The organism is Pseudomonas sp. 910_23, assembly GCF_052850795.1.
On the sequence record NZ_VXCZ01000025.1, the window covers coordinates 1 to 56,477 of the forward strand.

Consider the following 56,477-nt stretch of genomic DNA (forward strand, 5'->3'; position numbering starts at 1 on the left):
CGGCCAGATCGCCCGGCTCGACGTAGGCAAGATCGACAATCCGCTGCGTTTTCAGGGGCAGTATTTCGACCAGGAAAGCGGGCTGCACTACAACCGCCATCGCTACTACAATCCGGATATTGGACGTTACCTGACGCCGGATCCGGTGAAGCTGGCGGGTGGGGTCAATGGGTATCAGTACGTACCCAATCCCACGGGGTGGGTGGATCCGCGGGGACTAAGCTGTAAAAAAACAAGCTGCCCTGAAGGGCCTTATAGCGCAATCGTTCCAGGAGGAGGTTTAGCCGCACATGAGGCGGCAGGAGGACATCTTATGGAAAAGCATGTCGGTAGAACGGATCAACAATTGCTTGACCGCTTGAGGCGGGAACCACATATCCCGGCAGCCTCTACTTTTCATGATCGCGCAACAGCTGAACTCGCCGTTTCAAAGGTATTGGATAACAATCAAGACAAAATCAAAGACTTCCTACAAGGAAACAACCAGCAGATAGTCATCACTCAACCATCCCAAGAGCCAATAGGCACAAGTTTTAGAAAAAACACTACGACATCTGTACCCGGAAAAGAAATCTACTTAATTATTCGCAGAGACCAAAAAATGCATACTGGATATCGAATTCACACAGGCTTTCCAAACCCATGAATAAAGACTACCCCGAGCTACAGCAATTTCTTGCTGGGTACTTCAATCAAGATTGGGTTGATGATCACAAAAGCGCAAACGACGTAATTGATTTCTATATATCTGAATCCACTGAAGATACGATAGCCACTGTATTACTAGAACTAGAAAAATTATCATCCTCCAAAAAAAGCGAGCAAGAGCTTCAAGATTTCTTACTCTCTGACATCGGGTGCTATTACTACTACCCTAACGAATGGAGTGATGGAAAAACGTGGTTAACCCATGTTGCTTTGGTATTAAAAAACGCCATCAAATAATCTTCTTATCAAGTTATGGGGCCGCTATGCAGCCCCACGCGAGCAAGCTCGCTCGCCACAGGTTCAGCGACGCCCTTAAATCCCCGCCAACGCCAAATCCATCGCAAAGTAGGTAAAGATCAAATCCGCCCCCGCCCGCTTGATCGACCCCAACGTCTCGCGCACCACTCGATCCTCATCAATCGCCCCCGCCTGGGCGCCAAACTTGATCATCGCGTACTCACCGCTCACCTGATACGCCGCGACCGGCAGGCGTGAAGCCTCGCGGATGTCGCGGATGATGTCGAGGTAAGCCCCGGCTGGCTTGACCATCAGCGCATCGGCACCTTCCTGTTCGTCCAGCAGCGATTCGCGCACGGCTTCGCGGCGGTTCATCGGGTTCATCTGGTAGCTTTTGCGGTCGCCCTTGAGGGCGCTGCCGCCCGCTTCGCGGAACGGGCCGTAAAGGGCCGAGGCGAATTTGGTCGAGTAGGCCATGATCGGGATGTGGGTGAAACCGGCGTCGTCGAGGGCACGGCGGATGGCCTGGACCTGGCCGTCCATGGCGGCGGACGGAGCGATCACGTCGGCGCCGGCGTGGGCAGCGGCCACAGCTTGTTTGCCGAGGTTGACCAGGGTTGCGTCGTTGTCGACATGGGCACCGTGCATCACGCCGCAATGGCCGTGGTCGGTGTATTCGCAGAAGCAGGTGTCAGACATCACAATCATTTCCGGCACTGCGTCCTTGATGATCGAGGACATGCGCGAAACCAGGCCGCGCTCTTTCCAGGTATCGCTGCCGTTGGCGTCGAGGTGGTGGGATACGCCGAAGGTCATCACCGACTTGATGCCGGCACGGGCGTAACGCTCGATCTCGCCAGCCAGTTTCTTCTCCGGGATACGCAGCACGCCCGGCATACTGGTAATCGGCACGAAATCGTCAATTTCTTCTTCAACGAAGATCGGCAACACCAGATCGTTAAGGGTGAATTCGCTTTCCTGGAACAAGCCACGCAGTTGCGGGGAGCGGCGCAGGCGGCGTGGGCGGGCTTGGGGGAACTGACTGGTCATGGCTTTCCTGAAAAATGGCTGAAATCTTTGGGGCCAAAGCTTATGCCCCCAAGTCCCGGCAACACAAATGCCAAGGGGCCAATAGTGTATTGCCAGGCGCGTAACAATTTATTGATCTAGAGCTGTAGCTGCCCTTGGATACACAGCGCTACGGCGCCGCCGACCCACACCTCATCGCCCTGGCGCTCGATGTGAATACGCCCTGCTCGCCCCATCGCCGTGCCCTGGCTGACCACATAACGGCTGGGCGCCAAGCCCTCGGCGAGCAGCCATTGGGCAACACCTGCGTTCAAACTGCCGGTGGCCGGGTCTTCAGGGGCGCCGTCGCCAGCGATAAAGGCGCGCACTTCAAATTGCGCGTCTACCGCGTCACGCACCGGATCACAGGGAGCGATCACCCCCACGGCCAGGCCCTGCAGTTGCGCATAGTCCGGTTGCAACGCTAGCACCGCGTCACGATCAGCCAGCATCACCGCCAGCCACCCCGCGCCATTGTCGACCCACTGACTGCGCGCAATCGCCTCGGGCGCCAGCTTCAATGCCAGACGCACGCGTTCCAGCAACGGCGCCTCCACGGCCCCTGCACGCAACAACGGCGGCGCGATAAACGCCAGTTCGTCACCTTGGCGGCGGATGCGCACCAGACCGATTTCGCACTCCTGAACAATCTCCTCGCCTCGGGGTACGCCACCGGCCTGCAACCAGGCGTGGCAACTGCCCAACGTCGGGTGGCCGGCAAACGGCAGTTCCGTGAGGGTGGTGAAAATGCGTACACGGTAGTCGGCCCGTGGATCCCTGGGTGTCAGCAAAAACGTAGTTTCGCTGAGATTGGTCCAGTTGGCAAAGTCGGCCATCTGCTGGTCAGTGAGGCTATCGGCGCCGAGCACCACGGCCAACGGGTTACCTTTAAGCGGTACGCGGCTGAATACATCCAGTTGTTGGAACTCGAAAGTCGGCATGATTCAGCTCGGAATATTCAGGCCACGGATGACCGCCGGACGTGCGACAAAGCCGTCCAATGCGCGCAGTACGTTAGGGAAATCGGCAATGCCCACCAGGTCGCCGGATTCGTAGAAACCGATCAGGTTGCGAATCCAGGGGAAAGTGGCGATGTCGGCAATGCTGTACTCGTCCCCCATGATCCAGGTGCGGCCCAGCAGGCGTTTTTCCAGAACGCCCAGCAAGCGCCGGGCTTCAGCGGCGTAGCGGTCACGCGGGCGCTTGTCTTCATAAGCCTTGCCGGCGAACTTGTTGAAGAACCCCACCTGGCCGAACATCGGGCCGATCCCGGCCATCTGGAACATCAGCCACTGCAGAGTTTCATAGCGGGTGGCCGGGTCTTCGGAAAGCAACTGGCTGGTCTTTTCCGCCAGGTAGATCAGGATCGCGCCGGACTCGAACAGCGCCAGCGGCTGCCCGCTCGGGCCGTTAGGATCAATGATCGCGGGGATCTTGTTGTTGGGGTTCAGGGACATGAACTCCGGGGACATCTGGTCCTGAGTGTCGAAACTGACCTTGTGCGCTTCATAGGGCAGCCCCAGTTCTTCGAGCATGATCGACACCTTGACGCCGTTGGGCGTGGGCAACGAATACAACTGCAGGCGATCCGGGTGCTGGGCAGGCCATTTGCTGTTGATCGGGAAAGCGGCGAGTGCGTTCATCGAGAACCCCCTGGACGGAAAGCCCTCATGATAGTCATCTGCCCGCCACCGTGCATGGGTCATCGTTGCGCAACATTTGCCCACTAGTATCCCCTCTGGGCGAACCAAAACGCCCGATTGCACTCTTAAGAGCGCCCGAAGGGTGAATGGAGGCACCTTGCTATATCGACAGGGAATACCGCAGGACGCTTGCCGCGTCACTGGGGCCGGGCCTGTCCGCCTTAACCCGACGCACGAAGACTCGAACCTATAATGAAGATCAAGCCTCTGCGCCTTGTGCAACGATTCAAACGTTATTCATACATGATGTTGCCGCTGCTGCTGGTCAGCGCGGCCATCGTCACCGCTCTAGACGCCCGTGAAAGCCGTGCCCAACCCGTGGACGGCGTGCAAACCCTGGTATTCCTGCGCCACGGCGAAAAACCGGCCGGTGGCCTGGGCCAGCTCAATTGCCAGGGCCTGAACCGTGCCATGAACCTGGCTACTGTCCTGCCGGAGAAGTTTGGCAAGGCCAACTACGTGTTTGCCGCCAACCCGACACGCAATGTCGAGGAAGGTGAACTGGACAATTCCTACAGCTACATTCGCCCACTGATTACCATCAGCCCCAGCGCGATCAAGCTTGGCCTACCGGTGAACATCGAATTCTCAGCGAATGACACCAGCGCCCTGGCCGAAGAACTGGTCGAGGACAAGTACCGCAACGCGACGATCTACACGGCCTGGTCCCATGGTTACCTGCCGGAGCTGATCAACAAAGTCGCCAGCGAAGCGTCCGGCGAAAAGCACACCCTCACCGATGACTGGTCTGGCAATGACTATGACTCCCTGTACGTATTGACGCTGACCTGGCACAACGGCAAGGCCTCGCTGCTCAGTCGCAACTATAAGCAGGGGCTGAATAACGGCGATGAAACCTGCCCGGATCCGACCCAGGTTAGTGCAGATATCTGAAGCGTGAGCCGCAGGGGCGTATGATGCCCGGCTATCGACTCACCTGCGGATCCTCTTCATGTCCAACCTCGCGTCCTCCCAGCCCAATCGGGGCTGGTCGTTCTGGTACAAGCCTGCCCTGTTTCTGCTGGTGGCCTGCATCGGCCTCTACTATGTGAAATGGTCGCCCTACTACCTCAAGGCGTTTGTAGCGGCGGACAACCACAGCATTGGCGCCTCGATTCTCAATGACCAGCAAAGCTCGCCCCTGACAGCGGCGCTGGCCTACGCCCAAGTGTATTTCCTGGCGATCTGGAAAGCCGCAGTGCTGGCGGTGATCCTCGGTTCATTACTGCAAGTACTGATCCCTCGCGACTGGCTGCTGCGCCTGTTTGGCCGCGCCGGGCTGGGCTCGACCCTGCGCGGCGGGCTATTTGCCTTGCCGGGAATGATGTGCAGTTGCTGTGCAGCGCCAGTGGCGGCGGGCATGCGCCGTCAGCAGGTGTCGGTGGGCGCGGCGCTGGCGTTCTGGATTGCCAACCCGGTGTTGAACCCGGCCACGCTGGTGTTCATGGGGTTTGTGCTGGGCTGGGACTTTACCGCGCTGCGGCTGGTGGCCGGGATTGTGTTGGTGGTGGGGGTGTCTCTGGTAGCGCAGCGTATCGCGCGCCCTGATCAAGTGCCGGAAGCGGCGCTGGAGGCTGTCGCCGAAGTAAGCACCCTGGAGTCGCAACCCTTCCTGAGCCGTTGGTTGCGCACCTTGTGGCAACTGTTCTGGAGCACCATCCCGGTGTACATTCTGGCGGTATTGATCCTCGGTGCAGCAAGGGTGTGGCTGTTCCCCCATGTGGACGGGGCGATGGCCAACAGCCTGGTGTGGCTGGTGCCGCTGGCGATCGTCGGTACGTTATTCGTGATTCCTACAGCGGCAGAAATACCCATCGTACAAACCATGATGACCCTGGGCATGGGCACCGGCCCGGCCGTTGCCCTGCTGATGACCCTGCCGAGCGTGAGCCTGCCGTCGCTGCTGATGCTGCGCAAGGATTTCGATGCACGGGTACTGGTGACGGTGGCCGGGTTGACCATGCTGGTGGGGGTGGTGTGTGGGTTGATTGGGGCGGTGATTCTTTAGATTTTCAGTGGGGCTGATGGCCTCATCGCAGGCAAGCCAGCTCCCGCCTTTGTATGTATTCACACTTCAAAAGGTGGGAGCTGGCTTGCCTGCGATGGCGTCCGAAAGATCACCCCACCCGAGCTGCCCGTTCACGCAAATATTCCACCACCGCCCCTTGCTCCCCGGCAAACTCGATCCGAGCGCCTTTGCTCTCGCGCTGGAACGCATACATCGGGTCGTAATACTCGCGCAACAAGCCTTCGATCCACACGCGGTGCAGGTCCACTGCACCGCTGCGCGCCTGTTCCGCCAGGGCGTCCTGCAAAATCGCCTGCAGCCGCTGGAAACGTTCGCCGCCCAGACGCTTGTGAATATTGACCAGGCTTTGGGTCAGGCGCTCGGCAAATAATAGCTGGCCGCGTTCACCAAACACGTCAATGAACTCGGCGCACAGGTCGACCACGTAATCCTTCAGGATGCGCTCGACGCGGCCCTCAACGCTGTCTTCCAGCCACACCATTGGAAACGTCTGCATCCCCTTGTGCAATGGCAGTGGCAGCGCACAGCTGCCGATCATGCGGCTCTCGTCCTCGACCACGAACTGGCCAATGCCCGCTGCGCGTTTCTTCAACAGGTCCACGGCCAGGCGGTTCTCGAAGTCGATATTGGACGGTTGCGCGGTGGCACGCTTGCCGAAGCTGGAACCCCGATGGTTGGCATGGCCCTCCAGGTCCAGGGCGTTACGCAGTTGACCCAATACCTCGGTCTTGCCGGTACCGGTCATACCGCCAAGCAGCACGAAATCGCATTCAGCGGTCGTCTGTTCCAGGGTCTCCAGCAGGAACGTACGCATTGCCTTGTAGCCACCGCCGACACGCGGATACTCGATGCCCGCTTCGGTTTTCAACCATTGCTGCACGATCTGCGAACGCAGCCCACCACGAAAGCAGTACAGGTAGCCATCCGGATTAGCCTGGGCAAACTGCGCCCATTGCTCGATGCGCTCGGCCTTGATCGATCCAGAGACCAGCTCATGGCCCAGGACGATTGCAGCTTGCTGGCCTTGCTGCTTGTAACAGGTGCCCACCCGCTGGCGCTCGTCGTCGGTCATCAGCGGCAGGTTGACCACGCCGGGGAACGCGCCCTTGACGAATTCGACCGGCGCGCGGGTATCCATCATCGGCCGGTCATTGAGGAAGATGTCGCGGTAATCGGTGATGTCAGTTGCCATCAAATCACCTCTACCGCGTTGGTCTGTCGCTCAAGCAGTTCGCCGATTGGCTCAAGGTTCAGGCCCAGTTCGGCGGCTACCGCGTGAAACTCGCTATCGCCTTCGGGGGTGACGGCGATCAGCAGGCCACCGCTGGTCTGTGGGTCGCACAGTACGCGCTTGTGCAACTCCTGCACGCGCCCGAGCTTGCTGGCGTAGCTCTCGAAGTTGCGCAAGGTGCCGCCCGGCACGCAGCCCTGGTCCAGGTAGTACTCAACCCCTGGCAGACGTGGGACTTTTGCATACTCGATGCGGGCCGTCAGGCCACTGCCGTCAGCCATTTCCACCAAGTGGCCGAGCAGGCCGAAACCGGTAACGTCTGTCATCGCAGTGACACCGGCCAACTTGCCGAAACGGCTGCCAGGCTTGTTGAGGGTGCACATCCAGTCACGGGCCAGGCCGACGTCGGCCTCGCGCAACTTGCCCTTCTTTTCGGCGGTGGTGAGGATACCGATGCCCAAAGGCTTGGTCAGGTACAGCTTGCAGCCGGCAGTGGCAGTGTCGTTGCGCTTCATGTGGCGCTTTTGCACGATCCCGGTAACGGCCAGGCCAAAGATCGGCTCCGGGGCGTCAATGGAATGCCCACCCGCCAGCGGGATACCGGCAGCGTCGCACACCGAACGGCCCCCGCGGATGACTTCGCGGGCAATCTCCGGCGCCAGCACGTTGACCGGCCAGCCAAGAATAGCGATGGCCATCAAGGGGTCGCCGCCCATGGCATAAATGTCGCTGATGGCATTGGTGGCAGCGATGCGGCCGAAGTCGAAGGGATCGTCGACTATCGGCATGAAAAAGTCCGTGGTGGAGACCACGCCGCGCTCGTCGTCAATGGCGTATACCGCCGCATCATCGCGTGAAGCGTTGCCCACCCACAGGTTGGGGTCCAGGTTCTGTGCGCCGCTGCCGGCAAGGATCACCTCCAACACCTGGGGCGAAATCTTGCAGCCGCAACCCGCACCGTGGCTGTACTGGGTAAGGCGAATCGGCTCGTTCATGGAAGACCTCAAGCTATCAAGTGGGCCGATTCTAACAGACAGCAAAAGGCCGGCTGGGCTCTTGTGAGCGCAGCCGGCCTTTTGGGTCAGCGGTTACTCGCGGGCAGCGAGCAAACGCTTGTGGCGATTACGCCGTGCGATGTTCAGGCATTCGATAGCCGCCGAGAACGCCATGGCCGCATACACGTAGCCTTTTGGCACGTGGGCGCCGAAGCCTTCGGCGATCAGCGTCATGCCGATCATGATCAAAAAGCCCAGGGCCAGCATCACCACGGTCGGGTTGTCATTGATGAACTTGGCCAACGGTTCGGCCGCCACCAGCATCACAATCACCGAGGTCACTACGGCAATGATCATGATCGGCAAGTGCTCGGTCATGCCCACGGCCGTGATGATGCTGTCGATGGAGAACACCAGGTCGAGCAACAGGATCTGCCCGATGGCCGCCGCGAAGCCGATGGCCACGGTGTTGCCAACCGTTGCTTTCTCTTCAGGCTCCGGGTCCATGCTGTGATGGATTTCGGTGGTTGCCTTCCACACCAGGAACAGGCCACCGGCGATCAGGATCATGTCCTTCCAGGAGAACGCCTGGCCGAACACTTCAAACACCGGCGCCGTCAACTGCACGATGAAGGCGATGGTGCTCAACAGGCCCAGGCGCAATACCAGCGCCATGCTGATACCGATGCGCCGCGCCTTGGCCCGGTGCTGCTCGGGTAGTTTGTTGGTGAGGATCGAGATAAAGATCAGGTTATCGATGCCCAGCACGATTTCCATGACGATCAAGGTAGCCAGTGCGACCCAGGCGGTGGGGCTGGCGGCCAGTTGTAAAAGGTAATCCATAGGTCAGTCCTGACGTGGTAGTGCTTGGAAATTAGGTTTCTTGCGTGTTCGATTCAGCGTCTTTTTCTTCCTGATCATCTTTCTTCTGCGGATTGATCAAGCCCTGGGTCGCTTCACTCAATGCCTGCTCGGCAGCCTTCTGGGTGTCATCGATCGCTTGCTTGGCCGATTCGCTGGCTTTGCCCAACACTTGCTGCGCGCTTTTCTCGACCTGATCACAACCGCCGATCATCACCAATGAAAGCGCAAGCAGCGACGCCGCGCCCAGGGAATTGAGTTTCATGCTGTATTCCTCATTAGAACCATTGGGTCCAAATAGTGGCCCCGCGATAGCGATGCATTCTATGCAGGTGAACAGTTCAGGAAAATTCGTATTTTTCTCGCGTATACTTCGATTTTTACGAAGTGTAGACCGCGATGCTCAATTATCGACAACTGCATTACTTCTGGGTGGTGGCCAAGACTGGGAGCATCGTGCGTGCCTGCGAACAGCTGAACCTCACGCCCCAGACCATCAGCGGGCAGATCAGCCTACTGGAGCAAACCTTTGGCATTGCTCTGTTTCAGCGGGTGGGGCGCCAGCTTGAGCTGACCGAAGCCGGGCGCCAGGCGCTGCCCTATGCCGAGCAGATGTTCCAGACGGGCAACGAACTTGAGACGATGTTGCGCGCTCAGCCCGATGAGCAACAGATCCCGTTCAGGGTCGGCGTGGCGGATGTGGTGCCAAAATCCATCGTCTACCGCCTGATCGCCCCCACCATGGAGCTGAGCGAACCGCTGCGCATCACCTGCCGCGAAGACAAACTCGAACGTTTACTCGCCGACCTGGCGATCCAGCGCCTGGACCTGGTGATTTCCGACAGCCCGATGCCGAGCCATCTGGACATCAAGGGCTACAGCCAGAAACTGGGGGAATGCGGCATCAGTTTTTTCGCCACCCAGGCGTTGGCTGACCAGCATGGCGGCGATTTCCCGCAGTGTTTGCACGGTGCACCATTATTGATTCCGGGGGCAGAGACCGTAGTGCGCAGCCGGTTGCAGCGCTGGTTTGCCGAGCAGCAGATTCAACCGCGGATCATCGGTGAATTCGACGACAGTGCGTTGATGCAAGCGTTTGGGCAATCCGGCAGCGGAATCTTCATCGCCCCCAGCGTGATTGCCGATGAGGTGGTGCGCCAATACGGCGTGGCGCTGATCGGCCAGACCGACGCGGTGACCGAGTCGTTCTATGCGATCTCGGTGGAGCGCAAGGTCAAGCACCCCGGCATCGTGGCGATTACCGAAGGGGCAAGACGCGAGTTGTTTACCGCCCTGCCCTGAAAAAACTGCGCGCCCCCTTTGATCAGGCGCTGGCCGCGCGAGGTTTGGCGCTCATCAGCCACAGTGCGAGCAGGATCGACACCAGGATGAACCCTGAGGCGGCAAAGCCCAGGCTGCCCAGGCCCAGGGTGTCAATCACATGCCCACCCACCATTGCACCCAGGCCAATGCCGAGATTGGCCCCGGCGATATTCAGCGAGGCGGCAAACGCCGGCGCGTGGGGCGCCGCCTTCATCAATCGCACATGGCTGACCAGGAACATCGCCGCCTGGGTCACGCCCCATACCGCCATCGCTGCCGCCAGGCCAATGGTGGAATGAATCGCCGGCACCACTGCCACCATGCCCGCGATCATAAACCCGCAGAACACTATGGACGCAATCAAGGGGTGACGATCCACCGCGCGCCCGCCGAGGGAATTGCCGATCAGCCCGACCGCGCCGAAGCCCATCAGGCACCACCCCACCAGCGTGCCGTCGAACCCTGCCAAGCGCTCAAGGATATCCGCCAGGTAGGTATAGGCGGTGAACATGCCGCTGAAGACCAGGATCGACAGCAGGATGTGGCCCTGCATCACCGGGCTGCGCAGGATCTTGAATTGCGAGCGCAAGGTGACTTGCTCGTTCTTTGCCTGGGTCACCGGCAGGTAAATGAACAGCAATAACGCTTTGGCCAGGGCAATCACCGCAAGCACTGCAAAGGCGGTGCGCCAACCGAACATATCGGCAATCAGCGTGCCTACCGGAATCCCGAACACGGTGGCGCAGACGATGCCGAAGCCGATTTTTTCAATGGCACGCCCGGCGAATTCAGGGCCGACAATGTCCACCGCCGTTTCGCTGGCCAAGGCCCAAAACACCGGCAAGCCCAACGCCGGAATCAAGCGAGCCAGGGACATTATCCAAATATTGGGCGCCAATGCCGCCACGGTATTGGCCACCGCAAACATGATCAGGATGCTGATAAACAGACGCTTGCGCTGGAACCGCGCGCAGTAGGCGGTCAGGAAGGGGCCGAACGCCGCCACGGTAAACGCGAAGAGCGTCACCAGCAGCCCGGCCTGGGACACACTGACATTCAGGTCCCGGGCGATCGAGGGCAACAAGCCGACGATCACGAATTCTGTGGTCAGCACGGTAAAACCGGCTGCCGACAGCAGCAAGATAGGGAACAACATGCAAACTCCAGAAACAGCGACATCAACGACAGCCCGAAGGGCTCGCTGATAGAGAGGAAAGATGAGAGGGGTGAATCTTAACAGAACATGTCGGGACTTGACCAAATCCGACGTAAACGGGTGACGGAATGCCGCAGCGAACGAGACGCGTCCTACAGCATGCTAGACTTCGCGCCTGCTTCCTACAGTACTTTCTGCCTGCAATGCTGTGCCCTACTAAAAAAACTAGAGACAACTCTTTATGACTGCTGCCCCTTCCCTGTTGCAACGTTTAATGCGCGTCAGCCTGGTCACCCAAATTGTCATCGGCCTGATCGCCGGGATCGTGCTGGCCTTGCTGTTCCCCGAGGCCGCACGCGCCACGGGCTTTATCGGCAAGGTGTTTGTCACGGCGCTGAAGGCCGTTGCGCCGATCCTGGTGTTTGTGCTGGTCATGGCCTCGATTGCCAACCATAAGCATGGCCAGGAAACCCATATCCGCCCGATCCTGTTCCTGTACCTGCTCGGCACCTTTTCCGCCGCCGTGGTCGCAGTGGTCGCCAGCACGTTGTTCCCCTCCTCTCTGGTACTGGCCACCCATGACGCCACGGTGAGCGCTCCCGGCGGCATTGGCGAGGTGCTGCAAAGCCTGTTGCTCAGCGTGGTGGATAACCCGGTCAGCGCACTGATGAATGCCAACTTCATCGGTATCCTGGCCTGGGCCATCGGCATGGGTGTCGCCATTCGCCATGCCGGTGAAACCACCCGCACGGTGCTGGACGACCTGTCCAACGGCGTGACCCTGATCGTACGCGTAGTCATCCGCTTCGCCCCGCTGGGCATCTTCGGCCTGGTGGCCTCGACCCTGACCACCTCCGGTTTCGGCGCCCTGCTCGGCTATGCGCACCTGCTGGTGGTGTTGATCGGCTGCATGGTGTTCGTGGCGCTGGTGATCAACCCTGCCATCGTGTTCTGGAAACTGCGCCGCAACCCTTACCCGCTGGTGCTGATGTGCCTGCGTGAAAGCGGCATCACTGCATTTTTCACCCGCAGCTCGGCGGCCAACATTCCGGTCAACCTGGCGTTGAGCAAGCGCCTGGGCCTGCATGAAGACACCTATTCGGTGTCGATCCCGCTCGGTGCCACCATTAATATGGCCGGTGCGGCAATCACCATCACCGTGCTGACCCTGGCGGCCGTGCACACCCTCGGGATTGCCGTGGACCTGCCGACCGCCGTTCTGTTGAGCGTGGTCGCCGCGATTTGTGCCTGTGGTGCATCAGGAGTGGCAGGCGGCTCGCTGCTGCTGATTCCACTGGCGTGCAGCCTGTTCGGCATTCCAAGTGAAATCGCCATGCAGGTGGTGGCCGTCGGTTTCATCATCGGCGTATTGCAGGATTCGGCGGAAACGGCGCTGAATTCGTCTACCGATGTGTTGTTTACAGCGGCGGCCTGCCTGGGCAAGGAAGAACAGGCAGCTTAAACAGCCTCGCAAAAAAAGCCCGGTGCCGTTCATTAACGAACGACACCGGGCTTTTTTATGCTTGCCGGTTTAGAACGCGCCCATGTAATCGCGCTTGCCCACTTCCACACCGTTATGACGCAGCAGAGCGTAAGCGGTGGTGACGTGGAAGAAGAACTGCGGCAGGCCGTAGGTCAACAGGTAGGACTGGCCGCTGAAGCGCTTCTCTTTCGGGGTGCCTGGGCGGGTGACGATCTCGATACCTTCCTTGCCGTCAATCTGCTCGGGCTTGATGGTGTCGACAAACGCCAGGACCTTGGCGATCAACGCTTGCAGGTCGGCGAAGGTGACTTCAGTGTCTTCGTACTTGGGCACTTCGATTTCGGCCAGGCGTGCCGACACGCCTTTGGCGAAGTCGACGGCGATCTGTACCTGGCGCACCAGTGGGAACATATCCGGGAACAGGCGCGCTTGCAGCAGGGCATTGGGCTCGATGTTCTTTGCAGTAGCGTGGGCTTCGGCTTTGTTCAGCACATCGCTCAATGCGTTGAGCATTTGCTTGAAGACTGGGATAGAAGCGGCGTACAGGGAAATAGTCATGTCAGTCTCACGATAATGGCAGGGTTGGAACCAGCGGCGATTATAGCCATGCCTGGCGCTTGTCTTTTATTTTTTGAGGATTACGCTGGTGACCTTCACTGCATAGGGAACGCGCGATGACCGCCGAACATGACACCGACACCCCTGAGCCGCGCCTGAACAGCACGGAAATCCGCATCCTCGGCTGCCTGATCGAAAAACAGGCGACCCACCCCGAAACCTATCCCCTGACACTCAACGCCCTAGTGCTGGCCTGCAATCAGAAAACCAGCCGTGAGCCAGTGATGAACCTCAGCCAGGGCCAGGTCGGCCAAAGCCTGCGCGCGCTGGAGGGCCAAGGCTTTACCCGCCTGGTGATGGGTAGCCGTGCAGACCGCTGGGAACACCGTGTGGACAAGGCGTTGGAACTGGTGCCGGCCCAAGTGATCTTGACCGGGTTGCTGTTTCTGCGGGGGCCGCAGACGGTCAACGAGTTGCTGACCCGTAGCGGGCGTATGCATGACTTTGAAGATGCCGAGCAGGTCGTTCACCAGCTGGAACGCCTGATTGCCCGAGGGTTGGCGGTATTGGTGCCGCGCCAGGCGGGCCAGCGGGAAGATCGGTATACCCACGCGCTGGGGGATCCGGCGGATATTGAAGCGATCATGACCGCGCGAGGCAATCCAGTAGAGCGTAGCGCGGGGGCTGTTTCGGTGGAACGGATCGAAGAGCTGGAAGCGCGGATTGCCGCACTGGAAGAACGGCTGGCGCAGTTGGAGCAGACCTGACACAGATAATAATCTGTAGGAGCGAGCTTGCTCGCGAAAAACGTCAACAGTAACGCGTGTTTCCTGAATAAACGCGCCGAGTATGGTTTTTTCGCGAGCAAGCTCGCTCCTACAGGCATTAGGGCTTGCCCCCTCCCACCGTTAGCTTCGAGCGAAGGCCACTGCCGCCTCGAACTGCTCCTGAGTCGGGCGCACGCCTGTATAAAGCACAAACTGCTCCAATGCCTGGATCGCGATGACCTCCAACCCGGTAATCACCCGCTTGCCCTTGGCACGGCCACGCACGATCAAAGGTGTTTCAGCCGGAATTGCCACCACATCAAAAACAGTTTCTGCCTGATCAATCGCGTCGGCATCGAACGCCAATGCATCCGCCTCGGCCCCGCCTGTCATACCAATGGGCGTCACATTGATCAGCATTTGTGGACGCAGGTCGCCCAGGTCCGCCTGCCACTCATACCCCAGGTTGCTGGCCAATGCCCGGCCCGCCACCTCATTGCGCGCTACGATCACACCGTTGGCATAACCGCCATCACGCAAGGCGCTGGCCACCGCCTTGGCCATGCCGCCGCTGCCACGCAGGGCGAAGGTGGAATCTTTCGGCACGGCGTGCTTCTTCAGCAGTTGCTCGACAGCAATGTAATCGGTGTTGTAAGCCTTGAGATGACCGTTGGTGTTGACGATGGTGTTCAGCGAGTCAATGGCTTGAACCGAATCGTCGAGTTCGTCCACCAGCGCGATGGCCGCCTCCTTGAACGGCATGGAAACCCCACAACCCCGCACGCCCAAGGCTCGGATGCCACCGATCGCGCCGGCTAAATCCTGGCTGCTGAAGGCTTTATAGTAGAAATTCAGCCCCAGCTGTTCATACAGATGGTTATGAAAACGCAGGCCAAAGTTCCCAGGGCGCGCCGACAGCGACATGCACAGCTGGGTGTCCTTGTTGGGATGCATCTGCATGGGTAACTCCTTGAAGTAAGCAAATCGGTACAGACCTTACACAACCTTTACCTACTGGCCGTGCTGTTTTTTTGAAATACGTTGTCTTAAAAGTATCCCCGCGACAATCCTTGGGTCTATTGATTGCAGACCACAAGCGCAGGGGCTAACCGAGGAATGACCATGATGCGTAAAATCCCCAGAATCGCCTTGCTTATCGGCGCACTTGCGATGGCCGGCCAAGCCTCCGCCCACGGTGGTGGTTGGGGTGGCCCGGCAGTGTTGGGTGCACTTGTGGGCGCGGCAGTCGTCGGCTCCGTGGTTGCCAGCCAGCCTCGTGAGGTCTATGTGCAACAGCCGGTGTATGTGCAACCGCAGCCAGTGTATGCCGCCCCACCGCCGGTCTATTACGCGCCGCCACCACCGGTGTACGTGCAGCAGCAGGTTTACTATCGCCCGGCGCCGGTCTACTACGGGCCTCCCCGTGGCTATTATGGCCCGCCTCGCGGCTACTACGGCCCTCCCCACGGCTACTACCGGCACGGTTGGTAAGTTTCAATTGACTTGAGTGGAACAGGCCTCGCCCACATGCGGGGCCTTTTTTTGCCTGGAACGTCCGGTTTAATCCTGCCAATGTCGCTATGACGACAATCCCACAGTACAAGAGTCGCATATCCTCTTGATCGGCCCAGGCGTGCGCTGTCATGGTTGCGTCATAAAACAGTCTCACTATCGACCCGGTCCACCAATAACAATTAAGGACGAACGAACATGCCCACCCAGAATCCGCACCGCACCGCCGGCCTCTGCACGTCCAGCAAGGTCTACAGCGCCTTGACCGAGCTCAAGCACCTCGAAGGCCATCGCAGCGCGAAGTTCCTGGCGCTGTTGGCTGAAAACCTGGTGCGCAAGGGGCTGCTCAGTGAACACGAAGTGGTGAACATGCTCGACCAGGTGGTGGATTAACGCCTGGCGTTGATGTCGACTATCGAGCCAGGTGATTTTTCCTGGATAGCGACACCCCTTAAGGTGACCTCCATAGCGATTGGAGGTCCTTATGCCCACTGTTCAAATCATGTCTGTCATCGGTAGCGCCGTTCCCACCCCTCTGCGCAAGCTCGGCTTGCTTGCCTGCTGGTACGTGGTACGTGATGGCGAGCCTATCAGCGGCCCGCTCACTTCGTTGTCTGACGCCGAAACACAACGCCGGCTGGCGGCCGACTTCAGGCTCCAGGCCTGAGACCTAAGGCAAGGGCAACTTGACCCGCGGCTTGGTTTCGGCGAACAACGCCCAGCACGACATGAACAAGGCCGCCACCAGCGGCCCGATCACGAAGCCGTTGAGGCCAAACACCGACAAGCCGCCCAGGGTCGAGATCAGGATCAGGTAGTCCGGCATCTTGGTATCTTTGCCCACCAGGACCGGACGCAGCACGTTGTCCACCAGGCCAATCACGAATACGCCAAAAAGCCCCAGCACCACGCCCTGCCAGATGGCGCCGCTCAACAGGAAATAAACGGCCACTGGCGCCCAGACAATCCCTGCGCCCACCGCCGGCAGCAAGGACAGGAACGCCATCAGTACCGCCCAGAGCAACGCACTGGGGATATCCAGGAACCAGAAGATCAAACCACCCAGCGCACCCTGGGTCACGGCCACCAGTACGTTGCCCTTGACCGTGGCCCGCACCACCCGGTTGAACTTGAGTTGCAGGCGGCGCTTTTGCGGCTCGGCCAATGGCACCGCCGTGCGCACCTTGCGCACCAGCTCGGGGCCATCGCGCAGCAGGAAGAACAGCAGGTACAGCATGATGAAAAAGCTCACCAGGAAATCAAAGGTGCCCTGGCCGAAGCTGAACGCCTGGGAAGCGAAGAACTGACTGCCCTGCATCGCGCCCTTGACTACCTTTTCACGTAGCCCTTCCAGGTTGCCCATGCCAAAGCGATCGAGCAGTTGCTGAAAGTACGGCGGCAGGAAGTTCTTGAACTGCTCGATATAACCGGCCACGTCGAGCTTGCCGCTTTCGACGTTTTTATACAGCGTGGCCCCCTCTTGAACCAGCAACGCACTGGTAATGATCACGGGCAGAATCGCGATCACCAGGCACACCATCAAAGTGGTCAGGGAGGTCAGGTTGCGGTTCCAACTGAAGCGCTGCTGCAGGCGGCGCTGCATCGGCGCGAAGATGATGCCGAGGATCACTGCCCAGAACACCGCGCCATAGAACGGCAGCAATATCCAGATAAAGGCGATGGTCACCAGCGCCAGCAATAGCAGCAGGGTTTTGAATTGCAGGTTGGTTTGATTCATGTCCGGTCCATATGAGAAAAGCCGGGCCGGTGTCAGCCCTGTTGCTTAGTCCGCGGCGAAACCTGGGAGTGCCCTTGTTTATCGAACAAGCATAGATCGGCTTGTTTAGACCTGGGTCAATAAACCGTGACCGCCCGTGCACTACCCTCGCGCCTTTTTGCGACCCACGCCCATGCCTCCGATGATTGCCCCCGAACTGCTCGCTCCCGCCGGCACCCTGAAAAACATGCGCTACGCCTTCGCCTACGGTGCCGATGCGGTTTACGCCGGCCAGCCACGCTACAGCCTGCGCGTGCGCAACAACGAATTCGACCACGCCAACCTCGCCCTCGGCATCCAGGAAGCCCATGCGCAAGGCAGGCGTTTCTATGTGGTGGTGAACATTGCGCCGCACAACGCCAAGCTCAAGACCTTCCTCAAGGACCTGGCGCCGGTGATCGCCATGGGCCCGGATGCGCTGATCATGTCCGACCCTGGGCTAATCATGCTGGTGCGCCAGCATTTCGCGCAGATGCCGATTCATCTGTCGGTACAAGCCAACACGGTGAACTGGGCCAGCGTGCAATTCTGGCAGCAGCAAGGCATTGGCCGGGTGATCCTGTCGCGGGAACTGTCCCTCGAAGAAATCGGCGAGATCCGCCAGCACGTACCGACCATGGAACTGGAGGTGTTCGTACATGGCGCCCTGTGCATGGCCTATTCCGGGCGCTGCCTGCTGTCGGGCTACATGAACAAGCGCGACGCCAACCAAGGCACCTGCACCAATGCCTGCCGCTGGAAATACCAGGCCACGCCGGCAGTGGAGAACGCGACCGGCGACATCGTCCAGCACCATCAGCCGACGCTGGGGGTCGGCACACCCACCGACCAGGTATTCCTGTTACAGGAAGCCAACCGTCCCGATGAGCAAATGCCGGCCTTTGAAGACGAACATGGCACGTACATCATGAACGCCAAAGACTTGCGCGCCGTGCAGCACGTGGAGCGCCTGGCGCAGATGGGCGTGCACTCATTGAAGATCGAGGGCCGCACCAAATCCCATTTCTATTGCGCACGCACCACCCAGGTGTATCGCCAGGCGATCGACGACGCGGTGGCCGGGCGCGCATTTGATCGCGGCTTGATGACCAATCTGGAGTCCCTGGCCCAGCGCGGCTACACCGAAGGTTTCCTGCGTCGGCATGTGCACGACGAATACCAGAACTACCAGAACGGCAGCTCGGTGTCCGAGCGCCAGCAGTTTGTTGGGGAATTGACCGGCGAACGTCGCGGGGAGTTGGCCGAGGTCAAGGTAAAGAATCGCTTTGCCGCGGGCGATCACCTGGAATTGATGACGCCCGCCGGCAACTTTCACTTTGACTTGGCCACCTTGCACAACGCCAAGGGGCAAGCCATTGAGGTGGCGCCGGGGGATGGGCACACGGTGTATGTGCCCTTGCCGGTCGAGATGGACCTGCGTTTTGGCCTACTGATGCGCGATTTGTAGAACCTCAGATCCTGAATTGACCGACCAATTGCCCCAACCGCTGGCCCAGGTCCGCGAGGCTGCGCGAGGTCTGGGCGCCGAGCTGGGTTTCATCCGCTACGCTGTCCACCGCCACGGCAATCTGATGCACGCTGCGGTTGATCTCTTCGGCCACAGCGGTCTGCTCTTCGGCGGCGCTGGCGATCTGCGCGTTCATCGAGTTGATGGTGCCGATCAACTGGGCCATGGTATCGAGGGACGCCCCGGCTTCGTTGGCCTGGGCCGAGGTGCCTTCGCCCGCATCGCTGGAGCGGCGCATCGCGTCAACGGCGGCTTCGGTGCCCTTTTGCAGGCGATCGATCATGCCCTGGATTTCCTGGGTGCTGCTTTGCGTACGGCTGGCCAGGGCGCGCACTTCATCGGCGACCACGGCAAACCCGCGGCCGGCCTCCCCGGCCCGCGCAGCCTCGATGGCCGCATTGAGCGCCAGCAGGTTGGTTTGTTCGGCAATCGAGCGGATCACACCGAGCACACTGACAATCGACGACACATCCTGCTGCAGGCTGTCCAGGGACACACCGCTGCTGCGGATATCGTTCACCAGAGCGTGAATCTGCGCGATGCTACCGTCCACCACGCGTTTGGCGGCCTGGCCCTCGGCGTCGGTCTGTTGCGCGGCGACCGCAGCGCCCTGGGCACTGCGCGCCACTTCATGGGCCGCGGACGACATCTGGTTGATCGCGGTGGCCACCTGGTCGGTCTCGTGACGCTGGCGTTCCATGGCCTGCTCGGAGCGCTGGGCCTGGTCGGACACCTGGCTCACCAGCCCGGTGAGCTGGGCGGTCATTTCGGTGATCTGGCGCACCAGGCCGTGGATTTTATCGACAAATCGGTTGAATGCGCCGGCCAGGTCGCCCAGTTCATCCTGGCTGGTGATGGCCAGGCGGCGGGTCAGGTCGCCTTCACCGGCAGCGATGTCGTCGAGGTTGGCTTTCATCAGGCTCAGCGGGCGCAGGATGGTATTGGCGACTAACATGCCCACCGCCGCAATCACCAGCAACACCACCACAGCCACGCCAAGGATGCTCAGCAGCACGCCTTGCATACGCTGTTCGACCTTGTCCTGGACCACCGCCACCTGGGCCTCGATACCGTCCAGGTTCACAGAGGTGCCGATAACCATGTCCCATTTGGGCAGGTATTCGGTGTAGCCGAGCTTGGGTACCAGTTCGGTCTGGCCGGGTTGGGTCGAGCTGTATTGCAAGTAGTGGGTGCCGTCCTTGCCGACCTTGACCAGGTCGCGATTGACGTAGACACCGTTGGGGTCACGGTTGTCCTTGAAGCTTTTGCCTACGCCGTCCGGGCTGTTGCCCTTGAACAGGCGGATGGTTTCGGAGTCGTAGCCGAAGAAATAACCGTCTTTGCCGTAGCGGGTGTTGGACAGCAACTTGACCACCTGCGCCCGCGCCGTGCTATCGCCGGGAGCAGCTGCGTCGTAGAGCGGCTTGATGGTGGTCATGGCCACTTCGACATAACCTTGCAAAGTGGCCTTGGCGTCGTCGAGCAGGCGCTGGCGGGTTTCATCCACTTCGTTGCGGGCCTGGCCCTGCAGAATCCACACGGTGGTGAGGCTGATGACCACGGCAAACAGCAACACCGGCACAACGGCAAGGGCCAGGACTTTGGCCTTCAAACTCAGACGCATGGCTTTTCTCTCTTGTTAGTGGCGACTTGAGAGGTTAACGGCCAGGTAAGTGATTTCTGTAGGAGCGAGCTTGTGTGGCGAGGGAGCAAGCTCCCTCGCCACCGTAGAGGTGCAGTGCTTGCGTCAGAGCGTCATCGCAGCCAGCCAGCCAAACGCCAGCAACGGGATGTTGTAGTGCAGGAAGGTCGGCACCACGGTGTCCCAGATATGGTGGTGCTGACCGTCGATATTCAGGCCGGAGGTGGGGCCGAGGGTGGAGTCCGAGGCGGGCGAGCCGGCATCGCCCAATGCACCGGCGGTGCCGACGATGCACACGATGGCCAACGGGCTGAAGCCCAGTTGTACGCACAGCGGCACGAAAATCGCGGCAAGGATCGGCACCGTGGAAAACGACGAGCCGATGCCCATGGTGACCAACAGCCCCACCAACAACATCAGCAACGCCCCTACCCCGCGGCTATGGCCGATAAACGCCGCCGAGGCTTCCACCAGTGAGCGTACGTCACCGGTGGCCTTGAGCACTTCGGCAAAGCCTGACGAGGCGATCATGATGAAGCCGATCATCGCCATCATCTTCATGCCTTCGGTGAACAGGTCATCGGTGTCGCTCCAGCGCACGATGCCCGACACCGAGAAGATCAAAAACCCGGCCAGGGCGCCGATAATCATCGAGTCCAGCCACAGCTGAATGATGAACGCCGCGGCAATCGCCAGGCCTGCCACCAGCAGGGTCAGCGGGTTGTACTGCACCGCCACTTGCTCGACGCGCTCGATTTTTTCCAGGTCGTACACGCGCTTTTTGCGGTAGCTGACAAACACCGCCACCAGCAGGCCGACCACCATGCCCAGTGCCGGCAGGCCCATGGCATGGGTGACGTTGACCTGGCTGATATCCACGCCACTCTTGGCCACGTTGGCCAACAGGATCTGGTTGAGGAAGATATTGCCGAAGCCCACCGGCAGGAACATGTACGGCGTGATCAGGCCGAAGGTCATCACGCAGGCAATCAGGCGGCGGTCCAGTTGCAGCTTGGTCAGCACGTACAACAGCGGCGGTACCAGCAACGGAATGAACGCAATATGGATCGGCAGGATGTTCTGCGAGGCAATCGCCACCACCCACAACAGGCCGATCAACAGCCATTTGACGTGGCTGCCGCCGCTGGCTTCCTGGCGGTCCACCAGCAGCAAGGCTTTGTCTGCCAGCGCATGGGCCAGGCCGGACTTGGCAATGGCCACCGCGAAAGCGCCCAGCAGTGCGTAAGACAAGGCGACGGTTGCACCACCGCCCAGACCGCCGTTGAAGGCTTTGAGCGTGGCGTCGATCCCCAGGCCACCGGTCAAGCCGCCCACCAGGGCACCAACGATGATGGCGATGACCACATGCACGCGGGACAGGCTGAGCACCAGCATGGTGCCGACCGCGGCGATGACTGCGTTAATCATGGTTACCTCAAGCAAAAACATAAAAGACAGGCATGCCCGCGCACGGCCCATGGGAACAGCTGCCGGCGTGCAGGCTTGAAAGAGGTCTTATTAGAGGGCGCGCACTTTGCAGCAGGCAGGCGCTCATGTCAAAAAACGACGCCGCTTTGAGGTTTAAATGGGGCGTTTGAATAAAGAACCACGGGCGCCGGCCGATAAGCTGTTTCCATGTGCTTTCAGGTAAGGATGTCCCGATGTCGCTCAGGCAGCTCTCCATTCAATGGAAAATCACCCTGCTGGCGGGCCTGTGCCTGCTGGGGATCGTGACCCTGCTGGTGGGTCTGTCGCTGTATCGCATGGCGCAGAGCTCGGAGCAGGTCAAGGCGTCCAGCATGAAGATGCTCGACGAAGCCGCCCAGGCGCGCATTGAGGCCCAAGGTGAAGTGCAGGCGCTGGGCATTCGTCAGCAGTTTATGGATGCCTACCAGTACGGCCATGGGTTTTCCCGCCAGGTACTGTTTTTGCGCGAACAGGCGGAGAAACGCTTTCTCGATGCCTTCGACACCCGTGAAGACCTGACCCGCCAGGTCAAGGCCGCCTTACAGGCCAACCCCGACCTGCTGGGTTTGTCCCTGGTATTCGAAGCCAATGCGCTGGATGGCAAAGACGAGCTATTCGCCAACCAGGCGGAACTGGGCAGTAATGACAAAGGCCGGTTCGCCCTGTATTGGTCGCAACCAACGCCGGGCAAGATCACCTCAATGGCGCTGCCTGAAAGCGACATGACCGACACCTCCATTAGCCCAAGCGGTGAAAAAGCCAACGCCTGGTTCACCTGCCCGCGCACGACCCTCAAGCCGTGTGTGATCGAACCCTATTTCTATGTGATCGACGGCCAGAACGTGCTGATGACCAGCATCGTGTTCCCGCTGATGGTCAATGGCAAAGTCATTGCGTCACTGTCGGTGGACATCAACCTCAACAGCTTGCAGGCCGTGAGCCAACAGGCCAGCCAGAAGCTGTACGACGGCCAGACCCAAGTCAGCATCCTCAGCCCCACCGGCTTGCTGGCCGGCTACAGCCCGGATGCCAGCAAACTCAGCCAGCGCCTGGAGCAGGTCGACACCGCCAGCGGTGCGCAGTTGGTCAGTGCCTTGGCCAACAGCACCCAGACCCACAGCCTGCGCACCGACCAGCAACTCAAGGTGCTGGCGCCGTTTGCGCCGATCCCAGGGGGCAAGTCGTGGGGCGTATTGCTGGATGTACCGGGAAAAGTTCTGGTAGCCCCCGCCGAGGCGCTGAAAACCCAGCTGGACGCTGACAATGCCAAGGGCACCCTGCTGGAACTGGGCCTGGGCCTGCTGGCCGCTGTGGTTGGCTTGGTGCTGGTGTGGTTGATGGCGCGCAGTGTGACTCGGCCGATCCTTGGCGTGGCGCATATGCTCGAAGACATCGCCAGCGGCGAAGGCGACCTGACCCGGCGCCTGGCTTACAGTAAACAGGACGAACTGGGCCAATTGGCTGGCTGGTTCAACCGTTTCCTCGACAAGCTGCAACCGATCATTGCCGAGGTAAAGCGCTCGGTGCAGGACGCCCGCGGCACCGCCGACCAGTCCGCCGAGATTGCTACGCAGACCAGTGCCGGCATGGAACAGCAGTATCGCCAGGTGGATCAGGTGGCCACCGCGTCCCATGAAATGAGTGCCACCGCCCAGGACGTCGCCCGCAGTGCCGCTCAGGCGGCCCAAGCTGCGAAGGATGCCGACCAGGCGACGCGCGAAGGCTTGACCGTCATAGACCGCACCACCGCCAACATTGGTGACCTGGCCGCCGATATGAGCACCGCCATGACCCAGGTGGAAGGCTTGGCCGCTAACAGCGAGAAGATCGGCTCGGTGCTCGAAGTGATTCGTGGCATCGCCGAGCAGACCAACCTGTTGGCGCTTAACGCCGCTATCGAAGCCGCCCGTGCCGGCGAGGCCGGGCGAGGTTTTGCGGTGGTCGCCGACGAAGTGCGCAACCTGGCACGACGCACCCAGGAGTCGGTGGAAGAAACCCGCCTGGTGATCGAACAATTGCAAAACGGTACTACCGACGTGGTCAGCTCCATGGGCAACAGCTATCGCCAGGCCCAAGGCAGCGTCGAACAAGTCGGCCAGGCCGTCACGGCCTTGCGCCAGATTGGCGACGCCGTCACGGTGATCAGCGACATGAACCTGCAAATCGCCAGCGCCGCCGAAGAGCAAAGCGCGGTGGCCGAAGAGATCAACAACAACGTGGCGACCATTCGCGATGTAACCGAGTCGCTGTCGGAACAGGCCAATGAATCGGCGCGGGTCAGCCAGGCGTTGAACAGCCTGGCCAACCAGCAGCAGGGGTTGATGGATCAGTTTCGGGTCTGAATGCAGCCAGGCTTTTCTGTGGGAGCCGGGCTTGCCCGCGATGCAACACCTCGGTATTTCAGGCAAACCGAGTCGATGCTATCGCAGGCAAGCCAGCTCCCACATTTTTGAACTGGGGTGGGTCAGTGCTAGCGGCGTGGTAGCTCGATCAATACCTTGAGCCCACCCAGCTCACTTTCCTGCAACTGCAACACCCCGCCCCACACCTCAACGATGTCCCGCACGATCCCCAATCCCAGGCCATGGCCAACCCTCTGCTCATCCAGGCGTGCGCCGCGACTGAATACCTGGTCGCGCTGGGCCTGAGGAATGCCCGGACCGTCGTCCTCCACCGCTAACACGTAGCCCCGGGGCGTCTCGCTGACGCTCAAGCGCACCTCGGCATCCGCCCACTTGCAGGCATTGTCCAACAGGTTGCCCAGCAGTTCCAACAGGTCTTCACGGTCCCAGGGCAAATGCAGACCCGGCGCGACATGATAGGCGAGGTCCAAGTGCTCACCATGGATCATGCGCAGGGTGGCCAACAAACCGGGTAGTTCTTTTTCACAGTCAAACAGTGCACCCGGCAGCGCATCGCCCGCCAGGCGGGCACGGTTAAGCTCGCGATTGAGGCGCTGCTGCACCTGTTCCAGCTGCTCGCGCAACAACTGGCTCAACTGCGGATGATCCTTGAGCGCATCACTGGAGGCTGCGCTCAACAGCACCGCCATAGGGGTTTTCAGCGCATGGCCCAGGTTGCCGAGGGCATTGCGTGAGCGCTTGAGGCTGTCTTCAGTGTGGGCCAGCAAATGGTTGATTTGCGCTACCAGCGGTTCCAGTTCCTGCGGCACCTGAGTGTCGAGTTGGGAGCGCTGGCCTTGCTGCAGTTGGGCGATCTGGTTGCGCGCCGTCTCCAGCGGGCGCAAGGCGCGACGCACGGTGACCCGTTGCAGCACCAGCACCAGCAGCAGCGCCACCACCCCCACCACCAGGCCCACCTGACGCATCAGGCGAAAGCTTTCCCGCACGGGTGTGTAGTCCTGCGCCACGCTGATGGAAATCAACTTGCCAAAGCGCTTGTAGTCCGAGCGCAACACCAACAACTGCTGACCTTCCGGGCCCAATTGCAGGTTGCCCTTGAGCCCCGCCTCCGGGAGCCTGGGCAGCTCCTGATCCCACAGTGAACGGGAGCGCCAATGGACATCGGCAAAGTCGATACGAAAATAATGCCCGGAGAACGGCCGCTGATAAGCCGGCGACAGGCGCTGTTCATCTAACTGGACGCCGTTGGGCCCGCGCACCAGCGCCACCAGCAGGTTCTCGCTGTCGTTGCGCAAGCCCGCCTCCAGGTAGCGCTGCAAGCCTGCTTCGAACAGCAAGAGGCTGGTCTGCGCCAGTACCACGCCGACGATCACCATCACGCTGATCAACCCCAGGCTCAGGCGCCGCTGGATCGACTTCATGCCGGGGTGGCGCCAAATCGGTAGCCCTGGCCGCGCCGGGTTTCGATGACGCTGCGCCCCAGTTTGCGGCGCAGATGGTTGACATGGACCTCCAGTACATTGGAGTCACGCTCGGTCTCGCCGTCATATAAATGCTCGGCCAGATGGCTTTTGGACAGAATCTGTTCGGGGTGCAGCATGAAATAGCGCAGCAAGCGAAACTCAGCGGCCGTCAGTTGGATCTCGGCGCCATCGCGCAGTACACACTGGCGACCTTCATCCAGATGCAGGCCGGCGGCTTGCAGCGTTGGCTGGTTGGCTTGGCCGTGGGAGCGGCGTAACAGCGCCTGGATGCGCAAGTACAGTTCTTCGGGGTGAAAGGGTTTGCTCAGGTAATCATCGGCTCCGGCCTTGAGCCCTTCGATACGCTCGGCCCAGGAATCGCGGGCGGTGAGGATCAGTACCGGGATGGCCAGCGCGGCGGCGCGCCATTGCGCCAGCACCTCAAGCCCGGGCAAGCCAGGCAGGCCAAGGTCGAGGATGATCAGGTCATACGGCTCGCTGCGCCCTTGATACACGGCGTCGCGGCCATCGGCCAGCCAGTCGACCGCATAGCCCTGGCGCTGCAGGCCGGCCAGCAGTTCGTCGGCCAGGGGTACGTTGTCTTCCACCAGAAGCAGGCGCATCAGTCTTCCTCATCTTTGATCAGCACACCATTGGTCGCGTCCAGCTTGATCTCGCGTACCACGCCTTCGGTGGTCACCAATTCCACTTCATAGGCGTATTGCCCGTGTTTCTTTTCCAGCTCGGCCTCCAGCAGCCGCGAGCCGGGATAACGCGCCATGGCTTGGTGCAGCAGCTGTTCCAGCGGCAGAATCACGCCCTGCTGGCGCAGGGCCAGGGCTTCATCCTGGTTGAGGTCGCGGGCCGCCAGGCTGGAGCAAAAAATCATGAGCACCAGCGCCACTCGACTGCCGACGCGTAAATTTACCTTCATTACGTATCCTGATGATTCTTGAGAACCTGCCCGGTGAGCGCGTTCAATTCAACGTCCCATTCAATGCCGTCGGCATCTTGCAGCTCCACTTCGTAGACGTACTTGCCGTATTCCTCATCCAGGTCGGTGTCCAGTAGCGTCGAACCGGGGTGAAGGGCCAGGGCCGTGGCTTCCAATTGATCGAAAGCGACAATAGTAACAGTGGCGGGCACGATCAGTGGCTTGTCAGGGTCCGCCGCGGCGGCCTGGGTCGCCGTAACGATGATGATAGCGGCGGCGCCCAGAACAGTGAGGCGCTTCATGATAAGTCTCCGTTACATGATGTTTTCCTACGCCGGTCACGGTACCTGTCGCAACTTAACTGAAACTGAATTGCCACCATGGCAATTTCCAAGCGGACCGTTTTCCCCACTGCCAGCGAGATTTTCTATAATGCCCCGCTTGCCTCAACAGAGACCGGTATGACTGCCATCCATATCAAGTTCCCTGCCTTGACCCTCAAGGCAGGCAAACGCGCGCTCAGCCGTATTCGCGAGCAGGGACTTGCGCCTGCCGACGTGGGCATCCTCCCCGGTGCGGCCGGTGGCCCCAAGGCCCTGGGTATCCAGGGGCTGGACTTGGCGCTGTTCGGTGACTGGTTGCCGCGCGCACCAAGGGAACGCGCGCTGATCGGCGCCTCCATTGGTTCGTGGCGGTTTGCCAGCGCCTGCCTGCCCGACCCGGTGCAGGGCTTGCTGGACCTGGGCCGCTTGTATAACGAGCAGCGCTTCGCCAAGGGCGTGACCATGGCCGAAGTCAGTCAGAGCTGCCAACGGATGCTCGATGACCTGCTGGCCGGCCGTGATGCGCGGGTGCTGGACAACCCCGACTACCGGCTGAACATCATGGTGGTCAAGAGCCACGGGCTGCTTGCCGATGACCACCGTGGGCGGCTGGGGCTGGGCTTGTCGTCGGTAATTGCCGATAACCTGCGGGGCCGCGCCCGGCTGTCGCGGCATTTCGAGCGGCTGATCATCCACGACCCGCGCCAGGCGCCGCCGGTACATCCGCTCAAGGACTTTGCCTCGCGCTTCATCGACCTGGAACTGGGCAACCTGCGCCAGGCGCTACTGGCATCCGGCTCAATCCCCATGGTCATGCAAGGCGTGCGCGACCTGCCCGGCGCCGGGGCCGGCACCTACCGCGACGGCGGCCTGCTGGACTACCACCTCGACCTGCCCTATCACGGCGATGACATCGTGCTGTACCCGCACTTCACCGACCGAGTCATCCCCGGCTGGTTTGACAAGGGCCTGCCGTGGCGACGCAGCAACCCGCAAGGCTTGCAGGATGTATTGTTGCTGGCGCCATCCAGGGACTATCTGGCCCGCCTGCCCCACGGCAAACTGCCAGACCGCAGTGACTTCAAGCGCTTTATGGGCGACGACCCGAGCCGCAACAAATATTGGCAAACCGCGATGAGCGAGAGCCGGCGGCTGGGGGATGAGTTCCTGGCATTGGCAGATAACGGTAAATTGGGCGAACACTTGCAAGCCCTTTGACCCCATGGGGCCTGCTGGCGAGGGGCGGTATGCGCAAGGGTTGATCAAACTGTTAAACTCGCCGCCTGCCAGACACCTGACCGAGCTGAAAACACTGTGGAAATCTTCAAGGAATTTACATTCGAATCCGCCCACCGCCTGCCCCACGTACCGGAAGGCCATAAATGCGGGCGCCTGCATGGGCATTCGTTCAAGGTGGCCATCCACCTGAGCGGCGACCTGGATCCCCATACCGGCTGGATTCGCGACTTCTCGGAGATCAAGGCGATTTTCAAGCCGCTCTATGAGCGCCTCGACCACAACTACCTCAATGACATCCCCGGCCTGGAAAACCCCACCAGCGAAGTTCTGGCCAAGTGGATCTGGAATGAATTGAAACCCCTGCTCCCGGAACTCAGTGCAATCCGCATCCATGAGACTTGCACCAGCGGCTGCATCTATCGCGGCGAGTAAGCGGTAGCGTGTCGAAAACCACCTGCGGGTGGTTTTTTTTGGAAATGCCTACAGGAGAACGTGATGGAAAACACCTGGCTGACCCACGCCAAGCGCTTGCAGGCACTGGCTTCCACGGGGCTGCATTTCTGCACCGATGATTTCGAGCGCGAACGTCTGGAAGAAATTGCCCTGATCGCCCACACCATGCTGGCGCAATTGGGCAACGTGCCGCTGGAGCGTATCAACGGCCTGGTCTCGGATTTTGCCCAGAGATATTCGACGCCAATGATCGATGTACGCGGTGCAGTGATCGAAGGTGAGCGGATTTTGCTGGTACGGGAGTCGACGGATGGCTGCTGGGCATTACCTGGTGGTTATGCCGACATCGGTTTGTCGGCGGCCGAGAACATTGTCAAGGAAATCCGCGAAGAAGCCGGGCTGACGGTCACCGCAAGGACGTTATACAGCGTGACGCACAAAGCCAAGGGCTTGTACCGGCCGGATGTGAGGGATTTCTACAAGTTGTACTTCCTGTGTGACCGGGTGGACCAACTCGCGCCCATGGCAGGTTTTGAAACCACCGAAGTCGGTTTTTTCACACTGGATGATCTGCCGCCCCTGTCTCGCGGGCGCACGATTGAAAGTGATCTTGAGGCGGCCTTTGCGTTTCATCGGGGTGAGACCACGCAGACGCTGTTCGACTGAGCCAGTTTGGCTCACCGCTGCACTGCTTCTGCACCGGATTGGGCTGGGGTAACTTGAAGGGGCTTGCTTGCGCTAGCTGATATCTACCCGCCTCTGCGTTGGCACGCACGATGCAAACGAGCTGCGTCACTACTCAGGGAGCAGCCCCCATGACGCAGCAACCACCTGGCAACGATTACCCCCTCAGCGAAGTCCCCCTGCATGCGCGCAAAGGCCTTGCGTCCACGGCCATGGTGTTGCTGGGTTTTACCTTTTTTACCGCAACCATGTTTGCCGGCGGCAAGCTGGGGGTGGCGTTCAGTTTCATCGACATGCTCGGCGTCGTGGCCCTGGGTAACCTGTTGTTGGGTATCTATGCCGCAGGCCTGGGTTACATCGCGTTCAAGAGCGGCCTGAATTCGGTGTTGATGGGGCGTTTCTGTTTTGGCGAAGTGGGCAGCAAGCTCAGCGACTTGATCCTCGGTTTTACCCAGATCGGCTGGTATGCCTGGGGCACTGCCACGGCGGCCGTAGTATTGGGCAAGTATTTCCAGCTGAGCCCAGGCAGTGTGCTGGGGTTGATGATGGTGTTTGGCTTATTGTTCTGCGCCACCGCCTATGTGGGGTATCGCGGGCTGGAAATCCTGTCCTGGGTCGCAGTGCCTGCAATGGGGTTATTGTTGATCCTGTCGATGTGGGTCGCCACGGTGAAGGTCGGCGGGCTACCGGGGCTGCTGGCGGTGGTGCCGACCGCAGAGTTGGACTTGTCCACGGCGATTACCCTGGTGTTCGGCACCTTCGTCAGCGGTGCGACCCAGGCCACCAACTGGACGCGGTTTTCACGCTCGGCCAAGGTCGCGGTGCTGGCCAGCCTGATCGGTTTTTTTATCGGCAATGGCCTGATGGTACTGATCGGCGCCTATGGCGCCATCGTCTATCAGCAACCGGATGTGGTAGAGGTTTTACTGCTGCAAGGTTTCGCCATGGCCGCGATGGCGATGTTGCTGCTCAATATCTGGAGCACCCAGGACAACACCATCTACAACTTCGCCGTCGCCGGTTGCAACCTGCTGCGCACCCAGCGCCGCAAAACGGTGACCCTGGCCGGTGCAGTAATCGGCACCCTGCTCGCCTTGCTTGGCATGTACGACCTGCTGGTGCCCTACCTGATCCTGCTGGGCACCGTGATCCCGCCCATTGGCGGGGTGATCATGGCGGACTTCTTCTATCGTTATGGCGGCCAATATCCGCGCCTGGCGGATGCTCGCCTGCCGGCATTCAACTGGCCGGGTCTGGTAGCGTATGGGGTGGGTACCGTACTGGCGTTCAATTCGCCATGGGTCGCGCCACTGGTGGGAATTGTTGCCGCATCGCTGACCTACGTGTTGCTCAGCGCCATACTACGCATCATGACCGCCGGGGCATCGATATCGCCTTGAGGATCCGGCGGCTGCCTGCCTGATTATTTTTAGCCAAGAGGAACTTGACCATGCACATCATCAATGCCCGCCTGCGCAACCGTGAAGGCTTGCATGATCTGCACCTGGAACACGGCCGGATCGCCAGTATTACTGCGCAAACCAGCGTTCCCACGCTCGCGGCCGGCGATCTGGACGCCGCCGGCAACCTGGTGATACCGCCTTTCGTCGAACCCCACATCCACCTTGATGCCACGCTCACTGCCGGCGAACCGCGCTGGAACATGAGCGGTACGCTGTTCGAGGGGATCGAGTGCTGGGGGGAACGCAAGGCCACCATTACCCAGGAAGACACCAAGGCCCGGGCCAAAAAAACCATCCAGACCCTCGCCGCCCATGGCATCCAGCATGTGCGCACGCATGTCGACGTCACCGACCCGGACCTCACCGCGCTCAAAGCCATGCTGCAAGTGCGTGAAGAAAGCACGCACCTGATCGACCTGCAAATTGTTGCCTTCCCCCAGGAGGGCATCGAGTCGTTCCGCAATGGCCGCGAGTTGATGGAGGAAGCCATTCGCCTGGGCGCCGACGTAATCGGCGGCATCCCCCACTTCGAATACACCCGCGATCAAGGGGTCAGTTCGGTGAAGTTCCTCATGGACCTGGCCGAACGCACCGGTTGCCTGGTGGACGTGCATTGTGACGAAACCGATGACCCTCACTCACGCTTTCTCGAAGTGCTTGCCGAGGAAGCCCGCAGCCGCGACATGGGCACCCGCGTCACCGCCAGCCACACCACCGCCATGGGCTCCTACGACAACGCGTACTGCGCCAAACTGTTTCGCCTGCTGGGGCATTCCGGCATCAGCTTTGTGTCTTGCCCCACCGAAAGCATCCACCTGCAAGGCCGCTTCGACAGCTTCCCGAAACGCCGCGGCGTCACCCGTGTCAACGAGTTGCTCGAAGCCGGCATGAACGTGTGTTTCGGCCAGGACTCCATCGTCGATCCCTGGTACCCGTTGGGTAATGGCAACATCCTGCGCGTGCTGGAGGCCGGCCTGCACATCTGCCATATGCTCGGCTACCGCAACCTGCAAAGCGCGCTGGACCTGGTCACCGACAACAGTGCCAAGGCCATGGCCCTGGGTGACCGCTACGGTCTGGAAGCCGGCCGCCCTGCCAACCTGCTGATCCTGTCGGCCGACAGCGACTACGAAGTCATTCGTAGCCAGGGCCTGCCGCTGTACTCGATCCGCAATGGCAAGGTGCTGATGAAGCGGCAACCGGCACAGGTGGAGTTTATGTAACCCGGTGGCTAGACGATGGAGTCGATATCCAGTGTTTGCGCCCTTGCCAGATCATCGTGGGAAGGCGGTGGGATGCTGGCAAATTGAGCAGGCTCGCGATTCTCACGGTGGCTGAACCAGCGTTTGAGGCTGGCGTGCAGGTGCGCAGCCTCCGCATGACTGCCGTAGACATCGCGGGCTTGAAGGCGACGCCAGCGCAGGCTGGCCAGACGCTCACGGCTGGTGTGCAAACGGTCGATCTCGGCGTTCAAGGCATCGTTGGTTTCATGGCTGCGATCATTGGCAGGGCGTAGACGGGCGAGGTCACGCCGTTTGGCCCGCAGTTGCGCGCGCATGTCCTCAAGAGCCTGGTCGAGCAGCTCAAACTCCCTTGGAGTCACCAAGGGGCCTTGGCTATCCAGGGTTTGTTGCCAGCGCCGCAATGTAGCCCAGGCCGCAGGGATGTAGCTGGTGGTCATGAAGTGTTGACCGGCCTGAAAAAGCTGCCTCAATAGATTGTCGCGGTCGGGCATGTCGCCCTGCAGTTGCAATGCGCGATTACAACCCGCCTCTTCGATGGACTCACAGCCCGGCTTCCATAACACCGAAGAATGGGTGCCATCCGGGAGCGTGATCGGCATGAAGTGATGTTGTTCACCATGATGTTGATAGGGGTTGCCCCCCATGCGCACCAACCCGGCGGCGAACAACAGGCCACCGGGTACAGGAGCACTGAATAAGGTGATGGCACCGGGTATCCAGAGTTTGGCGGTGGTGTTCATCCACGGGGCGGGGACACTAGGCACGGGGTCGTTGTGATTGACGATGCGGTGGTGGACAAGTGATGAAGCGCCGGCAGTGAATTCGGAGTCAGCGGCACGGGGCGCCCCATAGGTGTAAAGGAGGATGTTGTAGTGGGCGTCCGGCGTTCGGCGCAGTCCTTCGGCCAACAGCAATGCAATGGCGCCGCCGAGGCTGTGGCCGCAAATTACAATGCGTTGGCCGGTGTGAAACTGATCAAGGTATCGCAATACGAAATCACGCATAGCCCGGTAGGCTTGATAAAATCCGTCATGCACTTTTCCAACGCCTTCGGCAAACGCTACCTGATGGGCGTCTGCGTCACGTAGCACATCGGCACGGCTGACGGTTCCTCGCACAGCGATCAGGATTACCTCATCGTGGTGAGTGATGAAAGCCTGGGTGTCGGTGCCGAATTTTTCGTCATCGAAAAAGTGCAAGCGCGCAGGGTGCTCCTGTTCTTCCTTCAGTTCCGGTCGGTTTTGGGGATACAACTCAGGATCGAATGGCAGGATTTCGAAACGGCTGGAATAAGGGACCTCTTCATAGAGCGGATAAAAACGCTGCACTTGCTTCGGGTCAATTCGCCAGGCTTCGTGATACAACGAAAGCTGTTCAGCGAATAAATTTCCAACGCTTGGATCCAGCGGAAACCGGACTTCATGCAAAGGCCTTTCTGAGGGTTCCTGCCCAAAATCGCAATAACTCAACGCGGCAAACAATGCGAGCTGGTACAGGTTCAGGGCACTGAATCTGTCTTCAATACATAGCATTGGGCGCAACGCCCGTAGTGGTCGTACTTCGAGGACAGTGTGGTTGTTGGGGAACAGTACGATACCTGACAACGTTGGCTCGGGTGGGCCGAATCCAAGGTCGGCCATCATTTTCAGTACATGACGTTTGGGACTATGGGCACGAGGCGTTATCGCAGGTAAGTGGGCAACATGGCGTACTAGATCCCTGACTTCGACTTGGTAGAATTGGTTGGCTTGTTGTTGTGCAGGATTAGCCTCAACGCGACGCCCATCGGCCATAGCAAATCCAGTCTGCTCAGCACGAACTTGAAGCTCGGTAACTGGAAGCTGATAGGTCGGTCGCATCATTAACCGACGATATGGCTGCCCTGCTCCTGAATACAGGTCATCAAAAACAAGGATGACGGGGCCGCTATTAATATTTTCCAGCTTGGCAAAGCCTTCTCCATTCAATCTACCCTTGTACTGCTGTCCTACACTGTCGCGGACGGTATATGGCAGGCCGCCATACGTCGCGCCAACCCCGAGCTCATCGACCAGGCAAAAGCTGACCCAGTGCCCTCGCAATGAACAAGCTGGCGCACTGTCGCTGAAAAAGGATCGCTTCCTTGCGTCCAAATACATGGCTTAACTCCTTATCACTCACACGTTGGATAAATATTGCAGATGCGGCCATCCGGCATTTTTATTGGCTTGAAATCGGTGTTATTGCCATTGCAGTAAGCATCCAGATCGGCAAAATCTATACCCTTGCAGCGTTTCCACCCTCCTGGAACAGCGACCCAGTTATCGCCAAAAGCGGGGCGTTCCTCATCAGTCATCTTTAGCATCACCCTGAGGGTTCTCCCCCGCAGTTGATCGCGCTGTGCAGTTCCACCAACGCGTGTTGTCTGCAACTGTCCTAGCGAATTAACCGAACGGCACTGGAGGATTTTCCTGATTGCATGAAAGGGACCTACTGTCCGAAACAACCATTGACACTGACCTGATAGCTCCTTTACTCCTTTCTCCTGCATCCCAGGTATATCCAGATGATCGCTAATAGAGATATAGGCATCATCCCCCCCCACATCTGTATCCCGCGCGCCCCACTTCGCATAAAAACCAAACTCCACACTGCGCAGTACCAACGGGCAACCCTCTACCGTTTCAGCCAGCGGCAGTTCATAGCTAATCCTGCTCGCTACCGGTTTGTATTCCGTGAAAAAGACTTTTCGCTCTGGTCTCTTACCTCGACGCCTGGGTAAAACGCAGCGTTCACCCGTCGCAGGTCGGTAATTGGCAGCAGTTTTAAGTTCAAACTGGGCCGGCAAATCCACCTCCAATGTAAAACTATCCACCACCCGCCCCGCGCACCCCGGAATCCCCGCGCCCCCAAGAACAAGCAACACCGCTGCCATCCACCTACTCACCGTTTCCCACCTCCCTGTGCCACTGCTCTACGACCCGGTCAAAATGCACTTCAGGTGTTTCCCCAGCCCGAGGCGGCCAATGAATAACGCTGCTTCGGATCGTCTCTTCCAACCGGCGCACCACCAGGAACGCCAACTGCTCGGGGCTGCGCCATTGCCAGGTCCGCGCCTGTTCCAGTATTTGGCCGAGCCAGACCTTGGGGTCCTGGAATTCGACCAATGCCGCCAGGTCCTCACTGTGCTCCGCGAGCAGATAACGCAGGATATTGGCGTGGAGGATGGCTTCGGCCTGTGGGTTTGGCGTATCCAGCCAGGGCACTGGATCCGGTGCCGAATAATCGCCCGGAGCAGGGTTTTCGCTTTGGTGCCAGCGCCCTTCATGCCAATAGCACACGCTGACCAGCGGCCCGAGATAGACCGGCCAGTGCTCCTTTGATAGATGGAGCAAGGCGCGGGCCAGGGTGCGGTTGTCGTGAATACGATAGAGCGCCCGCTGCCCCGTCGGCCCCACCAGCAGCCTGTCGCGCCAATGTCGCGTTGCACCCGCCAAGTCGGCAGCGGATAGGCTAAAGAGCCATCCCCAGTTCGACTCGGGATGTTGCAGCAGGTCGATCAGTGCAGGCTCATTCATTTGTTCCAGCAATAGGATCAGCGGGCCAGAACTCGCCAACTGCGACGCATCGGTCTCGCTGTAGAGCTTGCAATAACGCGACAGGTCGCGCCCTGCCAGCAGCGGTTGGCTAGCCTCATGACTCCCCTCAAGCATCAGGCATAGGTGGTAGCCTTGTTGCTGTTGTCGGGCCATCCATCGAGTGACCAGGCTGTCCATCAAGCTGCCCTCCCCGCAATATCGCACTGACCTTCGCGGCAGCATTCGCACAGGGGGCAAAAGTCCGCACCCAGTTTTTTAGCCAAATCCATGATGACGCCTTGCGCTGCAGAAACTTGCGCGCCGGCAACTGGCGGGGGCGTCACCGAGCGCGTTGCGGACGGTGAACCGCCCAGGATGATGGGCCGGCTGCTGAAAATACCTCCGGCCTGAATCAGCAGGTGCTCTCCGCCAGCCTTCAGGCTCAGTTGCGCACCCGCATCAATCACCAGGTTGGCACCAGCCTTGAGATGAACCTGTTGCCCGGCTTCGATCACCAGGGTCTGAGCAACACGGGTCAGGCTATCGCCCTGTACGTCGAGGTGGTCATGCGCCTCGAGCACAACCTTGCGAGCACCGAGAACATGACGACGATCCTCACTTTCCAACCGAACCGTACTGGTTCCCCGAATGACTTCATGCCGTTCCCCTGCCACTTCCAGGCGGCTGTCATGCCCCACCCGTTGTTCCAGGTCACGCTGGGCGCGCAGGTAGATGAGCTCTTCGCCACTGCGGTCTTCCAGATGCAGCTCATTGCCACCGCTACCGCCTGGGGAGCTGCGGCTGCGCAGTACCGTGCGTGTCTTGTGCTGTGGCAAGGGGTAAGCCGGCAAGTGCGACGCATTGGGCAGGCAGCCGTTGACCAAAGGTTGGTCCGGGTCGCCTTCCAGGAAGCTCACCAGCACTTCCATGCCTACCCGGGGAATGACCAGCGCGCCAAATCCGTCACCGGCCCAGCCCGACGCCACCCGCAGCCAACAGCTGCTCGTATCGTCGTTTTTGTCCAGGCGATCCCAATGAAAGCGCACCTTCACTCGGCCATAGGCATCGCAATGCACGTCCTCTCCAACGGGCCCGGTTACCGTTGCGGTCTGGCTGCTACTGATCGTCGGCTTGGGGTGCTTGAGGGCCGGGCGATGCACTGCGCGCCAGGGGGTTGCAGTGAATCGGTTGCGATAGCCCTGAAACCCGCCGGCCTCGAATGCCGACTCTTCCAACACCTGCGGCTGGTAGCCCTCATGACGCACCGACGTCAGCAACCATAAGTCATTGCACGCTGGATCCGGGTGACCGCACAGTTCAAGAAAGTGACCACTGCGTAACGCGGGTTGATCGCTTTTGCCCAACACCCGATGGCGATCACGCTGATGGCGCTCCAGGCCACGCCGCGCCAGTTGCGCCCCCCGGGCACGGCCGGTGAAACCACCGGGGCATTCATAGTCTTCCCATGGTTCTGCCGTTTTGGCACCGGCCTGTTCTTGCAGGCAAAACGAAGGATGCTCAAAGTCATAGTCTCGACGCACGGTTCGCTGACTGCGTGTCTGCAAACGCCGGTCGAAGCGCTGGACCACCCGGGTCTCGAGCGCCGGATCACCCGACGAGCAATAACGCTGCACCGCCAGCCGTCGAAATACCGTCTGGTCGTCACCGAATACCAGCAGATGGTTATCCACGCTGTGGCGAAAATGGTAGTGAATACCCTCCTCTTCACACAGCCGCTGGATAAAGTGCAGGTCGGATTCCCTGTACTGCACGCAAAACACCCGCGGTGGATACACCACCGGTCCAAGCTCGAAGGCATAGGCGTCGGCAAGGATCCCGTGGTGTTCAAGGACCGTTGCAATGATCTGCGGCACGCTGCGTTGCTGGAATATCCGCTGGTCGCGACGATGGGCAAGGCAGGCCAGGCGCGGGGCGAGGGTCAGGTGATAACGGGTGAGCCGCACGCCAGGGTCACCTCGACCGATGGCGTAGACCTGCCCATGCAGCCCCTGCTCCGCTTCGCCAAAGTCCAGATAGGCGGGTTGATGAAGCAGCGCCTCCAAATCGAAGGAAGGGTCTTCGCTGACCAGTTGCACATGTATGAAGTAAGGCTGATCGAGGGCTTCAGTGCCTTTGAATGCCACTACCTGAAAGTCTGTAGTTATGCCTGAAAGAACTAATTTGAAACGTGACGAAACAAACGCGTTAACCATCCTTTGTTACCCGCCATCAACTTTTCAACTGAACGACTCTCCCTCGCCAATACCGGGTGGATTGCGAAAAAAAGCACCTGAACAGACTAAAGCTTAGCGATTTCCGGCGCTTTTCGGCGCTTACCCAATAAAAAAGAAGTTTCGTACATCGAAGATGGAAGTGTCGCTTATAAAGCAAGACATACAGCCAATGAGCCATCTAAGAACAACAAGAAAATTCTTACGCGATTTTATATCTGAATAACCAAGTTCCGAAGAAACAGCTGACATCTGCCCACCAACGTTATCGGACAGGGGAAGCGTATTACAGAACCTCCACCCTGTGGGAGGTGGCCTGGAAGGTGGTAATCCGTCGCAAGAAACCTGGGGTTCAGCCACCCTCACGAGGATTACACACCTTCCAGACCACCGCCTACAGGCTCGATCACTCCTGTGTGGTTATCAGCCACCAAAGCGTTCCGGCTTTGTAAAAATAATTTTCTCGATCCGTATTTTTGATTCCGAACGCGAAGGGAACCCGGCTCGCTCCAGAGGGCCTGATGTGCAAGGATGTGACACTGAACATCGCTCGATGAACGCAAAACCAAGGACTTTTCATGACTGCCATCCCCACCCCTGCGCCCGTAATTCCCGGGCGGCTGGAGCAGATGTCGACGCGCATCGCTTTCTTTATCGCCGGCTTCGGTATCGCCGCCTGGGCGCCCTTGGTGCCGTATGCCAAAGCGCGCGCAGATCTGAATGAAGGCACGCTTGGCCTGCTGCTGTTGTGCCTGGGAGTTGGCTCGATCATCGCGATGCCGGCAGCAGGCGCCTTGGCATCGCGCTACGGCTGCCGTCGCGTACTGACCGCAGGGACGCTCATGATCTGCCTGGCCCTGCCGATGCTGGCCACTGTCAGTTCGATCCCGTTGTTGATCGCAGGGTTGTTCCTGTTCGGCGCGGGCCTGGGCACCGTGGATTCCACCGTCAATCTGCAAGCGGTGATTGTCGAGCGCGCCAGTGGTAAAACCATGATGTCGGGCTTCCATGGTTTGTTCAGCCTGGGAGGCATCGTCGGCGCAGCGGGGGTTGCCGGATTGCTGGGCCTGGGCCTGTCGCCACTGCAGGCGACACTGGTAGTAGTGGTTATCATGGTTGTGGCGCTGCTCAAGGCCGCACCGCACCTTCTGCCTTATGGCAGTGAAAGCTCCGGCCCGGCGTTTGCGGTGCCCCATGGTGTGGTGTTGTTCATCGGTTGCCTGTGTTTCATCGTGTTCCTGGCCGAAGGTGCCGTGCTGGATTGGAGTGCGGTATTCCTCAGTGCCGAGCGCGGCCTGGATGAAGCTTACGCCGGCCTTGGCTACGCGGCATTTGCCTTGACCATGACCGCTGGGCGTTTGACCGGTGATGCCATTGTCCGACGCCTGGGGGCAACGCGAGTGATCGTGATCGGGGGCACCTTGGCGTGTGTCGGCCTGCTCATCGCGACGCTATTACCAGCCTGGGAAACTGCATTGCTTGGATACGCATTGGTGGGTGCCGGGTGTTCGAATATCGTGCCGGTGCTGTACACCGCCGTCGGCAAACAAAAGGTCATGCCGGAGCATATTGCGGTGCCGGCCATCACCACGCTCGGTTATGCCGGCATTCTCGCCGGCCCTGCGGTGATCGGTTTTATCGCCCATGGCAGCAGCCTGAGTACCGCCTTTGTATTGATTGCGGTGTTGCTGGCGGCCGTGGCCATCAGCGGCAAAATCCTCAAGGTATAGGCCCGACAGTCAGCGCGCTTTGCGAGCATCGTCCAGCTCCCGCCAGCGCTCGAGGCTTTTGTTGCTCAACCACCCCTCTTTGTGGGGTGGGCCAAACAGTCGTGTGCCGTTGGCACGTTCCAATGAAGGCAGCAAACCTGGACGTTCGATAATGTTCTTCGCCGTGTAGACACACAACTCACTGTATTGGGGCCTGGGCATGCCGGTAGACGTATCCAGTACAGGGCTGCCCTTCTGATCAACTTCGTAAGGGTCCTGCATGACCGCCTTGAGCTTGGCAATCTCAACGTACTGGTGTTGTTCGAACAGGAAGGTGCGGTCCATTGTCTTGTCTCTCAACTGTTCAAACTGGCTTTGCAGCGCTTGCACCACTTGCGCGTTGCCATGGGTATGAAACGGATCCTGGCTGAACACACTCGCCGAGCTGTTGCCATGCAAAGCCTGGGCTGCCGCACTGAGGCTGTCACGCGTGATATCGCCGTCGCGGCTGAAGATGGTGTCGCTTAACCGCGCACGCTTGAGAATTTCCCTGACGACCTGAATGGCGCCGTCCAGTGCCTCGTTTTCACCCATGGGTTGAGCGGCGATCCGCTGCAATGACATCCAGGTCAAGCGCCCCTCGTTAAGGAAGGGGTGCAACAGGCCAAAGGCTTTTTCAAGGGCCTTTGCCAACTGCTTGTCCGTTGAAGTTTCACCCGGCAGGGAACTGCTCGCCCGTTCAGCGGGGAAGTTCTGTAGGCCTCGATGACTTAGAGCGGATAACGTTCCGCGCAAAAGAGTGGGCTGGCGAGAGATCCCTCGCTCCGGCAGGGAAGAGGCTTCCTGCCAAGTGACCGGTGATAGCGACGTTGCTCGCGCGGCTGATCCGCCAGGGGCGAGAGGCCGACCGGGAGGTAGTACACCCTCGATTTTCATGGGTTTTCTCCAACTCTATTCAGATGCATATCCGCTTGGTGACCTGTGTCGGAATGACAAGATCAACGAATGGATTCCACTCGGACAAGCACCTCATGTGTGGTTGGAGGGAGACGGCAGTTCCGGATGAGCAGCGAATACCAATGACAATATGTAAAAGCCCAGCAAGGCAGCATCAACCTGACTTTCGACTACGCCACCACGTCGTCAGGCTATTGATCAGCCCGGTGCTTTTAAGTGAATCGGCGCAGGCCACTGGGACCTGGCGGTCAGCCAACATGCCCCGGGAAAAATCATCCGCAACGGGCGCCTGAAATTTTCGCTCGCCGGCAAACGCTTTCATGCGGCGGGCTTGGGCCACATATTCCTGCGCGGCAGTGGGCATACCTTCTGATACTCCGCCCTTCTCGGACAGCGCAGGGTTTACTTGCTGGGTGTTTTGCAGAAGTTCAAGGCGGCAGGATTGGGAGGAATTAAACGAAGTTGAAGTCATGTGTTTTCCCTCAGGCGAAATCTGAAAAGCAGTGGGCCGATGCACCACCGCAGTTACCACCTATGTGGCAAATAAGCGTAAGCCGTTCCTTAAATGATTGAATCAGGCGCCGTTTTCGCAGCACAGCGCCTGAAGGCGGGTTATTGCGGCAGTAAGGCCAATGCTTTGCGACGGATCTTTCCATCGCCGTCGGCACTGACGAGGTTATCCATCAGTTTGAGCAGGTCGCCCCGTTTCATGACTGCCTGGGCCAATTGGATCAGGTGATCCTTGGCTGCATCGCCTGTGAGCTCCTGACTTGCAAGCTTCCTCAAGTCCTTGAATTTCAGGTGTGGCCCGCCGCTCCCATCCTTGAGTTCATCGAAATGCTCGAGCATTTCAGCGGCCAATTCCTTGTCAGTCTTGTACTTGAAGTAGTTATCTCCCTGGATAACCGCGTTCAGGCTTTTCCAATCAATAAGATCATTCAACGCACCGGTGCGACCGTCCCGGTCAAGCGCCGCCACCAGTTCCGGACGTCGCAGCAGCTCATTGGCCAAGCGGGCGTTTTCCCTCATGACCGGGTTAGGTGACCATCCTCGTTTCGCCATCGCAAGAATGCTGTCAACGCTGATAGACCCAGGGTTATTTGGATCTCTAAACGCGTTGAAGCTATCGCGCAATTGCTGCGCCAACTCTTCGTTACTCTTTAATGAGTATTGCGGATCCGGCCTGCCGGGGGCGACCGGATAAGGCCTACCCCCTGCAGTAGGGTCGGGGCGCGGCGGTGGATTGCTTGCCCCGGGGTTGGGCCTTGGCGGCGGGTTGCTGCAGCCCGGATGCATGGGCGGCCGATGCCCCAGGAACCAATGACTGAGCCAGCGCTTGAGTTGGCTCAGTAAGTGATGCAGCCCGGGAGGGTTGTGTTGATGGCCAAGCACATCAGCTGCGGTTGTTGCCGGCTGATGGTGATCGAACACCGGCCCGGCCTTGTTTTGCGTGGTCGGGAAGTTGACATGGGCAGCACGCTGATCATTGAAAGAAGGCGCAGCAGGTGCCTCGCGAGTGTTTTTGACGACAGCCTTGCCAGTGACTTGTGAACGGTCTGGCGTTGTTGAAGCAGAGACGGATGTATCCATCGATACAGACATAGGTTTCTCCATTGCAGTAGGCGCGATTTCAGCTTGTCGCTCCAACGCAGTGTCGAAGCCCATCAGCTTTCCCATGTGTGGTTTTGTGTCGGAAACAGTTCCTGACGCAGCAACAATACGTGCTTTGACGGTGTAGGAAACAGATCAGGCAGGCTTGCGTTACGCCGGGCGCGGGCAAAAAAAAATCGCAACCCTTGGGCTGCGATTATTGCCATCAACCGAAGATCAGAATCCAACGCTTGCCTGTACGAAGAACGTGCGCGGCTCGCCCAGGTATATCCCGGCGTTATTGTCGCTGGAGCGTGTGTAATGTTGCTGGTCGAAGAGGTTTTTCACCCCCACGCCAAGTTTCAGGTTCGACAGTTGCGCACCGAAGTCATAACCGCTGCGCACGTTGACCGAAACATAACCCGGAATATCACCGTACTGGCCGTCAGCGGTGCCTTGGGTGATATAGGTGGTGCCGGTGCCTGGCGCACGCTGGCCAGACTGAGCATAGACGTCCAGGTTGTGCGTCCAGTGATTGACATCGTAACGCAGGCCCAGGGTCGCCACTTCACGGGAATACAGCGGCAGATCGCGGCCCTTGAACGGTACGTCGCCCTCGGAGGTGGCCTTGGTGTAGGTAAAGCCGGCGTTGGCGGTCAGACCGTCGAGGCGCGGGTCAAGATTGGACAGGTCGTAGTGGGCCGACGCTTCGATACCGGCGTGCTTGGTGGCGCCGAGGTTGGTCCAGCCTACGTCATTGCTGACGTATTGCAGTTCATCCGAGAAGTCGATGTAGAACAGCGTCACTTCGCCGCCCCAGATGCTGTCGTTGTAGCGCGTCCCGATCTCGTAGGTCTTGGCTTTTTCCGGGTTCAGACCGTTGGCGGTCTGGTTGCCGGTACCACCCTGCCCCAACTGGAAATACTGCAAGCTGCCGAAGGAGGTTTCGTAGTTGGCGAACAGTTTCCATGCGTCGCTGACGTGGTACATCACGCTCAGGGCCGGTAGCGGTTCATTGTTGTGAATCTCGCGGCGTTTTTCCTCGGTACGCTTGCCGTTCAAGGCCACTACCGGACGGTCATGCCATTCGGTGCGGATGTCTTCAAAGCGGATGCCCGGCGTGATGGTCCACTGGCCGATGTCGATTTTGTTGTCGATGTAGAAAGCGCTGGCTTCGGTGCCGCCGGTGCGGTCTTGATAAACGTGGCCGTCGCTCTGCCCACCTGGCGTGGGTACGTTGTTGACCAGGTTAAGGCTGGTGGCCTGCTCGTGCATGCCTTCCTTCAAGTAGCGGTAGCCAACGCTGACTTCCTGCGTGCTGGGGCCCACATCGAACACATGGGACACCCGTGGCTCGATGCCGAAGGTGTAGTAGGTGCGTGGGTAGGAACTGAGGGTTTTCAGATCGCGGTTGGCGATGTTGCTGCCTCGGAAGCTGTCGGAATAGTAGGTCAGCACTTCAGCCTGGGTACGGTCGTCAATCTGGCGGATGTACTTGAAGGACACGTCCTTGCGGCGGCCGCTGAAGTTGTCCCAGTCGCGCACCGACTGGTACGGGTTGGCGTCAAACTGCTCCTGGGTCAGGCCGCCGGGCATGTCGGCGCTGGCATCGTAATAGTGGAAGTTCAGCGAGAAGTCGTCTTGATCGGTCGGCGCCCAGTGGGTCTTGAAGATTACATCGTCAATGTCGTTGGAATTGTTGCTGTTGCGATAGCCGTTGCCATTGACCCCGGAGTACAGCAGCGCGGCGCCGATGCCGTTGTCGGCGGTGCCGCCGATAAACGCATTTTCGACGTGCTTCCAGCCACCGTGGGCGGACGTTTGCAGGGTAGTGCCGACTTCCCCGGAGAATTTTTCCGGGATGGCGCGGGTCACGAAATTGATCACGCCGCCTACGTTCTGTGGGCCATAGCGCACGGACCCGGCACCACGCACGACGTCGATGCTGTCCAGGTTACCGGCGGAAATGGGCGCCATTGACAGTTGCGGCTGGCCGTACGGGGCGAAGGCTGCCGGTACGCCGTCAATCAGCACAGTGGAGCGTGGCGACAGGCGTGAAGTCAAGCCGCGTACACCGACGTTGAGAGAAATATCGCTGCCCCCGGTGCCGTTGGATTCCTGGACCTGCACGCCAGGCACGCGGCGCAATACGTCGCCGACGTTCATCGCGCCCTGCTCCACCATGGCTTCGCGGCGCACCACCGTGCGTGCACCCGCATGGTTTTGCACCACGGCGGCATCGGCATCGCCGAGCCAGTCGCCCACCACCTTGATGTCGGTGACGCCCAGTTCCAGCGGCGAGCCAGCTTCGCCAGTGCCGGAGCTCAGCGTGCGCAAGGTTACGGAGCCTGCGTCGATCTGGTAATCCAGCCCACTGCCTTGCAGCAATTGGCGCAGGGCTTGTTCAGGCGAGAGGTTGCCATCCACTGCTGGGGCTTGCTTGCCGGCGACCATGTCGGGGCTGAAGAACACTTGCAGGGAGGTCTGCTGGCCCAGTTGGCTCAAGGCTGCACCCAGGGGCTGGGCGCGAATATGAACGCCTTCGCCAGCCTGTGCGGCAGGCAGCGCGATGCTGACTGCGATAGCCAGGGCGAGAGGCGCCCAGCGGGAGATTTTATTGTTGTGGAGGGCGAGTTTTTTCACGTCGAACCTAGTCCTGTGATCGCAAAAGTGTGCGGCTGTTAATGCAAACCAGTTGCAGTTGCAGGAGAAGACGAACAATGCGAAAAAAACCTGAATGTCAGCGTGAAATAATTTCCTGGCTGCCGTCCGGCAAGGTGCGCAAGGCAACCGGCAGAATATGTGGCAAGGCTTTGAGCAAGGCGTCGGTGTCACTGGCGTTGAACACGCTGGTCAGACGCAGGTTGCCCACCGCTGCCGTGGTGATGCGCAACGGTTGCTCGCGATAGCGCGACACTTCCCGCGCCACTTCGGCCAGGCTAGCGTTGTTGAACACCAGTTTGCCGGTGCGCCATGCGGTCAGCTCTTCAGGGTTTACGGCATAGGCCGCAGCCACTTCGCCCTGAGTATCGACATGAGTGCCCCGGCCGGCGGTGAGCGTCACGACTTGAGCCGACGCTCGTCCCTGCACCTTGACGGTGCCGGTCTCGACCACCACGCGGGTGCGGTCGTCATCGCGACGCACATCGAAGCGTGTGCCGGTGACCGTTACCTGCCCTGCCCCGGCGGCCACCACGAACGGGCGACTGGCGTCGTGCTCGACACTGAACATCGCCTCACCCTGCCTGAGCTCAATGCCCCGCCGACCTTTTTCGTAGTGAACCGCAACCACACTGCGGCTGTTGAGGTCCATCACAGAGCCGTCTGGCAAGGCCACCTGGCGCTGCTCGCCCACCCGGGTAGTGAACTCGGCGCTGTAGGGCTTGGACTGGCCCAGCCCGCTGAACAAACCCAGGCCCACGGCAATGGCAACCACACCGGCCGCTACCGCATAGCGCAACACCGCCCCACCCCTGGGGCGCTCGGCCGGCGCATCGCACAAAGCCTGCAAACGGGGTTGGGGCAGCAGATCCGTGGCGCTCCACAGCCCTTGCAGCACATCGAATTCATATTGGTGTTCGGGCTGCTCGGCACGCCAGGCCTCGAAACGTTGCCGTTCTTCGGCGTTCAACGGGCCGTCTTGCAGGCGCACAAACCATTGCGCCGCTTCGTCACGGACACGCTTATCCATCGTGGAAGATCCTGTTTCAAAGCGGCTCATGGCGCCATTGCATCCAGGCGGTCACGCAGATGCCGCAGGGTGCGGATCATATACTTCTCCACCATGTTTTTAGACAGCCCCAGGCGCACGGCGATTTCCTGCTGGGTGAGCCCCTCGATTTTCTGCCAGATAAAAATCTTGCGACAGTTGAGCGGCAACTCGACCAGGGCCCGCTCGATGGAGTCGGCCAACTGAATCGCGTGCATGTAATGCTCCGGATCACCGCTGTGGGGGGCGTGATCAACGGCCTGCAACGTCAACGCCTCGCGGCGTTCTGCGCGCCGGTAGGCGTCCACCGCGATATTGCGCGCGGTTTGATGCAGGTAGGCGCGCGGTTGTGCAACCTCGCTGGCGTCGGACTCAAGCACTCGCACAAAAGTGTCGTGGGTCAGGTCCTCGGCTTGCTGACGGTTCCTCAAACGGCGCGTCCAGGTGCCGATCAACTCTTCGTAGTGCTCGAAAAAGCCTGTTCTGCGGGGCGGCTGAGGAATCATCGCGAAGGCACTGAGGAGGCGGGGCGTGAATAGTAATGCTTCCTATTAAGTGGGGCAATTGCTGTCCATCGCCGGTACGCCCGCCGCACTCAAACCCCTCAACTTTTTGAAATCACGCTACTCATGTATTGATGCAGATCGCGGAAATCCTGAACGCTCCACGCGTGCGGCGCTATCTTCACACCGTTGTCCTTCAACGTCTTTGGAATCAGGTTGCCATTTGGGCGAAGTATTATCGACGAGACGATCACGCCCGGATAATCATGCAGCCGCTGTTTGAACGCGGCGGTTGTAAGGTCAGGCGTGGGGGGATTGCTTTTTTTAGCCAATGGCCCGGTGGCCTTTATATCGGGTCCATGGCACACGCCGCATCGCTGTAGATAGAGCGTTTTTCCATTGCTGTTTTCCGCAACCGCCAATGATGTCTGAGCCAGTGATAAAACGGCTGATAAGCCAATGAGTAAACTTTTCATCCTTCGGGCGGGTGTCGACATACACATTCCTTTGCTCCATTCCTTATCTTTTGTTTTCAGCATATTACGATAAACCTTTGCCTTGCGCCCCGGCGCTACACCTGCGGCCCGCGGTCTAGGCGTACAAGCCGTGCGGTGAACTTCCGCTCTCCGCCGCCAGTCAGCTGAAAGGACTCGGATAAACACAGTGGGTGGGCGATGCGGATTTCCTTGCAGCAACAAGTAGCTCTGGTCACCGGCGCCAGTTCCGGCATCGGTGCTGGCGCAGCCAAAGCCTTGGCCGACGCGGGCGCGGCGGTAGTGCTTAACTACAATTCCCAGGCGGCCCCCGCCGAGGCCCTTGCCGCACAGATCAATGCCAACGGCGGTCGGGCGCTTGCCATCGGTGGCGATGTGTCCAAGGAGGCCGATGTCGAGCGCCTGTTCGCACAGACCCTCGATGCCTTCGGCCACCTGGATATTCTGGTGGCCAACTCCGGCCTGCAAAAAGACGCCAACCTGGTCGACATGAGCCTCGAGGACTGGAACACCGTGATCGGTGTCAACCTCACCGGGCAGTTCCTCTGTGCCCGAGCGGCGGTGCGTATCTTCAATCGTCAGGGCGTTCGGGAGGGCGTGTCACGAGCGGCCGGCAAAATCATCCATATGAGTTCGGTGCATCAAGTCATTCCGTGGGCCGGGCATGTGAATTATGCAGCGTCCAAGGGCGGCGTGGAGATGCTGATGCGCACCCTCGCCCAGGAAGTCAGCGAGCAACGTATCCGCATCAACGGCGTTGCGCCGGGGGCGATTCGCACGGCGATCAACCGCGCAGCCACTGAAGGCGCCGCGGAGAAAGAGTTGCTCAAATTGATTCCTTACGGTCGCGTCGGCGATGTAGAAGATGTGGCCAATGCAGTGGTGTGGCTGGCCAGTGATGCTTCTGATTACGTGGTCGGCAGCACGCTGTTCATCGATGGTGGCATGAGCCTTTACCCGGAGTTTCGCGGCAATGGTTGATCTGAAAAAAGAACCCCAAAGCGCCATCGATGCCCACGGCATCATCGGCGACATGCGCAGTGCCGCACTGGTAAACGACCGTGGCAGCATCGATTTTTTCTGCTGGCCGGAATTCGACAGCCCGTCGATCTTCTGCGCACTGCTCGACACGCCCGACGCCGGCACCTTCCAGCTTACGCCGGACCTGCCTAACGCCCGCCGCGAGCAGATCTACCTGCCTGACACCAACGTGCTGCAAACACGCTGGCTGAGTGACGAGGCGGTGGTGGAAATCACCGATCTGCTGGCCGTCAGCGAAGACGTTGACGATTTGCCGCTGCTGATTCGCCGCGTACGGGTAGTCAGTGGCCAGGCAACTCTGCACCTGCGTTGCGCCGTGCGCCACGACTACGCCCGTGCCAAGACCCACACCACAGCCGATGACAGCGGCGTGCTGTTCAGCGCCGACGGTCAGCCCGGCCTGCGCCTGGTAGGCAGCCACCCGCTGACCCTCGAAGAAAATGCAGTCGTATCCCGCTTCACCCTGGCCCAGGACGAGGGCGCCGAATTTGTGCTCGGCGGCCAGGATGATCCGCGGGTGGTCAACAACTGCACGGACCTGTACCTGGAACGCACCCTCAAGTTCTGGCGCGGCTGGATCTCCCAGTCCAATTACCGTGGGCGCTGGCGCGAAATGGTCAACCGCTCAGCCTTGGCGTTGAAGCTTTTGACCTCGCGCAAGCACGGCGCAATCATCGCCGCCGCCACCTTCGGCCTGCCGGAAAGCCCCGGCGGCGAGCGCAACTGGGATTACCGCTATACCTGGATACGCGATGCGTCGTTTACCGTCTACGCGTTCATGCGCCTGGGGTTTGTCGAGGAAGCCAACGCCTATATGCGCTGGCTCAAAGGCAGAGTCAGCGACTGCTGCGGCCAGCCGACCAAAATCAATATTCTCTACGGCATCGACGGTCGCCAGGAGTTGCCGGAAACCACACTCGATCATTTGCGCGGCCACGGCGGCGCCCAGCCGGTGCGCGTGGGCAACGAAGCGTTCGACCAGATCCAGCTGGATATCTACGGCGAACTGATGGACGCGGTGTATCTGGTCAACAAGTACGGCGAAGCCATTTCCCACGAAGGCTGGAAACATACGGTGGAAGTGGTCGACCAAGTGTGTGAGATCTGGAACCGCAAAGACGTAGGTATCTGGGAAATGCGCGGCGAGCAACACCACTTTCTGCACTCGCGCCTGATGTGCTGGGTGGCTTTGGACCGAGCTATTCGCCTCGCCTCCAAACGCTCGCTGCCCGCCCCGTTCGCGCGCTGGGACCAGACACGCCAGGCAATCTACGCCGACATCTGGAGCAACTTCTGGAACGAAGAACGCGGGCATTTCGTCCAGCATATCGGCAGTACGGCGCTGGACGGCTCGATGCTGTTGATGCCGCTGGTGCGCTTCGTTGCGGCCACCGACCCGCGCTGGCTGGCGACGCTGGAAGCGATCCAGAAAAGCCTGGTGCGCGACGGCATGGTCTACCGCTACCACAATGACGACAGCCAGATCGATGGGCTGCAAGGCACCGAAGGCGCATTTGCCGCCTGCTCGTTCTGGTACGTCGAATGCCTGGCCCGCGCCGGGCAAGTGGAAAAGGCCCACCTGGAATTCGAACAGCTGCTGCGCTACGCCAACCCGCTGGGACTGTACGCCGAAGAATTCGACAGCCAGGCTCGGCACTTGGGCAACACACCTCAGGCGTTGAGCCACTTGGCATTGATCAGTGCGGCAACCTTCCTGGACCGCAAACTCAGTGGGGAGAAGACTGTATGGCAACCCTGACGACCCCTGCCCCGCTGTTGTACGTGCGCACGTCCATGCTAGACGTGGCTTATGAAACCCACGGCCCTATCGCAGGCGAGCCGGTGATCCTGCTGCATGGGTTCCCTTATGACCCTCGCGGTTATGACGAAATCGCGCCGGTGCTGGCCGAGCGTGGTTATCGGGTGTTGGTCCCCTATTTGCGCGGTTATGGCCCGACGCGGTTTATCAACGACCAGGTCATGCGCTCCGGCCAACAGGCGGCGTTGGCCAAGGACCTGCTGGATTTCATGGATGCGCTGTCCATTAAGCAGGCCACGCTCGCCGGGTATGACTGGGGTGGGCGCGCGGCGTGTATTGTCGCGGCGCTATGGCCCGAGCGGGTACGCGGCTTGGTGACGGGGGACGGTTACAACATCCAGGACATCGCCAAATCCCTTGAGCCTCGGGCACCGGAAACAGAGCATCGATTGTGGTACCAGTATTACTTCCACACCCAGCGTGGGGTCGACGGTTTGACCGCCAATCGACAAGAGCTGTGTGAGTTGTTATGGCGGCTTTGGTCGCCGACCTGGCGTGAAGGGCCAAGTCTGTATGGCAAGACTGCGCCGTCATTTGATAACCCGGACTTTGTCGCGGTGGTGATTCACTCTTACCGCCATCGTTTCATGTATGCGCCGGGTGATCCCGCGCTGGAATCCATTGAGCAGGCATTGGTGCAGCAACCGGCGATAACGGTGCCCAGCATTTCGTTATGCGGGGCCGACGACGGTGTGGGCCCGCCGCCGCTTGTGGATGACGATGTGGAGCACTTCAGCGTTTTTTATCGACGGCAGGTTTTGCCAGGCATTGGTCATAATGTTTTCCAGGAAGCGCCCCAGGTCACGCTTGAAGCATTGCTGGAACTACTGGAGCGCTGAAAAACGCTCCCGGTAAGCTTGAGGCGTCACTGACAAGGCCCTCACAAAGCTGCGGCGCAAAGTCTCTTCACAGCCAAAACCGCACTGCATGGCGATACGTTTGATGGAGGTCGTACTGTCTGCCAATTGCCGGCGCGCAGTTTCGACACGGATCAGTTCCACGGCCCGGGCCGGGGTCTGGCCGGTCTCGGCGCGGTAATGCCGTACAAAGCTACGCTCGCTCATGCCAGCCTGGGCCGCCAGGGTGGCGATGTTCAGATCCAGCGTCAGATGGTCGGCGATCCAAGCGTGCAGGTCGGCAAAGCGGCTGTCGCTCCTTTGCAGGGATAACGTCACGCTAAATTGCGACTGACCGCCAGGGCGCTTGAGGAACACCACCAAGTGGCGCGCCACTTCCAAGGCAATGGCGCGACCCAGGTCATCCTCTACCAGGGCCAGGCACAGGTCGATCCCGGCGGTCACACCAGCAGACGTCCACACGGCGCCCTGCTGGATGAAAATCGGATTGGCCTCCACCGTAAGTGCGGGAAACTTGCGCGCCAGTTCTTCACACCGCGTCCAGTGCGTGGCCACTCGGCAACCATCGAGCAAACCGCTGGCGGCCAGCAGAAAGGCCCCGGTGCACACCGAAGCCATGCGCCGGGTGTGCCGGGATTTATCGCGCACCCATTGCACCAGTGTCGGGTCTTCGGCGGCAGCGTACACGCCCCAGCCACCGGCGATCACTAGGGTGTCGCAAGGCGCGTCGATGGCGGGCAGCGGTTCAGCCAGCAGCGCCAGGCCGGCAGAAGTCCTCACCGGTTCAGGCTGAGCGGCGATCACGTTCACCGCGTAGGGCAACGGTAAACCACGTTGGCGCAACAGGTCATTAGCCGACGCAAACACTTGCATAGGCCCGGTGACATCGAGCACCTGGGCATTTTCAAAAGCGAGTACATGAATAATCTTGGGCATGATTGGCGTGATTAGTGGGCTCAATGGCGTACACGCCAAAGCCTAGGCTTCTACAGTGCGGTCGTCCATTTCTTTCGGAGCTTGCACCATGACCTTGCAGATCGGCTTTCTGTTGTTCCCCGGCATCCAGCAACTGGACCTGACCGGCCCCTATGATGTCCTCGGTTCGCTGCCAGACGTGAAGCTTCACCTTGTATGGAAAGACCTCGCGCCGATCACCTCCAGCACTGGCCTGGTGTTCACGCCGACCATTACTTACGCCGACTGCCCGAACCTGGATGTGCTCTGCGTACCCGGTGGCGCCGGTGTGGGCCCGTTGATGGAAGACCCGCAAACCCTGGATTTTCTCAAGGCCCAGGCACAGACAGTGCGCTACATGACCTCGGTGTGCACCGGCTCATTGGTATTGGGCGCGGCAGGGTTGCTGCGCGGTCGCAAGGCCACCACCCACTGGGCCTACCACCACCTGCTCGCCGCGCTCGGTGCTGTTCCCGTGCAGGAGCGCGTGGTGCGTGACGGCAACCTGTTTACCGGCGGCGGGATCACCGCCGGCATCGACTTTGCCCTGACCCTGGCCGCAGAGTTGTACAGCGATGCGGCGGCGCAACTGGTGCAATTGCAAATCGAATATGCGCCGGCCCCACCGTTTGACTCCGGCCGCCCGGAGACTGCGCCCCGATATGTACTGGAGGAAGCCAACAAGCGCACGGTGGAGTCACGCAGAGTGCGTGGGGAGATTGCTGCGCGGGCGGCTGCGCGGTTGGGGTGAATGTTCATCCGTGGCGAGCCATCAACCTCAAAGGCCAGGTGCGCCGCTATGGCATTGATGGATTCCAGATCCTGGGAAGCATTGACCAGCAGGGTTTCTGTGTCGCGGTTGGGACGGAGGGTGAAGAGAAGGTTTGAATCTGAAGGAGGATTGGAGATGTCTTTGATCATGATGTAGTTCCTGAGAGTAATGGACTACTGGAGTAATTCGGATTTCTCACGTCCGGTCGCTGAATTGGCAGCGACTGGGCAAGACTAGTGACGACTGTTTCTAGCAGCAACCTTAAAGGGTTGTGGGAAAAAACCGGCTTCAGCGCCTGGACGCAAGGTGAGTCCTAGGCTGCTGTACGAAACTTCTTTTGATTCTTTCGGGGGTAAACGGCCTGTCCGGTTGTAGCCGACAGTAACCACGATGCGAAGCGAGCCGCTCTTGATCTTGATCTGCTTGTGATCTTGATCTTAAGCGCCCCGTTAAACCACGCTGGCCGGAATTCGACAGGGATTTGGGGGGTAAACCGGCAGGGATGCCGGTTTAGCCGCCCCGCGCCATGGATGGCGCGTGGCGGCGGCCCCCCAAATCCATGGCGGATTACGGGCACACCGAGCCTAGGCGAGGTGCCGAGTGGTGGGGCAAGAGCGTTTTGCTTACTTTGCCGCTTTTGCAAAGTGAGCCGCCGTCAGGGCGGAACCCTAAGTGGCCGTTACCGCAGGAATGGATATGTACTCGGTATGACTGTGTCGGCTGTCAGGCCGCCTTCGCGAGCAAGCCCGCTCCCACATTTGGATCGCGGGGTGTCAGGTAGAGAAGCGTCGCCTGTCAGGCCGCCATCGCAGGCAAGCCAGCTCCCACAATTGGATTGTGAGGTGTCAGATAAATGAGCATCGACTGGCAGGCCGTTACGGGAGCAAGCTCCCTCGCCACACAGAAACCTGCTTGGCTTCCCGCGTGTCGTCAGGCAGGACGCGACATCACCGCCAAGCGCACGGCCAACGCCATCAGCACCGCCGCCAAACCCCACTTCTGCAGCCAGGCGCTTTTGGTGCGTTTGGCGAAGAAGCGGCTGAGCACCCCGCCAAACATGCCCAGCAGCACGTGAAACACACTCGCGACCAGCGTCAGCACGGCGCTCGCAGGCTCTACAAAAATTGTGCTGGATACATTACTGACGCAGCAAACCAGTGATTGCTGAATGCCACAACCAACGTCTAGAATGCGAAACATTATCAATTAAGCCTGCTGCGCCAGGATGACCATGTCGAGCGATCACCCACTGGACCATGCCGCCATCGGCCAGCTTTACCAAGCCCACCATTCCTGGCTGCGCGGCTGGTTGAGCCGACGCACCGGCTGCCGTGAACACGCCGCTGACCTGGCGCAGGAAACCTTTGTGCGCCTGCTCAACGCGCGCAAGCAACAAACCCTGCAGCAGCCGCGTGCTTACTTGAGCAGCATCGCGCGCAGTTTGATGATCGACCAATACCGACGCCGCGAACTGGAACGTGCCTACCTGGAAAGCCTGGCGCACTTTCCTCAAGTCGAGGTGCCGAGCGAAGAAACCCGCCTGCTGATCCTCGACAGCCTGGCGCGTATCGACCGTTTGCTCGACCAGCTCAAGCCACGGGTGCGCGAGGCGTTTCTGTTGGCCCAACTGGACGGCCTGACCTGCGCGCAAATCGCTTTGCGCCTGGGCGTGTCCAAGGCCACGGTGGAGCGTGACCTGTCCAAGGCCCTGCACGCCTGCTATCGGTTGCGTTATGCCGAATGCTGATCCGCGCCTGGTGGACCAGGCCATCCAGTGGATGATCAAGCTGCGCTTCAATACCGCTGACGACGCCAGCACGGCGGCCTTTGAGCAGTGGCTGCACACCAGCGCCGCGCATCAACTGGCGTGGCAGCGCGTGGCGACCATGAATGACGACTTCACCCAACTGCCGGCGCATGTCAGTCGCCATGCCCTCGATGGCGCGCGCCAACGTATCAGTCGGCGTGAAGGCTTGAAGCTGCTGGGGTTGTTGGCCGGCGCCGCCGGGTTGGCCTGGCTGGGTCGCGACTACACGCCCCTGCCCGCCCTGATGGCCGACTACCGCACGGCCACCGGCGAGCGGCGCTGGGTGGCGTTGAACGATGGCAGCAAGGTCCAGCTCAACAGCGCCAGTGCCATCGATATCACCCTGAATGCCAAGCGGCGTCTGGTGAACCTGCGTCAGGGTGAAGTGTTGGTCAATACCGGCGCTGACAACCGTCCGTTCTGGGTGCACACCCGCGATGGTTACCTGCGCACCCTCGGCACGCGCTTTGTGGTACGTGAAGAAGCCCAAGGCACGCTGCTGGCTGTGCAGCAGGGTGCGGTCGCGGTGTATGCCGACAGCCATGACGCCAGCGCACGCCAAATGATCAAGCCGGGCGAACAGGTGCTGTTCAACCGTAGCGGCATTCGCCCTTCTCCCACCAATGGCCTGGATCCCTGGGCCTGGAGCGACGGCGTCATCAGCGCCCACAATATGCGCCTTGACGACTTCCTGGCCGAACTGGGCCGCTACCGCAACGGCTTGCTCCGTTGCAGCGAAGCCGTCGCGGGGCTGCGGGTTTCGGGCACCTATCAACTGGAAGACACCGATCAGGTACTCAAGCTGGTGGCGCAATCGTTGTCGATCAATGTGACCTACCGCAGCCCCTATTGGGTGACCGTCTCCGCTCGGGTTTGAGCGGCCGAAAATAAATGAGGTGAATTCTCATTGCCATTCGACCTGTAAGGAAAGGCCGATCAACAGGCCGGTGTTGTCCACTTCCTTCAGGAGCATCCCGCGGTCATGCAAGCGTTCCCCTCCAAGCGTTCCCCCCTCAGACACGCCCTCAATGCCACTCTTCTTGGCGCGTGCGTGGCAGCCAGCGCTTTGCCGTATACCGCAACAGCCCAGGAACCCGGCAGCGAGCGCCAGGCCCGCGCCTGGAATATTGCGCCCGGGTCTCTGGCCGGCGCCCTTGATCAGTTTGCGCGGCAGGCCGGTATCAGCCTGTCGTATGACGCGGGCAGCGTGGCCGGCAAAAGCAGCCCGGGGCTGAGCGGCACCCTGGCCCCACAACAGGCCCTGAGCCAGTTGCTCCAGGGCCAGGGTTTGCAGGCGCAAAGCCAGGGCCAGAACGCCTGGTTACTGCTACCTCAGCAGCAAGCCGGCTCGGCGCTGAGCCTGGGCGCCACCACCATTACTGGTGATCGTCTAGGCGCCACCACCGAAGGCAGCGGTTCCTACACCACCGGTGCGGTGACCATCGGCAAGGGTGAACACAGCCTGCGACGCACGCCGCAATCGGTGAGCGTGATGACCCGCAAGCTGATGGATGACCAGAACATCACCACCATCGACCAATTGCTGGAGCGCACGCCGGGGATCACCAGCTACGAGTCGCCCATGGGCGGCAAGTATTTTTACTCCCGGGGCTTCAAGATGCTCGGTCAGTACCAGTTCGATGGTGTGCCGCTGGACATCGGCAAGGACTACATACAGGCCGACAGTTTCAGCGCGAATATGGCGATTTATGACCGGGTAGAGGTGCTAAAAGGCGCCGCCGGTATGCTCAAGGGCGCCGGCACCGCCAGCGGTGCAGTGAACTTCGTGCGCAAGCGGCCCCAAGCCACCCCGACCACCAGCCTCGGGCTGTCGGCGGGCACTTGGGATAACTACCACGCCGAACTCGACACCGGCGGCCCGTTGAACGACAGCGGCACGGTGCGCGGCCGTGCGTCGGTCAGCCAGCAGAATCGTGGCTCCTACATGGACCTTGCCAAGCGCCAGGACCAGGCGTTTTACGCGGCGCTGGACATGGATGTCAGCCCTGACACCACCCTAGGCTTCGGCGCCAGCTATGAGGATGTCGACGCCACACCGTGCTGGAGCGGCCTGCCGCGCTACCGCGACGGCAAAAGCCTCGGCCTGAGCCGCTCCACCTGCCTGGGCCAGGCCTGGAACGATTGGCAAAGCCAGCGCACCACGCTGTTCGCCGATCTGACCCATCACTTCAACGACGACTGGAAGCTCAAAGTCAGCGCCGTGCATAGCCGCAACCTGCAAGACATCAAATACGCCGCCAGCGAAAGCACCGTGGACTATGGCAAC

53 protein-coding genes and 5 pseudogenes (1 of these 58 running past the window's edge) are annotated in these 56,477 nt (G+C 60.0%); 26 read left to right on the plus strand and 32 right to left on the minus strand.

Annotated features, from left to right (window positions below; genetic code table 11):
- Both FW800_RS24535 and FW800_RS24540 read left to right on the plus strand, forming a co-directional pair.
- The coding region (locus FW800_RS24535) for an RNase A-like domain-containing protein (protein ID WP_446438636.1) at positions 1–646 on the plus strand (646 nt) is incomplete at its 5' end.
- On the plus strand, positions 643–945 hold the full coding sequence (locus tag FW800_RS24540) for a contact-dependent growth inhibition system immunity protein (protein ID WP_446438637.1): 303 nt from the start codon (positions 643–645) through the stop codon (positions 943–945). The genes FW800_RS24535 and FW800_RS24540, both read left to right, overlap by 4 nt.
- Positions 946–1,020: 75 nt before the next feature.
- Here the strand turns inward: FW800_RS24540 and hemB are convergent, their stop codons facing one another.
- The 3 genes from hemB to FW800_RS24555 form a co-directional block, all read right to left on the minus strand.
- Positions 1,021–1,995, minus strand: a complete 975-nt coding sequence (hemB, locus tag FW800_RS24545; RefSeq protein ID WP_446438638.1) for a porphobilinogen synthase — start codon at positions 1,993–1,995, stop codon at positions 1,021–1,023.
- A 116-nt stretch (positions 1,996–2,111) separates the two neighbouring features.
- Positions 2,112–2,954, minus strand: coding sequence for a PhzF family phenazine biosynthesis protein (locus FW800_RS24550; protein ID WP_446438639.1), 843 nt, complete (start codon positions 2,952–2,954; stop codon positions 2,112–2,114).
- A gap of 3 nt (positions 2,955–2,957) precedes the next feature.
- Positions 2,958–3,656, minus strand: a complete 699-nt coding sequence (locus FW800_RS24555) for a glutathione S-transferase N-terminal domain-containing protein (RefSeq protein WP_103735442.1) — start codon at positions 3,654–3,656, stop codon at positions 2,958–2,960.
- Positions 3,657–3,908: 252 nt separating this feature from the next.
- On the opposite strand from FW800_RS24555, the gene FW800_RS24560 reads away from it, so the two are divergent.
- Together FW800_RS24560 and FW800_RS24565 are read left to right on the plus strand one after the other, a co-directional pair.
- Positions 3,909–4,610, plus strand: coding sequence for a hypothetical protein (locus FW800_RS24560; protein ID WP_005786910.1), 702 nt, complete (start codon positions 3,909–3,911; stop codon positions 4,608–4,610).
- A 58-nt stretch (positions 4,611–4,668) separates the two neighbouring features.
- Complete coding sequence (locus FW800_RS24565; RefSeq protein WP_032876785.1) at positions 4,669–5,724, plus strand: permease; 1,056 nt, start codon at positions 4,669–4,671, stop codon at positions 5,722–5,724.
- Positions 5,725–5,833: 109 nt separating this feature from the next.
- On the opposite strand, the gene mnmH is transcribed toward FW800_RS24565, so the two are convergent.
- The 4 genes from mnmH to FW800_RS24585 all read right to left on the minus strand — a co-directional run bounded on the left by mnmH (position 5,834) and on the right by FW800_RS24585 (position 9,097).
- Positions 5,834–6,937, minus strand: coding sequence for a tRNA 2-selenouridine(34) synthase MnmH (gene mnmH / locus FW800_RS24570; RefSeq protein ID WP_248131289.1), 1,104 nt, complete (start codon positions 6,935–6,937; stop codon positions 5,834–5,836).
- Positions 6,937–7,971 (minus strand): selenide, water dikinase SelD, encoded by a 1,035-nt coding sequence (selD, locus tag FW800_RS24575; RefSeq protein WP_032876791.1) that lies wholly within the window; start codon positions 7,969–7,971, stop codon positions 6,937–6,939. Before selD ends, mnmH begins: the two co-directional genes overlap by 1 nt.
- Before the next feature lie 93 nt (positions 7,972–8,064).
- Positions 8,065–8,814 carry a TerC family protein gene (locus FW800_RS24580; protein WP_005786902.1) on the minus strand — a complete coding sequence of 250 codons (750 nt, stop codon included), beginning with the start codon at positions 8,812–8,814 and terminating at the stop codon, positions 8,065–8,067.
- Between the two features lie 31 nt (positions 8,815–8,845).
- Positions 8,846–9,097, minus strand: coding sequence for a hypothetical protein (locus FW800_RS24585; RefSeq protein ID WP_005786899.1), 252 nt, complete (start codon positions 9,095–9,097; stop codon positions 8,846–8,848).
- A 134-nt stretch (positions 9,098–9,231) separates the two neighbouring features.
- Between FW800_RS24585 and nhaR the strand changes: the two genes are divergently transcribed.
- A complete protein-coding gene (gene nhaR, locus FW800_RS24590) occupies positions 9,232–10,134 on the plus strand; it encodes a transcriptional activator NhaR (RefSeq protein WP_032876794.1) in 903 nt (300 codons plus the stop codon).
- 22 nt (positions 10,135–10,156) lie between these two features.
- Here nhaR and FW800_RS24595 read toward each other — a convergent pair whose 3' ends face one another.
- Entirely contained in the window at positions 10,157–11,311 is a 1,155-nt protein-coding gene (locus tag FW800_RS24595; protein ID WP_216091021.1) for an MFS transporter, read from the minus strand.
- 241 nt (positions 11,312–11,552) lie between these two features.
- Here FW800_RS24595 and sstT point away from each other — a divergent pair, with 241 nt between their 5' ends.
- Positions 11,553–12,773 carry a serine/threonine transporter SstT gene (gene sstT / locus FW800_RS24600; RefSeq protein ID WP_446438640.1) on the plus strand — a complete coding sequence of 407 codons (1,221 nt, stop codon included), beginning with the start codon at positions 11,553–11,555 and terminating at the stop codon, positions 12,771–12,773.
- 69 nt (positions 12,774–12,842) lie between these two features.
- Here sstT and FW800_RS24605 read toward each other — a convergent pair whose 3' ends face one another.
- Positions 12,843–13,352: a DUF1993 domain-containing protein gene (locus tag FW800_RS24605; protein ID WP_005786889.1), complete on the minus strand. Its 510-nt coding sequence runs from the start codon at positions 13,350–13,352 to the stop codon at positions 12,843–12,845.
- Between the two features lie 116 nt (positions 13,353–13,468).
- Between FW800_RS24605 and FW800_RS24610 the strand changes: the two genes are divergently transcribed.
- Complete coding sequence (locus tag FW800_RS24610; RefSeq protein ID WP_005786887.1) at positions 13,469–14,119, plus strand: YceH family protein; 651 nt, start codon at positions 13,469–13,471, stop codon at positions 14,117–14,119.
- A 141-nt stretch (positions 14,120–14,260) separates the two neighbouring features.
- Here FW800_RS24610 and FW800_RS24615 read toward each other — a convergent pair whose 3' ends face one another.
- On the minus strand, positions 14,261–15,079 hold the full coding sequence (locus FW800_RS24615) for a shikimate 5-dehydrogenase (protein WP_103735439.1): 819 nt from the start codon (positions 15,077–15,079) through the stop codon (positions 14,261–14,263).
- Between the two features lie 156 nt (positions 15,080–15,235).
- Here FW800_RS24615 and FW800_RS24620 point away from each other — a divergent pair, with 156 nt between their 5' ends.
- From FW800_RS24620 to FW800_RS24630, 3 genes are all read left to right on the plus strand, one after another.
- On the plus strand, positions 15,236–15,610 hold the full coding sequence (locus FW800_RS24620) for a hypothetical protein (protein ID WP_078820851.1): 375 nt from the start codon (positions 15,236–15,238) through the stop codon (positions 15,608–15,610).
- 219 nt (positions 15,611–15,829) lie between these two features.
- Entirely contained in the window at positions 15,830–16,024 is a 195-nt protein-coding gene (locus FW800_RS24625; protein WP_003190284.1) for a hypothetical protein, read from the plus strand.
- A gap of 91 nt (positions 16,025–16,115) precedes the next feature.
- A complete protein-coding gene (locus FW800_RS24630; protein ID WP_005786881.1) occupies positions 16,116–16,298 on the plus strand; it encodes a hypothetical protein in 183 nt (60 codons plus the stop codon).
- A 3-nt stretch (positions 16,299–16,301) separates the two neighbouring features.
- On the opposite strand, the gene FW800_RS24635 is transcribed toward FW800_RS24630, so the two are convergent.
- Complete coding sequence (locus FW800_RS24635; RefSeq protein ID WP_005786879.1) at positions 16,302–17,369, minus strand: AI-2E family transporter; 1,068 nt, start codon at positions 17,367–17,369, stop codon at positions 16,302–16,304.
- 172 nt (positions 17,370–17,541) lie between these two features.
- Between FW800_RS24635 and trhP the strand changes: the two genes are divergently transcribed.
- Complete coding sequence (gene trhP, locus FW800_RS24640) at positions 17,542–18,855, plus strand: prephenate-dependent tRNA uridine(34) hydroxylase TrhP (RefSeq protein WP_446438641.1); 1,314 nt, start codon at positions 17,542–17,544, stop codon at positions 18,853–18,855.
- Positions 18,856–18,859: 4 nt separating this feature from the next.
- On the opposite strand, the gene FW800_RS24645 is transcribed toward trhP, so the two are convergent.
- From FW800_RS24645 to FW800_RS24655, 3 genes and pseudogenes are all read right to left on the minus strand, one after another.
- Positions 18,860–19,681: a methyl-accepting chemotaxis protein gene (locus FW800_RS24645; RefSeq protein WP_410457915.1), complete on the minus strand. Its 822-nt coding sequence runs from the start codon at positions 19,679–19,681 to the stop codon at positions 18,860–18,862.
- 36 nt (positions 19,682–19,717) lie between these two features.
- Positions 19,718–20,539 (minus strand): annotated as a pseudogene (locus tag FW800_RS24650) (cache domain-containing protein); the annotation flags it as partial.
- A gap of 123 nt (positions 20,540–20,662) precedes the next feature.
- On the minus strand, positions 20,663–21,982 hold the full coding sequence (locus FW800_RS24655; RefSeq protein ID WP_164366002.1) for a Na+/H+ antiporter family protein: 1,320 nt from the start codon (positions 21,980–21,982) through the stop codon (positions 20,663–20,665).
- A 455-nt stretch (positions 21,983–22,437) separates the two neighbouring features.
- Here FW800_RS24655 and FW800_RS24660 point away from each other — a divergent pair.
- A pseudogene (locus tag FW800_RS24660) lies at positions 22,438–23,508 on the plus strand (HAMP domain-containing protein); the annotation flags it as partial.
- 342 nt (positions 23,509–23,850) lie between these two features.
- Positions 23,851–24,366: pseudogene (locus FW800_RS24665) on the plus strand (methyl-accepting chemotaxis protein); the annotation flags it as partial.
- Positions 24,367–24,494: 128 nt separating this feature from the next.
- Here FW800_RS24665 and FW800_RS24670 read toward each other — a convergent pair.
- The 4 genes from FW800_RS24670 to FW800_RS24685 are packed head-to-tail and all read right to left on the minus strand — an operon-like array spanning position 24,495 to position 27,086.
- Complete coding sequence (locus FW800_RS24670; RefSeq protein ID WP_032876820.1) at positions 24,495–25,808, minus strand: sensor histidine kinase; 1,314 nt, start codon at positions 25,806–25,808, stop codon at positions 24,495–24,497.
- Positions 25,805–26,473, minus strand: a complete 669-nt coding sequence (locus tag FW800_RS24675) for a response regulator transcription factor (protein ID WP_005786867.1) — start codon at positions 26,471–26,473, stop codon at positions 25,805–25,807. The genes FW800_RS24670 and FW800_RS24675 overlap by 4 nt, the downstream gene beginning before the upstream one ends.
- Complete coding sequence (locus tag FW800_RS24680; RefSeq protein ID WP_005786865.1) at positions 26,473–26,784, minus strand: PepSY domain-containing protein; 312 nt, start codon at positions 26,782–26,784, stop codon at positions 26,473–26,475. Before FW800_RS24680 ends, FW800_RS24675 begins: the two co-directional genes overlap by 1 nt.
- Complete coding sequence (locus tag FW800_RS24685; RefSeq protein ID WP_005786863.1) at positions 26,784–27,086, minus strand: PepSY domain-containing protein; 303 nt, start codon at positions 27,084–27,086, stop codon at positions 26,784–26,786. Before FW800_RS24685 ends, FW800_RS24680 begins: the two co-directional genes overlap by 1 nt.
- Positions 27,087–27,245: 159 nt before the next feature.
- Here FW800_RS24685 and FW800_RS24690 point away from each other — a divergent pair, with 159 nt between their 5' ends.
- From FW800_RS24690 to codA, 5 genes are all read left to right on the plus strand, one after another.
- A complete protein-coding gene (locus tag FW800_RS24690) occupies positions 27,246–28,325 on the plus strand; it encodes a hypothetical protein (protein WP_078820846.1) in 1,080 nt (359 codons plus the stop codon).
- 96 nt (positions 28,326–28,421) lie between these two features.
- Positions 28,422–28,778, plus strand: a complete 357-nt coding sequence (gene queD / locus FW800_RS24695; protein ID WP_003190259.1) for a 6-carboxytetrahydropterin synthase QueD — start codon at positions 28,422–28,424, stop codon at positions 28,776–28,778.
- A 63-nt stretch (positions 28,779–28,841) separates the two neighbouring features.
- Complete coding sequence (locus FW800_RS24700; RefSeq protein WP_446438642.1) at positions 28,842–29,465, plus strand: NUDIX hydrolase; 624 nt, start codon at positions 28,842–28,844, stop codon at positions 29,463–29,465.
- Positions 29,466–29,614: 149 nt separating this feature from the next.
- Positions 29,615–30,883 carry a cytosine permease gene (gene codB / locus FW800_RS24705; RefSeq protein WP_446438643.1) on the plus strand — a complete coding sequence of 423 codons (1,269 nt, stop codon included), beginning with the start codon at positions 29,615–29,617 and terminating at the stop codon, positions 30,881–30,883.
- Positions 30,884–30,933: 50 nt separating this feature from the next.
- Complete coding sequence (codA, locus tag FW800_RS24710) at positions 30,934–32,169, plus strand: cytosine deaminase (protein ID WP_446438644.1); 1,236 nt, start codon at positions 30,934–30,936, stop codon at positions 32,167–32,169.
- Positions 32,170–32,177: 8 nt separating this feature from the next.
- On the opposite strand, the gene FW800_RS24715 is transcribed toward codA, so the two are convergent.
- Genes FW800_RS24715 through tssI form a run of 4 tightly spaced genes read right to left on the minus strand, consistent with a single transcriptional unit; the run spans position 32,178 to position 37,960 of the window.
- Complete coding sequence (locus FW800_RS24715; RefSeq protein ID WP_446438645.1) at positions 32,178–34,328, minus strand: lipase family protein; 2,151 nt, start codon at positions 34,326–34,328, stop codon at positions 32,178–32,180.
- A 14-nt stretch (positions 34,329–34,342) separates the two neighbouring features.
- On the minus strand, positions 34,343–35,104 hold the full coding sequence (locus FW800_RS24720; RefSeq protein ID WP_248130148.1) for a hypothetical protein: 762 nt from the start codon (positions 35,102–35,104) through the stop codon (positions 34,343–34,345).
- 4 nt (positions 35,105–35,108) lie between these two features.
- Complete coding sequence (locus tag FW800_RS24725) at positions 35,109–35,945, minus strand: DUF4123 domain-containing protein (RefSeq protein WP_446438646.1); 837 nt, start codon at positions 35,943–35,945, stop codon at positions 35,109–35,111.
- Entirely contained in the window at positions 35,945–37,960 is a 2,016-nt protein-coding gene (gene tssI, locus FW800_RS24730) for a type VI secretion system tip protein TssI/VgrG (protein WP_446438647.1), read from the minus strand. The genes FW800_RS24725 and tssI overlap by 1 nt, the downstream gene beginning before the upstream one ends.
- Before the next feature lie 596 nt (positions 37,961–38,556).
- On the opposite strand from tssI, the gene FW800_RS24735 reads away from it, so the two are divergent.
- A complete protein-coding gene (locus FW800_RS24735; RefSeq protein ID WP_446438648.1) occupies positions 38,557–39,708 on the plus strand; it encodes an MFS transporter in 1,152 nt (383 codons plus the stop codon).
- A gap of 9 nt (positions 39,709–39,717) precedes the next feature.
- Here FW800_RS24735 and FW800_RS24740 read toward each other — a convergent pair whose 3' ends face one another.
- The 7 genes from FW800_RS24740 to FW800_RS24770 all read right to left on the minus strand — a co-directional run bounded on the left by FW800_RS24740 (position 39,718) and on the right by FW800_RS24770 (position 46,922).
- Positions 39,718–40,380 (minus strand): type III secretion effector protein, encoded by a 663-nt coding sequence (locus FW800_RS24740; RefSeq protein ID WP_446438649.1) that lies wholly within the window; start codon positions 40,378–40,380, stop codon positions 39,718–39,720.
- Positions 40,381–40,798: 418 nt separating this feature from the next.
- Positions 40,799–41,116 (minus strand): type III secretion protein, encoded by a 318-nt coding sequence (locus tag FW800_RS24745; protein ID WP_446438650.1) that lies wholly within the window; start codon positions 41,114–41,116, stop codon positions 40,799–40,801.
- 140 nt (positions 41,117–41,256) lie between these two features.
- A complete protein-coding gene (locus FW800_RS24750) occupies positions 41,257–42,309 on the minus strand; it encodes a type III secretion effector protein (RefSeq protein ID WP_446438651.1) in 1,053 nt (350 codons plus the stop codon).
- 162 nt (positions 42,310–42,471) lie between these two features.
- Positions 42,472–44,877 carry a TonB-dependent siderophore receptor gene (locus FW800_RS24755; RefSeq protein ID WP_446438652.1) on the minus strand — a complete coding sequence of 802 codons (2,406 nt, stop codon included), beginning with the start codon at positions 44,875–44,877 and terminating at the stop codon, positions 42,472–42,474.
- 97 nt (positions 44,878–44,974) lie between these two features.
- Complete coding sequence (locus tag FW800_RS24760; protein WP_446438653.1) at positions 44,975–45,925, minus strand: FecR family protein; 951 nt, start codon at positions 45,923–45,925, stop codon at positions 44,975–44,977.
- Between the two features lie 26 nt (positions 45,926–45,951).
- On the minus strand, positions 45,952–46,449 hold the full coding sequence (locus FW800_RS24765) for a sigma-70 family RNA polymerase sigma factor (RefSeq protein ID WP_446438654.1): 498 nt from the start codon (positions 46,447–46,449) through the stop codon (positions 45,952–45,954).
- 98 nt (positions 46,450–46,547) lie between these two features.
- Positions 46,548–46,922, minus strand: a complete 375-nt coding sequence (locus FW800_RS24770) for a c-type cytochrome (protein WP_164699550.1) — start codon at positions 46,920–46,922, stop codon at positions 46,548–46,550.
- Between the two features lie 198 nt (positions 46,923–47,120).
- Here FW800_RS24770 and FW800_RS24775 point away from each other — a divergent pair, with 198 nt between their 5' ends.
- Genes FW800_RS24775 through FW800_RS24785 form a run of 3 tightly spaced genes read left to right on the plus strand, consistent with a single transcriptional unit; the run spans position 47,121 to position 50,639 of the window.
- Positions 47,121–47,921, plus strand: a complete 801-nt coding sequence (locus FW800_RS24775) for a glucose 1-dehydrogenase (RefSeq protein WP_446438655.1) — start codon at positions 47,121–47,123, stop codon at positions 47,919–47,921.
- Positions 47,914–49,740: a glycoside hydrolase family 15 protein gene (locus tag FW800_RS24780; protein ID WP_446438656.1), complete on the plus strand. Its 1,827-nt coding sequence runs from the start codon at positions 47,914–47,916 to the stop codon at positions 49,738–49,740. The genes FW800_RS24775 and FW800_RS24780 overlap by 8 nt, the downstream gene beginning before the upstream one ends.
- Complete coding sequence (locus FW800_RS24785; RefSeq protein ID WP_446438657.1) at positions 49,728–50,639, plus strand: alpha/beta fold hydrolase; 912 nt, start codon at positions 49,728–49,730, stop codon at positions 50,637–50,639. The genes FW800_RS24780 and FW800_RS24785 overlap by 13 nt, the downstream gene beginning before the upstream one ends.
- On the opposite strand, the gene FW800_RS24790 is transcribed toward FW800_RS24785, so the two are convergent.
- Positions 50,625–51,593 carry a GlxA family transcriptional regulator gene (locus tag FW800_RS24790; protein WP_078820829.1) on the minus strand — a complete coding sequence of 323 codons (969 nt, stop codon included), beginning with the start codon at positions 51,591–51,593 and terminating at the stop codon, positions 50,625–50,627. The two genes, FW800_RS24785 and FW800_RS24790, sit on opposite strands and share 15 nt — an antisense overlap.
- Positions 51,594–51,681: 88 nt before the next feature.
- Here FW800_RS24790 and FW800_RS24795 point away from each other — a divergent pair, with 88 nt between their 5' ends.
- Positions 51,682–52,362, plus strand: coding sequence for a DJ-1/PfpI family protein (locus FW800_RS24795; RefSeq protein ID WP_446438658.1), 681 nt, complete (start codon positions 51,682–51,684; stop codon positions 52,360–52,362).
- 20 nt (positions 52,363–52,382) lie between these two features.
- Here the strand turns inward: FW800_RS24795 and FW800_RS24800 are convergent.
- Positions 52,383–52,532: pseudogene (locus FW800_RS24800) on the minus strand (DUF6124 family protein); the annotation flags it as partial.
- Between the two features lie 781 nt (positions 52,533–53,313).
- Positions 53,314–53,484, minus strand: a pseudogene (locus FW800_RS24805) (LysE family translocator); the annotation flags it as partial.
- A gap of 130 nt (positions 53,485–53,614) precedes the next feature.
- On the opposite strand from FW800_RS24805, the gene FW800_RS24810 reads away from it, so the two are divergent.
- The 3 genes from FW800_RS24810 to FW800_RS24820 all read left to right on the plus strand — a co-directional run.
- Positions 53,615–54,130 (plus strand): sigma-70 family RNA polymerase sigma factor, encoded by a 516-nt coding sequence (locus FW800_RS24810; protein ID WP_032876877.1) that lies wholly within the window; start codon positions 53,615–53,617, stop codon positions 54,128–54,130.
- Complete coding sequence (locus tag FW800_RS24815; RefSeq protein ID WP_446438659.1) at positions 54,117–55,067, plus strand: FecR domain-containing protein; 951 nt, start codon at positions 54,117–54,119, stop codon at positions 55,065–55,067. The genes FW800_RS24810 and FW800_RS24815 overlap by 14 nt, the downstream gene beginning before the upstream one ends.
- Positions 55,068–55,172: 105 nt before the next feature.
- A protein-coding gene (locus tag FW800_RS24820) for a TonB-dependent siderophore receptor (RefSeq protein ID WP_446438660.1) crosses the window boundary here: on the plus strand, positions 55,173–56,477 show its 5' portion. It continues 1,182 nt past the right edge of the window; 1,305 of the gene's 2,487 nt are visible here — the first part of the coding sequence; the start codon lies at positions 55,173–55,175; the stop codon falls past the right edge of the window.

Excerpts from the sequence above, each read along its gene's own strand:
- FW800_RS24540 (WP_446438637.1), top strand. The coding sequence starts at position 643 with ATGAATAAAGACTACCCCGAGCTACAGCAATTTCTTGCTGGGTACTTC.
- hemB (WP_446438638.1), bottom strand. The coding sequence starts at position 1,995 with ATGACCAGTCAGTTCCCCCAAGCCCGCCCACGCCGCCTGCGCCGCTCC.
- FW800_RS24550 (WP_446438639.1), bottom strand. The coding sequence starts at position 2,954 with ATGCCGACTTTCGAGTTCCAACAACTGGATGTATTCAGCCGCGTACCG.
- FW800_RS24555 (WP_103735442.1), bottom strand. The coding sequence starts at position 3,656 with ATGAACGCACTCGCCGCTTTCCCGATCAACAGCAAATGGCCTGCCCAG.
- FW800_RS24560 (WP_005786910.1), top strand. The coding sequence starts at position 3,909 with ATGAAGATCAAGCCTCTGCGCCTTGTGCAACGATTCAAACGTTATTCA.
- FW800_RS24565 (WP_032876785.1), top strand. The coding sequence starts at position 4,669 with ATGTCCAACCTCGCGTCCTCCCAGCCCAATCGGGGCTGGTCGTTCTGG.
- mnmH (WP_248131289.1), bottom strand. The coding sequence starts at position 6,937 with ATGGCAACTGACATCACCGATTACCGCGACATCTTCCTCAATGACCGG.
- selD (WP_032876791.1), bottom strand. The coding sequence starts at position 7,971 with ATGAACGAGCCGATTCGCCTTACCCAGTACAGCCACGGTGCGGGTTGC.
- FW800_RS24580 (WP_005786902.1), bottom strand. The coding sequence starts at position 8,814 with ATGGATTACCTTTTACAACTGGCCGCCAGCCCCACCGCCTGGGTCGCA.
- FW800_RS24585 (WP_005786899.1), bottom strand. The coding sequence starts at position 9,097 with ATGAAACTCAATTCCCTGGGCGCGGCGTCGCTGCTTGCGCTTTCATTG.
- nhaR (WP_032876794.1), top strand. The coding sequence starts at position 9,232 with ATGCTCAATTATCGACAACTGCATTACTTCTGGGTGGTGGCCAAGACT.
- FW800_RS24595 (WP_216091021.1), bottom strand. The coding sequence starts at position 11,311 with ATGTTGTTCCCTATCTTGCTGCTGTCGGCAGCCGGTTTTACCGTGCTG.
- sstT (WP_446438640.1), top strand. The coding sequence starts at position 11,553 with ATGACTGCTGCCCCTTCCCTGTTGCAACGTTTAATGCGCGTCAGCCTG.
- FW800_RS24605 (WP_005786889.1), bottom strand. The coding sequence starts at position 13,352 with ATGACTATTTCCCTGTACGCCGCTTCTATCCCAGTCTTCAAGCAAATG.
- FW800_RS24610 (WP_005786887.1), top strand. The coding sequence starts at position 13,469 with ATGACCGCCGAACATGACACCGACACCCCTGAGCCGCGCCTGAACAGC.
- FW800_RS24615 (WP_103735439.1), bottom strand. The coding sequence starts at position 15,079 with ATGCAGATGCATCCCAACAAGGACACCCAGCTGTGCATGTCGCTGTCG.
- FW800_RS24620 (WP_078820851.1), top strand. The coding sequence starts at position 15,236 with ATGACCATGATGCGTAAAATCCCCAGAATCGCCTTGCTTATCGGCGCA.
- FW800_RS24625 (WP_003190284.1), top strand. The coding sequence starts at position 15,830 with ATGCCCACCCAGAATCCGCACCGCACCGCCGGCCTCTGCACGTCCAGC.
- FW800_RS24630 (WP_005786881.1), top strand. The coding sequence starts at position 16,116 with ATGCCCACTGTTCAAATCATGTCTGTCATCGGTAGCGCCGTTCCCACC.
- FW800_RS24635 (WP_005786879.1), bottom strand. The coding sequence starts at position 17,369 with ATGAATCAAACCAACCTGCAATTCAAAACCCTGCTGCTATTGCTGGCG.
- trhP (WP_446438641.1), top strand. The coding sequence starts at position 17,542 with ATGCCTCCGATGATTGCCCCCGAACTGCTCGCTCCCGCCGGCACCCTG.
- FW800_RS24645 (WP_410457915.1), bottom strand. The coding sequence starts at position 19,681 with ATGACCGCCCAGCTCACCGGGCTGGTGAGCCAGGTGTCCGACCAGGCC.
- FW800_RS24670 (WP_032876820.1), bottom strand. The coding sequence starts at position 25,808 with ATGAAGTCGATCCAGCGGCGCCTGAGCCTGGGGTTGATCAGCGTGATG.
- FW800_RS24675 (WP_005786867.1), bottom strand. The coding sequence starts at position 26,473 with ATGCGCCTGCTTCTGGTGGAAGACAACGTACCCCTGGCCGACGAACTG.
- FW800_RS24680 (WP_005786865.1), bottom strand. The coding sequence starts at position 26,784 with ATGAAGGTAAATTTACGCGTCGGCAGTCGAGTGGCGCTGGTGCTCATG.
- FW800_RS24685 (WP_005786863.1), bottom strand. The coding sequence starts at position 27,086 with ATGAAGCGCCTCACTGTTCTGGGCGCCGCCGCTATCATCATCGTTACG.
- FW800_RS24690 (WP_078820846.1), top strand. The coding sequence starts at position 27,246 with ATGACTGCCATCCATATCAAGTTCCCTGCCTTGACCCTCAAGGCAGGC.
- FW800_RS24700 (WP_446438642.1), top strand. The coding sequence starts at position 28,842 with ATGGAAAACACCTGGCTGACCCACGCCAAGCGCTTGCAGGCACTGGCT.
- codB (WP_446438643.1), top strand. The coding sequence starts at position 29,615 with ATGACGCAGCAACCACCTGGCAACGATTACCCCCTCAGCGAAGTCCCC.
- codA (WP_446438644.1), top strand. The coding sequence starts at position 30,934 with ATGCACATCATCAATGCCCGCCTGCGCAACCGTGAAGGCTTGCATGAT.
- FW800_RS24715 (WP_446438645.1), bottom strand. The coding sequence starts at position 34,328 with ATGTATTTGGACGCAAGGAAGCGATCCTTTTTCAGCGACAGTGCGCCA.
- FW800_RS24720 (WP_248130148.1), bottom strand. The coding sequence starts at position 35,104 with ATGGCAGCGGTGTTGCTTGTTCTTGGGGGCGCGGGGATTCCGGGGTGC.
- FW800_RS24725 (WP_446438646.1), bottom strand. The coding sequence starts at position 35,945 with ATGGACAGCCTGGTCACTCGATGGATGGCCCGACAACAGCAACAAGGC.
- tssI (WP_446438647.1), bottom strand. The coding sequence starts at position 37,960 with ATGGTTAACGCGTTTGTTTCGTCACGTTTCAAATTAGTTCTTTCAGGC.
- FW800_RS24735 (WP_446438648.1), top strand. The coding sequence starts at position 38,557 with ATGACTGCCATCCCCACCCCTGCGCCCGTAATTCCCGGGCGGCTGGAG.
- FW800_RS24745 (WP_446438650.1), bottom strand. The coding sequence starts at position 41,116 with ATGACTTCAACTTCGTTTAATTCCTCCCAATCCTGCCGCCTTGAACTT.
- FW800_RS24750 (WP_446438651.1), bottom strand. The coding sequence starts at position 42,309 with ATGGGCTTCGACACTGCGTTGGAGCGACAAGCTGAAATCGCGCCTACT.
- FW800_RS24760 (WP_446438653.1), bottom strand. The coding sequence starts at position 45,925 with ATGGATAAGCGTGTCCGTGACGAAGCGGCGCAATGGTTTGTGCGCCTG.
- FW800_RS24765 (WP_446438654.1), bottom strand. The coding sequence starts at position 46,449 with ATGATTCCTCAGCCGCCCCGCAGAACAGGCTTTTTCGAGCACTACGAA.
- FW800_RS24770 (WP_164699550.1), bottom strand. The coding sequence starts at position 46,922 with ATGAAAAGTTTACTCATTGGCTTATCAGCCGTTTTATCACTGGCTCAG.
- FW800_RS24775 (WP_446438655.1), top strand. The coding sequence starts at position 47,121 with ATGCGGATTTCCTTGCAGCAACAAGTAGCTCTGGTCACCGGCGCCAGT.
- FW800_RS24780 (WP_446438656.1), top strand. The coding sequence starts at position 47,914 with ATGGTTGATCTGAAAAAAGAACCCCAAAGCGCCATCGATGCCCACGGC.
- FW800_RS24785 (WP_446438657.1), top strand. The coding sequence starts at position 49,728 with ATGGCAACCCTGACGACCCCTGCCCCGCTGTTGTACGTGCGCACGTCC.
- FW800_RS24790 (WP_078820829.1), bottom strand. The coding sequence starts at position 51,593 with ATGCCCAAGATTATTCATGTACTCGCTTTTGAAAATGCCCAGGTGCTC.
- FW800_RS24795 (WP_446438658.1), top strand. The coding sequence starts at position 51,682 with ATGACCTTGCAGATCGGCTTTCTGTTGTTCCCCGGCATCCAGCAACTG.
- FW800_RS24810 (WP_032876877.1), top strand. The coding sequence starts at position 53,615 with ATGTCGAGCGATCACCCACTGGACCATGCCGCCATCGGCCAGCTTTAC.
- FW800_RS24815 (WP_446438659.1), top strand. The coding sequence starts at position 54,117 with ATGCCGAATGCTGATCCGCGCCTGGTGGACCAGGCCATCCAGTGGATG.